56 protein-coding genes and 1 pseudogene (1 of these 57 only partly in view) are annotated in these 54,990 nt (G+C 64.2%); 29 read left to right on the top strand and 28 right to left on the bottom strand.

All coding sequences use genetic code 11. From position 1 onward, the window contains the following. Together AC1D2O_RS20945 and AC1D2O_RS20940 are read left to right on the top strand one after the other, a co-directional pair. Positions 1–100, top strand: partial view of a hypothetical protein gene (locus AC1D2O_RS20945; RefSeq protein ID WP_478087678.1) — the final stretch only. Its footprint begins 149 nt before the window's first position; the window shows 100 of its 249 coding nt (coding positions 150–249); its start codon lies beyond the left edge, outside the window; it ends in the stop codon at positions 98–100. Further along, positions 97–294, top strand: coding sequence for a hypothetical protein (locus tag AC1D2O_RS20940; protein WP_478087676.1), 198 nt, complete (start codon positions 97–99; stop codon positions 292–294). Before AC1D2O_RS20945 ends, AC1D2O_RS20940 begins: the two co-directional genes overlap by 4 nt. A 60-nt stretch (positions 295–354) precedes the next feature. On the opposite strand, the gene senB is transcribed toward AC1D2O_RS20940, so the two are convergent. Next, positions 355–1,329: a selenoneine biosynthesis selenosugar synthase SenB gene (senB, locus tag AC1D2O_RS20935; protein WP_478087674.1), complete on the bottom strand. Its 975-nt coding sequence runs from the start codon at positions 1,327–1,329 to the stop codon at positions 355–357. Between senB and senA the strand changes: the two genes are divergently transcribed. Further along, positions 1,328–2,548, top strand: a complete 1,221-nt coding sequence (gene senA / locus AC1D2O_RS20930) for a selenoneine synthase SenA (RefSeq protein ID WP_478087672.1) — start codon at positions 1,328–1,330, stop codon at positions 2,546–2,548. The two genes, senB and senA, sit on opposite strands and share 2 nt — an antisense overlap. Before the next feature lie 24 nt (positions 2,549–2,572). Next, positions 2,573–2,920 carry a copper-binding protein gene (locus AC1D2O_RS20925; protein ID WP_478087670.1) on the top strand — a complete coding sequence of 116 codons (348 nt, stop codon included), beginning with the start codon at positions 2,573–2,575 and terminating at the stop codon, positions 2,918–2,920. 33 nt (positions 2,921–2,953) lie between these two features. On the opposite strand, the gene AC1D2O_RS20920 is transcribed toward AC1D2O_RS20925, so the two are convergent. The 3 genes from AC1D2O_RS20920 to AC1D2O_RS20910 all read right to left on the bottom strand — a co-directional run bounded on the left by AC1D2O_RS20920 (position 2,954) and on the right by AC1D2O_RS20910 (position 6,133). Further along, a complete protein-coding gene (locus tag AC1D2O_RS20920) occupies positions 2,954–5,128 on the bottom strand; it encodes a copper-transporting P-type ATPase (protein WP_478087694.1) in 2,175 nt (724 codons plus the stop codon). 194 nt (positions 5,129–5,322) lie between these two features. Then, positions 5,323–5,763 (bottom strand): hypothetical protein, encoded by a 441-nt coding sequence (locus AC1D2O_RS20915; RefSeq protein WP_478157848.1) that lies wholly within the window; start codon positions 5,761–5,763, stop codon positions 5,323–5,325. A gap of 118 nt (positions 5,764–5,881) precedes the next feature. Then, positions 5,882–6,133 carry a heavy-metal-associated domain-containing protein gene (locus tag AC1D2O_RS20910; protein WP_478087666.1) on the bottom strand — a complete coding sequence of 84 codons (252 nt, stop codon included), beginning with the start codon at positions 6,131–6,133 and terminating at the stop codon, positions 5,882–5,884. A 196-nt stretch (positions 6,134–6,329) separates the two neighbouring features. Between AC1D2O_RS20910 and add the strand changes: the two genes are divergently transcribed. Then, positions 6,330–7,346: an adenosine deaminase gene (gene add, locus AC1D2O_RS20905; protein WP_478087664.1), complete on the top strand. Its 1,017-nt coding sequence runs from the start codon at positions 6,330–6,332 to the stop codon at positions 7,344–7,346. Between the two features lie 33 nt (positions 7,347–7,379). Here add and AC1D2O_RS20900 read toward each other — a convergent pair whose 3' ends face one another. Then, complete coding sequence (locus AC1D2O_RS20900) at positions 7,380–8,912, bottom strand: hypothetical protein (protein ID WP_478087662.1); 1,533 nt, start codon at positions 8,910–8,912, stop codon at positions 7,380–7,382. A gap of 290 nt (positions 8,913–9,202) precedes the next feature. Between AC1D2O_RS20900 and AC1D2O_RS20895 the strand changes: the two genes are divergently transcribed. The 4 genes from AC1D2O_RS20895 to AC1D2O_RS20880 are packed head-to-tail and all read left to right on the top strand — an operon-like array spanning position 9,203 to position 12,621. After that, on the top strand, positions 9,203–10,234 hold the full coding sequence (locus AC1D2O_RS20895; protein WP_478087660.1) for an ABC transporter substrate-binding protein: 1,032 nt from the start codon (positions 9,203–9,205) through the stop codon (positions 10,232–10,234). Further along, complete coding sequence (locus tag AC1D2O_RS20890; protein ID WP_478087658.1) at positions 10,234–11,040, top strand: ABC transporter ATP-binding protein; 807 nt, start codon at positions 10,234–10,236, stop codon at positions 11,038–11,040. The genes AC1D2O_RS20895 and AC1D2O_RS20890 overlap by 1 nt, the downstream gene beginning before the upstream one ends. A gap of 32 nt (positions 11,041–11,072) precedes the next feature. Next, positions 11,073–11,927, top strand: coding sequence for an ABC transporter permease (locus tag AC1D2O_RS20885; protein WP_478087657.1), 855 nt, complete (start codon positions 11,073–11,075; stop codon positions 11,925–11,927). Between the two features lie 25 nt (positions 11,928–11,952). Next, on the top strand, positions 11,953–12,621 hold the full coding sequence (locus AC1D2O_RS20880; RefSeq protein ID WP_478087655.1) for a cysteine hydrolase family protein: 669 nt from the start codon (positions 11,953–11,955) through the stop codon (positions 12,619–12,621). A 57-nt stretch (positions 12,622–12,678) separates the two neighbouring features. Here AC1D2O_RS20880 and AC1D2O_RS20875 read toward each other — a convergent pair whose 3' ends face one another. The 4 genes from AC1D2O_RS20875 to AC1D2O_RS20860 are packed head-to-tail and all read right to left on the bottom strand — an operon-like array spanning position 12,679 to position 16,494. After that, positions 12,679–13,458: an SDR family oxidoreductase gene (locus AC1D2O_RS20875; protein ID WP_478087653.1), complete on the bottom strand. Its 780-nt coding sequence runs from the start codon at positions 13,456–13,458 to the stop codon at positions 12,679–12,681. Between the two features lie 23 nt (positions 13,459–13,481). Then, positions 13,482–14,489 (bottom strand): 2Fe-2S iron-sulfur cluster-binding protein, encoded by a 1,008-nt coding sequence (locus AC1D2O_RS20870; protein ID WP_478157847.1) that lies wholly within the window; start codon positions 14,487–14,489, stop codon positions 13,482–13,484. 34 nt (positions 14,490–14,523) lie between these two features. Beyond that, positions 14,524–15,003 carry a GlcG/HbpS family heme-binding protein gene (locus AC1D2O_RS20865; protein ID WP_478157846.1) on the bottom strand — a complete coding sequence of 160 codons (480 nt, stop codon included), beginning with the start codon at positions 15,001–15,003 and terminating at the stop codon, positions 14,524–14,526. Positions 15,004–15,033: 30 nt separating this feature from the next. Then, positions 15,034–16,494, bottom strand: coding sequence for an aldehyde dehydrogenase family protein (locus AC1D2O_RS20860; protein WP_478157845.1), 1,461 nt, complete (start codon positions 16,492–16,494; stop codon positions 15,034–15,036). A gap of 164 nt (positions 16,495–16,658) precedes the next feature. Between AC1D2O_RS20860 and AC1D2O_RS20855 the strand changes: the two genes are divergently transcribed. The 6 genes from AC1D2O_RS20855 to AC1D2O_RS20830 are packed head-to-tail and all read left to right on the top strand — an operon-like array spanning position 16,659 to position 20,071. Beyond that, positions 16,659–17,402, top strand: coding sequence for a TenA family transcriptional regulator (locus AC1D2O_RS20855; RefSeq protein WP_478157844.1), 744 nt, complete (start codon positions 16,659–16,661; stop codon positions 17,400–17,402). Between the two features lie 36 nt (positions 17,403–17,438). Further along, on the top strand, positions 17,439–17,744 hold the full coding sequence (locus AC1D2O_RS20850) for a 2Fe-2S iron-sulfur cluster-binding protein (protein ID WP_478157843.1): 306 nt from the start codon (positions 17,439–17,441) through the stop codon (positions 17,742–17,744). Between the two features lie 13 nt (positions 17,745–17,757). After that, on the top strand, positions 17,758–18,051 hold the full coding sequence (locus AC1D2O_RS20845) for a ferredoxin (protein ID WP_478157842.1): 294 nt from the start codon (positions 17,758–17,760) through the stop codon (positions 18,049–18,051). Positions 18,052–18,089: 38 nt separating this feature from the next. Further along, positions 18,090–18,389 (top strand): 2Fe-2S iron-sulfur cluster-binding protein, encoded by a 300-nt coding sequence (locus AC1D2O_RS20840; protein ID WP_478094228.1) that lies wholly within the window; start codon positions 18,090–18,092, stop codon positions 18,387–18,389. Beyond that, complete coding sequence (locus AC1D2O_RS20835; RefSeq protein WP_478094226.1) at positions 18,386–19,135, top strand: sulfite exporter TauE/SafE family protein; 750 nt, start codon at positions 18,386–18,388, stop codon at positions 19,133–19,135. The genes AC1D2O_RS20840 and AC1D2O_RS20835 overlap by 4 nt, the downstream gene beginning before the upstream one ends. A gap of 18 nt (positions 19,136–19,153) precedes the next feature. Beyond that, complete coding sequence (locus AC1D2O_RS20830) at positions 19,154–20,071, top strand: ornithine cyclodeaminase family protein (RefSeq protein WP_478094224.1); 918 nt, start codon at positions 19,154–19,156, stop codon at positions 20,069–20,071. A gap of 12 nt (positions 20,072–20,083) precedes the next feature. Here the strand turns inward: AC1D2O_RS20830 and AC1D2O_RS20825 are convergent, their stop codons facing one another. Together AC1D2O_RS20825 and AC1D2O_RS20820 are read right to left on the bottom strand one after the other, a co-directional pair. Beyond that, positions 20,084–20,779: a GntR family transcriptional regulator gene (locus AC1D2O_RS20825; RefSeq protein ID WP_478094222.1), complete on the bottom strand. Its 696-nt coding sequence runs from the start codon at positions 20,777–20,779 to the stop codon at positions 20,084–20,086. Positions 20,780–20,964: 185 nt separating this feature from the next. After that, positions 20,965–21,339, bottom strand: coding sequence for a DUF2493 domain-containing protein (locus tag AC1D2O_RS20820; RefSeq protein WP_478157841.1), 375 nt, complete (start codon positions 21,337–21,339; stop codon positions 20,965–20,967). A 444-nt stretch (positions 21,340–21,783) separates the two neighbouring features. Here AC1D2O_RS20820 and AC1D2O_RS20815 point away from each other — a divergent pair, with 444 nt between their 5' ends. Then, on the top strand, positions 21,784–22,167 hold the full coding sequence (locus AC1D2O_RS20815; protein ID WP_478157840.1) for a hypothetical protein: 384 nt from the start codon (positions 21,784–21,786) through the stop codon (positions 22,165–22,167). Between the two features lie 45 nt (positions 22,168–22,212). On the opposite strand, the gene AC1D2O_RS20810 is transcribed toward AC1D2O_RS20815, so the two are convergent. From AC1D2O_RS20810 to AC1D2O_RS20780, 7 genes are all read right to left on the bottom strand, one after another. After that, the gene (locus AC1D2O_RS20810; RefSeq protein ID WP_478157839.1) at positions 22,213–22,542 is read right to left on the bottom strand and encodes a YegP family protein; all 330 of its coding nucleotides are present in this window, start codon (positions 22,540–22,542) and stop codon (positions 22,213–22,215) included. Positions 22,543–22,914: 372 nt separating this feature from the next. Then, on the bottom strand, positions 22,915–23,337 hold the full coding sequence (locus AC1D2O_RS20805; RefSeq protein WP_477650404.1) for a hypothetical protein: 423 nt from the start codon (positions 23,335–23,337) through the stop codon (positions 22,915–22,917). 107 nt (positions 23,338–23,444) lie between these two features. Continuing rightward, positions 23,445–23,972: a hypothetical protein gene (locus AC1D2O_RS20800; RefSeq protein WP_478157838.1), complete on the bottom strand. Its 528-nt coding sequence runs from the start codon at positions 23,970–23,972 to the stop codon at positions 23,445–23,447. An 845-nt stretch (positions 23,973–24,817) separates the two neighbouring features. Further along, a complete protein-coding gene (locus tag AC1D2O_RS20795) occupies positions 24,818–25,450 on the bottom strand; it encodes a peptidoglycan recognition protein family protein (protein ID WP_477650401.1) in 633 nt (210 codons plus the stop codon). Between the two features lie 10 nt (positions 25,451–25,460). Further along, on the bottom strand, positions 25,461–25,943 hold the full coding sequence (locus AC1D2O_RS20790) for an Hcp family type VI secretion system effector (protein WP_477650400.1): 483 nt from the start codon (positions 25,941–25,943) through the stop codon (positions 25,461–25,463). 295 nt (positions 25,944–26,238) lie between these two features. Continuing rightward, positions 26,239–26,481 carry a hypothetical protein gene (locus AC1D2O_RS20785; RefSeq protein ID WP_477650399.1) on the bottom strand — a complete coding sequence of 81 codons (243 nt, stop codon included), beginning with the start codon at positions 26,479–26,481 and terminating at the stop codon, positions 26,239–26,241. Between the two features lie 84 nt (positions 26,482–26,565). Further along, on the bottom strand, positions 26,566–26,763 hold the full coding sequence (locus tag AC1D2O_RS20780; RefSeq protein ID WP_478157837.1) for a hypothetical protein: 198 nt from the start codon (positions 26,761–26,763) through the stop codon (positions 26,566–26,568). A gap of 347 nt (positions 26,764–27,110) precedes the next feature. Here AC1D2O_RS20780 and AC1D2O_RS20775 point away from each other — a divergent pair, with 347 nt between their 5' ends. Continuing rightward, the gene (locus tag AC1D2O_RS20775) at positions 27,111–27,944 is read left to right on the top strand and encodes an anthranilate synthase component II (RefSeq protein ID WP_477650825.1); all 834 of its coding nucleotides are present in this window, start codon (positions 27,111–27,113) and stop codon (positions 27,942–27,944) included. Between the two features lie 1,321 nt (positions 27,945–29,265). Here the strand turns inward: AC1D2O_RS20775 and AC1D2O_RS20770 are convergent. The 3 genes and pseudogenes from AC1D2O_RS20770 to AC1D2O_RS20760 form a co-directional block, all read right to left on the bottom strand. Next, the gene (locus AC1D2O_RS20770) at positions 29,266–29,601 is read right to left on the bottom strand and encodes a PXPV repeat protein (RefSeq protein WP_478157836.1); all 336 of its coding nucleotides are present in this window, start codon (positions 29,599–29,601) and stop codon (positions 29,266–29,268) included. A gap of 569 nt (positions 29,602–30,170) precedes the next feature. After that, complete coding sequence (locus tag AC1D2O_RS20765) at positions 30,171–31,286, bottom strand: S1C family serine protease (protein WP_478157835.1); 1,116 nt, start codon at positions 31,284–31,286, stop codon at positions 30,171–30,173. Between the two features lie 438 nt (positions 31,287–31,724). Beyond that, positions 31,725–32,003, bottom strand: a pseudogene (locus AC1D2O_RS20760) (cupin domain-containing protein); the annotation flags it as partial. 411 nt (positions 32,004–32,414) lie between these two features. Here AC1D2O_RS20760 and AC1D2O_RS20755 point away from each other — a divergent pair. The 4 genes from AC1D2O_RS20755 to AC1D2O_RS20740 are packed head-to-tail and all read left to right on the top strand — an operon-like array spanning position 32,415 to position 34,807. After that, a complete protein-coding gene (locus tag AC1D2O_RS20755; RefSeq protein ID WP_478157834.1) occupies positions 32,415–33,599 on the top strand; it encodes a DUF6402 family protein in 1,185 nt (394 codons plus the stop codon). 41 nt (positions 33,600–33,640) lie between these two features. Beyond that, on the top strand, positions 33,641–34,036 hold the full coding sequence (locus AC1D2O_RS20750) for a hypothetical protein (RefSeq protein ID WP_478092950.1): 396 nt from the start codon (positions 33,641–33,643) through the stop codon (positions 34,034–34,036). Position 34,037: 1 nt separating this feature from the next. Then, the gene (locus tag AC1D2O_RS20745; protein WP_478157833.1) at positions 34,038–34,370 is read left to right on the top strand and encodes a DUF6402 family protein; all 333 of its coding nucleotides are present in this window, start codon (positions 34,038–34,040) and stop codon (positions 34,368–34,370) included. A 41-nt stretch (positions 34,371–34,411) separates the two neighbouring features. Further along, positions 34,412–34,807 (top strand): hypothetical protein, encoded by a 396-nt coding sequence (locus AC1D2O_RS20740; protein WP_478092944.1) that lies wholly within the window; start codon positions 34,412–34,414, stop codon positions 34,805–34,807. A gap of 98 nt (positions 34,808–34,905) precedes the next feature. Here the strand turns inward: AC1D2O_RS20740 and AC1D2O_RS20735 are convergent, their stop codons facing one another. The 6 genes from AC1D2O_RS20735 to AC1D2O_RS20710 form a co-directional block, all read right to left on the bottom strand. Further along, positions 34,906–35,442: a helix-turn-helix domain-containing protein gene (locus tag AC1D2O_RS20735; protein WP_478157832.1), complete on the bottom strand. Its 537-nt coding sequence runs from the start codon at positions 35,440–35,442 to the stop codon at positions 34,906–34,908. A gap of 139 nt (positions 35,443–35,581) precedes the next feature. Continuing rightward, positions 35,582–36,973, bottom strand: a complete 1,392-nt coding sequence (locus tag AC1D2O_RS20730; RefSeq protein WP_478092942.1) for an MFS transporter — start codon at positions 36,971–36,973, stop codon at positions 35,582–35,584. A gap of 25 nt (positions 36,974–36,998) precedes the next feature. Then, entirely contained in the window at positions 36,999–39,002 is a 2,004-nt protein-coding gene (locus AC1D2O_RS20725; RefSeq protein ID WP_478092939.1) for an oxidoreductase, read from the bottom strand. Between the two features lie 70 nt (positions 39,003–39,072). Continuing rightward, positions 39,073–40,053, bottom strand: coding sequence for a Bug family tripartite tricarboxylate transporter substrate binding protein (locus AC1D2O_RS20720; RefSeq protein WP_478157831.1), 981 nt, complete (start codon positions 40,051–40,053; stop codon positions 39,073–39,075). A 28-nt stretch (positions 40,054–40,081) separates the two neighbouring features. Next, on the bottom strand, positions 40,082–41,554 hold the full coding sequence (locus AC1D2O_RS20715; protein WP_478091295.1) for an MFS transporter: 1,473 nt from the start codon (positions 41,552–41,554) through the stop codon (positions 40,082–40,084). 37 nt (positions 41,555–41,591) lie between these two features. Next, a complete protein-coding gene (locus tag AC1D2O_RS20710) occupies positions 41,592–42,476 on the bottom strand; it encodes a polysaccharide deacetylase family protein (protein ID WP_478091297.1) in 885 nt (294 codons plus the stop codon). A gap of 405 nt (positions 42,477–42,881) precedes the next feature. Here AC1D2O_RS20710 and AC1D2O_RS20705 point away from each other — a divergent pair, with 405 nt between their 5' ends. The 7 genes from AC1D2O_RS20705 (at position 42,882) to AC1D2O_RS20675 (ending at position 51,325) form a co-directional block, all read left to right on the top strand. Beyond that, complete coding sequence (locus AC1D2O_RS20705; RefSeq protein WP_478157865.1) at positions 42,882–43,256, top strand: helix-turn-helix domain-containing protein; 375 nt, start codon at positions 42,882–42,884, stop codon at positions 43,254–43,256. Positions 43,257–43,588: 332 nt separating this feature from the next. Continuing rightward, positions 43,589–43,819: a helix-turn-helix domain-containing protein gene (locus AC1D2O_RS20700; protein ID WP_478091298.1), complete on the top strand. Its 231-nt coding sequence runs from the start codon at positions 43,589–43,591 to the stop codon at positions 43,817–43,819. A 74-nt stretch (positions 43,820–43,893) separates the two neighbouring features. Next, positions 43,894–44,892, top strand: a complete 999-nt coding sequence (locus AC1D2O_RS20695; RefSeq protein WP_478157830.1) for a phosphorothioated DNA-binding restriction endonuclease — start codon at positions 43,894–43,896, stop codon at positions 44,890–44,892. A 77-nt stretch (positions 44,893–44,969) separates the two neighbouring features. After that, positions 44,970–45,320 (top strand): nucleotide pyrophosphohydrolase, encoded by a 351-nt coding sequence (locus AC1D2O_RS20690; RefSeq protein WP_478091301.1) that lies wholly within the window; start codon positions 44,970–44,972, stop codon positions 45,318–45,320. Between the two features lie 22 nt (positions 45,321–45,342). Then, positions 45,343–47,784: a DNA/RNA helicase domain-containing protein gene (locus AC1D2O_RS20685; RefSeq protein ID WP_478157829.1), complete on the top strand. Its 2,442-nt coding sequence runs from the start codon at positions 45,343–45,345 to the stop codon at positions 47,782–47,784. Between the two features lie 111 nt (positions 47,785–47,895). Continuing rightward, on the top strand, positions 47,896–51,045 hold the full coding sequence (locus AC1D2O_RS20680) for a DEAD/DEAH box helicase (RefSeq protein ID WP_478157828.1): 3,150 nt from the start codon (positions 47,896–47,898) through the stop codon (positions 51,043–51,045). A gap of 55 nt (positions 51,046–51,100) precedes the next feature. Then, positions 51,101–51,325: a hypothetical protein gene (locus AC1D2O_RS20675; RefSeq protein ID WP_478157827.1), complete on the top strand. Its 225-nt coding sequence runs from the start codon at positions 51,101–51,103 to the stop codon at positions 51,323–51,325. Between the two features lie 128 nt (positions 51,326–51,453). Here AC1D2O_RS20675 and AC1D2O_RS20670 read toward each other — a convergent pair whose 3' ends face one another. Further along, positions 51,454–52,365: a DUF6216 family protein gene (locus tag AC1D2O_RS20670; RefSeq protein WP_477650423.1), complete on the bottom strand. Its 912-nt coding sequence runs from the start codon at positions 52,363–52,365 to the stop codon at positions 51,454–51,456. A 591-nt stretch (positions 52,366–52,956) separates the two neighbouring features. Between AC1D2O_RS20670 and AC1D2O_RS20665 the strand changes: the two genes are divergently transcribed. Further along, a complete protein-coding gene (locus AC1D2O_RS20665) occupies positions 52,957–54,312 on the top strand; it encodes an AAA family ATPase (protein WP_478157826.1) in 1,356 nt (451 codons plus the stop codon). Positions 54,313–54,990: the final 678 nt, after the last annotated feature.

The raw sequence follows: 54,990 nt of genomic DNA, 5'->3' as shown, positions 1-54,990 counted from the left end.
CACGCGAGCGCAACACGCCGCCGGCTGGCGACGCAACATCGCGCTCGGCGTCCTGCTCGTGGCCGTGCCGGTCCTGATTCGCGTATTGACCTCCGGATGACGGCTGATTCCTACCCAGCGCCGGTGCCCTTGGGCATCGCCCAGCTGCGTAGGATTGCCCTGGAACTGCGCCTGCGAGCGCTGCGCGGCCAACCGAACGCCGACGCCGTCGCCGACGCACTGGATTCCGTGATCCGGGCGCGGCATGCCGCACGCGCCCGCAAGCGTCACGAGCCGGAGCGAAGACCGCTCTGACCGGCCCGCAACCCCTCCGGGCGATCGCCTCGGACTTGAACGCGCACCTGGCAGTGGCTGCTAGGTGCGGTCTCCCGCCTCGTGGCCGAGCATGTCGCCGAGCAGGCGCGCCACCGCCGTCGCCTCGGCCGCGGTGTCGAAGAGGGTCTCGCGGCCGGCGCACTGCCCCCGCAGACGAGACAGGAATGAAGGGTCTTCGTGCGCGCGCCGCATCAGCCCCGCCAGGGCCGAAGCATTGCCCGCCTCGAAATAGCCGTCGTAGTCACGCCCCAGCAAGCCGACGTTGCCGTCGATCCGGCTCGCCAGGACCGGGACCTGCGCCCGCACCGCCTCGATGACCACGTTGGCGCCGCCCTCGAGCCGGCTCATGTGCACCAGCGCCCGTGCGCTCGCCATCCATTGCCGCGCCACGGGTTGCGGCAGGCCGCCAAGCCAGCGGTAGTCCGGGCATTCGTCCATCGTCAGGCGCGCCTGGTCACCCAGCGCCGCATCCAGTGCGTTGCCGATGTGGACGATGCGAATGCCCGTACCCCGGAGCTGTCGCGCCGCCAGCATCAGCGTCAGCGGGTCCTTTTCGCTGCGCAAGTGCCCCACGGCAACGAAGTCGCAAGGGTAGGCGGCCGGTTCGACGCACGACACACGAGGCGCCGACTGGACGATCACGCGCGCCTTCGCCTGGTCGGCCGGGGACAGGCCGCGGATGGCCTCTTGCTGCAGAACCACGATGTGACTGGCACACTGCAGCGAATGCTGCGCTGCCGCGTCCGACGCCAGGTTGCCGTACAGGTCGGTGCCGGTCAGCACCAGCGCCAGGGGCCGCTTCGGATAAGCTTTCCGGAATCGCGCAATGGAGTCGGCCGAGCGACGCGCATGCAGGGCGATCATGGCCCTCGCGTCCTCGCCGTCCCATTGCTGCACGATGGTGGTCGGCGCCCGCGCCGACAGGAACTCCCGCCATCGCGCGGCCGTGTGCCAATTCCCGTTGTTGCTTGATTCGACCGCCGGCGACACGATGACCACAGGAGACTCGTTCATGCCAGCCATGGTGCCACGACCCGCGATCGAAGCGAAGGATGCCCGCCGCCTGGGCGGACAAGCGCTGTCGGACGCCATGCGGGACAGTCGTCGCCGCACGCTGTCGCTCGTCGACGACCTGTCCGATGCGCAGTGGCAGGTTCCCCACCAGAACGGCATCAACCCCATCCCCTGGGAGCTTGGCCATCTGGCCTGGTTCGGCGAGTTCTGGATGCTTCGAGGCCCGCACCATGCGGGCGACGACGGCTGGGTCCGGGCGGCGCTGCCGGCTCGGATCGCCGGCCCAGACACCCTCTTCGACTCCGCCCGGCTCGCGCACGCCCTGCGCTGGCAAGCGCCGTTGCCTTCGCGCCAGGAGGTGGGCGACATGCTGGCCGCCCAGCTGGAGGCTTGCATCCAGGCCTTGCCGGACGGCGACGACGATGACGCGCTGTACTTTCATCGCCTGGCCCTGTTCCATGAGGACATGCATCGCGAAGCCTTCACCTGGATGAGCTCGGCGCTCTGCTATCCCGCACCTGCGGGCACAGGGCTGGCACCGGTTCCCCACGGCAGCCCGATCAAGGTCCCGGGTGGGAGCGTTCGCATCGGTTGGCCTCCGGATCGCCGCGGCTTTGCGTTCGACAACGAAGGGCCGAGCCGCGTCGAGGCGCTGGAAGCCTTCGAGATCGACGCGCGGCCGGTGACGGCGGGCGAGTTCCTGCGCTTCGTCGAGGCCGGCGGCTACAACGAGCCGGCGTATTGGCCGGGCATGGCGGGCGCGTGGCGTGCCACGGCCGCGCGGGGACATCCCGAGCGCTGGCGACTGCACGAGACGGCGGCAGGCAAAGCGTGGCAAGTGCGCTGGTTCGACCGCTGGCTCCCGCTGGACCCCGATCTGCCGGTCATCCACGTCAATGCCTTCGAAGCCGAAGCCTACTGCGCGTGGGCAGGCCGAAGGCTGCCGCGCGCGGCGGAGTGGGAGCATGCCGCGGCGCTGCTCGGCCTGGCGTTCCATTGGGGCGCCAGCGTCTGGGAATGGACCTGCGACGCCTTCCAGCCGTACCCCGGCTTCAAGGCCGGTCCGTACACGGACTACTCCCAGCCCTGGTTCGGCGACCACCGCGAGTTGCGCGGCGGCGCTTTCGCGACGCACGAGCGGATGCACGACCTGCGCTACCGCAACTTCTTCATGCCGCATCGGGCAGACATCTTTGCGGGGTTCCGAACGGCTTCGTGAAGACAACATCCACGGAAAACCACGATGAAGCCCACAGCCATCCTCATTGCTCTCTCGCTCGTCTCGTGGGCTGGCGCACAGGCGCAGCCCAGCACGCGCGCGGCGGCTGCCCCGGGCAAATCCTGGAGCGTCGGCACACTGCCCGCCATGGCCCTCACCGAGGGCGAAGTGGAAAGGGTCGACAAGGAGCACGGCGAAGTCGTCATCAATCACGGCGACCTGCCCAACCTCGGCATGCCCCCGATGACCATGGGCTTCGCCGTGGCCGACAAGCGGATGCTGGACCGGCTCAAGCCGGGCGACAAGGTGCGATTCAACGCGGAGAGCAGGAAGGGCGAAGCGACGGTGACTTACATCGAATCGGCCCGCTGACCGCCATCACCCTGCGTACCTCCTTTCCGGCTGTCAGTCGTCCAGCCTGGCCGTTCGCAACCGGAGGGAGTTGGCGATGACGCTCACCGACGACAACGCCATGGCGGCTGCCGCCACGACCGGCGACAGCAGGATGCCGAAGAAGGGATAGAGCACGCCGGCCGCCACCGGAATGCCGAGCACGTTGTAGCCGAAGGCGAACCAGAGGTTCAGGCGGATGTTGCCCATCGTCGCGCGCGACAACTGGCGCGCCTTCACGATGCCCATGAGGTCTCCGTGCAGCAGCGTCACACCCGAGCTCTCCATGGCCACATCGGTTCCGGTGCCCATGGCGATGCCCACGTCCGCCGCAGCCAGTGCCGGCGCATCGTTCACGCCGTCTCCCGCCATCGCGACGACGCGGCCTTCGGCCTTCAATCGCTGCACCACCGAGGCCTTGTCCTCCGGAAGCACCTCGGCCACGACCTCGTCGATGCCCAGCTCCCGGCCGACCGCCTGCGCCGTCGTCCTGCCGTCGCCGGTGAGCATGACCACGCGAACATGTGCCTTTCGCAGCGCGGCGATGGCCTGGGCCGTGCTCGCCTTGATCGGGTCCGCGATGCCAACGAATCCGGCCAGGCGGCCATCGATGCCGACGAAGATGACCGTGGCCGCCTTGGCACTGACCGCCTCGGCGGCCTTGGCCAGCGAGGCGACCTCGATGCCGCTTTCCGCCAGGAACTTGGCGCTGCCGCAGACGATGCGGGCGCCGTCCACGACACCGACCACGCCCTTGCCCAGGGGCGAGTCGAAGTCGGCCACGGGCAAGAGCGCAAGCTCGCGCTCCAGGGCGTCGGCCACGATGGCCGCAGCCAGGGGATGCTCGCTGGCCCGCTCCACGCTGGCCAGCTTCTGAAGGACATCGCCGGCCTCGAAGCCTTCCACCGGCTGCACGGTCACGACCTTGGGGCGACCCTCGGTCAATGTGCCCGTCTTGTCGACCACCAGCGTGTCGACCTTCTCCATCCGCTCCAGCGCTTCGGCATCCCGGATCAGCACGCCGCTCTGCGCACCACGCCCGACGCCGACCATGATGGACATCGGCGTGGCGAGCCCCAGGGCGCAGGGACACGCGATGATGAGCACCGCCACCGCCGCGATGAGCGCATACGAGAACGCCGGGCTGGGCCCCCACACGAACCAGGCGACGAAAGCGAGCGCCGCCACGGCGATCACCACCGGCACGAACCACCCTGCCACCTGGTCCGCCATGCGTTGAATCGGCGCGCGGCTGCGCTGCGCGGCGGCCACCATATGGACGATCTGCGAGAGCAGCGTGTCGGCTCCGACTTTCTCGGCGCGCATCACGAAGCCGCCGGTCTGGTTGAGCGTCCCCGCAGTGACTTTCGAGCCCGGCGCCTTGGCCACCGGCATCGGCTCCCCGGTGACCATCGATTCATCGACGGTGCCCTTGCCGTCGATCAGCTCGCCGTCGACCGGCACCTTTTCGCCGGGCCGCACGCGCAGCGATTCGCCCACCTGCACGGTCTCCAACGGAACGCGCTCGTCGGTCCCGTCGGCCTTCACGCGCACCGCCTCCTTCGGCGCCAGGTCGAGCAGCGCGCGGATCGCGCCCGAGGTCTTTTCCCTGGCCCGGAGTTCGAGCACCTGGCCGAGCAGCACCAGCACCGTGATGACCGCGGCGGCCTCGAAGTAGATGGCGACCGCGCCGTCAGGCCCCCTGAACTCGGCCGGAAAGACCTGCGGCATCAGCGTCCCCACGATGCTGTAGACCCAGGCCACGCCCGTGCCCAGCGCGATGAGGCTGAACATGTTCAGGCTGCGGTGCTTGACCGACGCCCAGGCCCGGACGAAGAAGGGCCACCCGGCCCAGAGCACGACCGGCGTTCCGAACAGAAGCTGGACCCAGTTCGAGGTCTGCTGCCCGATGAGGTGATGGATGTCCATCAGGTGCCCGCCCATCTCCAGCGCAAAGACCGGGACGGTGAGCGCCAGGCCGACCCAGAAGCGTCGCGTCATGTCGCGCAACTCGGGGCTCTCTCCGGTTTCGGTCGTGGCCACGACCGGCTCGAGCGCCATGCCGCAGATCGGGCAGTTCCCCGGGCCCATCTGCCGCACCTGAGGGTGCATGGGGCAGGTGTACTCGATGTCCTTCGCGCCCGCCTTCGGCGCCTGGCTCGGCTGGGACGGCGCGTGGCCGGCGTGCATGCCATGGCCATGGTGACCGTGATGGCCCATGGGGTCGGGCATCTTGGCCGCGTCGAGCTTGGACGTGGTGTCGGGCGTCATTGGCATCTTCGTTCCAGCAATAGTGATGCTGAAGTCTCCACCTTCCCATGGCGGGAAGGTCAAGCCCCAGGACGGCTTTCGCCCGCTTCAGTCCCGAGGCTGCGCGGATGCCGCTACTTGGCGGCGGGCGGCCGCGCGGCCTCCCGGTCCACCATCATCTGCATCATCATTTCCATCATCTCCATGCGCTGCACCATGTCGGTGTGCATGGACGGACCGCCGGGCATCGATGACTTGCCGCCCATCTGGCCCTGCATCGGCATGCCGCCGCCCATCTGGCCCATCATCGCCATGCCGTCCTGCATGGCCTTCATATGGACATTCATCAACGCGGCACGCTCCGCGGGCGTCTTGGCGGCCATCATCTTCTGGTGCATCTCCTGCATCGTCTTCATCTGCTGGTCGAACTTTGCCGGGTCGACCTTCGGTGCGGATTCAGCCGCCGGGTGATGCGCGTCGTGCGCTTCCCCCTGCGGGGCCCCCGAACCAGAGAACGAGGAACAGCCGGCCAGCGTGACCGCCGCGGTCGTGACGAGCATGCTGATGAGCTTCATCGTGGTTCACCTTGTGACGCGAGCGCTCGGAAGCGCGCTCGATGTCACCAGCATGCGCGCGGAGACCCCCTGCGCCCTTGATGCAGATCAAACGGGTGGTCTCAGGGGCTGCCCTTGCCTATCCGCAGCAACAGCCGCTTCGCTGCGCTGCCGCAGGGCGGGAAGCGCCCTCGATGGCCACCGGGCTGTAGCCCGCTCCCTTGATGGCGTCGTTCAGCTGTTGCGCCGTTGCAGCGGCCGGCTCGATGTGCACCCGATGCGCGGCCAGGTCCACCTGGACTTTGGCGTCGCTGTCGATGCCGGCGACCGCCTTGCTGATGGTGCTCGCGCAGTGGCCGCAGGTCATGTCGTTGACTTCGAAGGTAATCATTGCTTGGCTCCAAAGGGAAGTACTTGAAGCGTTCAGTGTTAACCCTCCCATCATGGGAAGGTCAAGGCCCCCATTCATTTGTGGCCAAGATGCACCGGCGAATACAGGCTATGCACGCGAGCGCATGACGTCGGGCCGCCGACGCGCGAGACTGGCGGGCTGGCGCCTCACGGCGCATGCACAACCGGGCACCCCCATGAACCACTCTCAGACTTCCCCTATCGACAAAGACAGACTGAAGGCCTTGCCCAAGGCAGAGGTCCATGCGCATCTCGAAGGCTGCTTCGAAATCAGCTCTCTGGCGCAATGGGCAGCGCAAGCGGGCGTGCCCCTGCCCAGACCTCGCGAACGCTTGTTCGAGTTCGAAGGCCTGGCCGACTTCCTGCAGTTCCTCGACTGGGCGTGCGGCCTCGCGTCGACCCGCGAGCGCCTGGCCGAGTTGAGCTACAGCTACAGCAAGCGGCTCGCCGACAGCGGTGCAGGCTACGCGGACGTGATCGTCAACCCGACCCATTGGGAGGCGTGGCAGGGTCGCCTGCCCGACATGATCGACGCCATCGATGCCGGCTTCGCCGCCGCAGAACAAGACGGACTTCCGCCGGTGGGCCTGTGCGTGAGCCTGTTGCGTACGCAATCGGCCGACGCCGCGGCCGAACTGGTCGACACGCTGGTGGCCCTGCGACACCCGCGGGTCGTGGCACTCTCCATCGATGGCAACGAGGCTGCCGCCGGCCGCACGGGCCCGCGTTTCGCCCAGGCGTTCCGACGCGCGGGTGCGGCAGGGCTGCGCCGCACCGTGCATGCCGGCGAGTCCAGCGGCCCCGAGGGCGTTCGGGATGCCATCGAACTGCTCGGCGCCGACCGCATCGACCATGGCGTGCGCGCGATCGAAGATCCGGAGCTGGTTCGACTGCTGGTCGACCGGCAGATACCCCTGGGCATCTGCCCGACCTCCAACCTGACCTTGGGCGTCTACCCTCGCATCGAGGACCATCCCATCGACCGCCTGCGCCGTGCCGGCGTCGCCGTGTCCCTCAACACCGACGATCCGGCCTTGCTGGGGGCCAGCCTGGTGGGCGAGTACGCCATGTGCCGCAAGGCGTTCGGCTGGTCGGATGACGATCTTCGATCGCTGGCACGCCATTCGATCGATGCGAGCTTTGCCAATGCCGACGTCAAGGCACGGCTGAGAGAGGCGCTGTCGAACTGGTGAGAAGAGAAGAGGTGCCGTGAGATCATCGGCATGTCACCAGAGCAAGACTGCGCACACGGTGGACACGACGAGCCCTGTGACGACGGGAATCAGCAGCGCCCGCACCGCGGACAGCACCGGCACCCGCGCGAAGCCCGCAACCGCGATCAGCGAGGACCACGCAATCAGCGTGCCGCCGCCGGTCCACACGGCACCCATCTGGCCGACCGCGACCAGCGTCGCCGCGTCCATGCCGGCGGCGGGCGCCAGCGCCCCCGACAGGGTGCCGGTGAGGGGCAGGCCGGCAAAGCCGGAGCCGTCGATTCCGGTGATCATGCCCACGATCAGCACGCCGAAGGCGACGAAGGCGTGGTTGTGGGGGATCAGGTGCTGGCCGCTCTGGATCAGCTCGAACAACAGGTGCGGCGGCTTGGCGTCGGCCGCCATTCCGAGGATCGGGCCGGCGGTCTCGCCCGCGCCAATGAAGAAGAAGCCGGCGATCGGCAGCACCGAGCCCATCGCCTTGAAGGCGAACACGAACCCGTCGGTGATGTGGTCGGCGCTGACGTCGAGCATCTTGCGCGGGCCTTCGGCGGCCAGCGTCGCCAGGATCATCAGCATCGCCGCCATGCCGCCCACCAGCGTCGCCGCGGCACCGCCCTTGAGCTCGGGCAGCGACGGCACGACCTTGGGCATCACCATCGTCGCGATGACGGCCAGGAAGGCCAATGGCGTGAGGATGGCGAAGACCTTGGACCAGACGATGCGGCGTGCCGTCAACGCGTGCAGTGTCTTCTCGATCTGCGCATCGCTGAGGAAGGGCGCGTCGCGGCTGGTGCCGCGGGCGAGCTCCGCCTTGTCGAAGGTCCCGGCGGCTTCGAATTCGGCGCTGCGGCCATGGGTCGGCTGCCCCTGCCACTTCACGAGCAGGGCATTGCTGGCCGGCACGATGCGGTGCCGCAAGGACAGGTAGGCGATGAGCAGTGCGATGACGCCGGTGATCAGCGACAGCACCAGCGCGCGGTCGGCCACGATCGCGGCCGAGACACCGGCGGCGCGGGCACCGATCCCGGGGGCGACCCCGATCACGTAGTCCGACGACAGCGCCATGCCCTGGCCGGCGATGGCGACCGCCACGGCGCCGGCCAGCGGCGGCAGGCCAGCCGCGATGGCCGCGGGCAGCAGCACCGCCGACACCAGCGGAACGGCGGGGGTCGGCCAGAAGAACAGCGAGATCAGGTAGGTGATGCCGGCCAGCACGAAGTACGCGACATGCCCGTTCTTCATGATCGCGCGGAAAGGCTCGACCATGCGGATGTCCGACTGCAGCGCCTTCAGGGCATTGAGCAACGATGTCATCAAGGCGATGACCAGGAAGATGTTGAACAGCTCCTTGGCCGCGACGAAGCTCGCATTGAAGATGCTGCCGAGCGCCGCCACCGGACTGTGCGTCCAGGCGAGCGCGACGCAGAAGGTGGCGATGATCGACGGCACGACGACGTTGGCGCGGAAGATCATCGTCAGGACGATGGCGCCGACACCCAGCAGGTAGACCCAGTGGGCGGCGTTGATGCTGATGGAATCCATCTGTGAACCTCGTGGAGTTGGGGTTGTTCTGTAGAAGAAGACGCACTGAAACGGTATACAGTATTCCAACAATGCAAAGATCAGGCCATGGGGTAAACGCTCTGAGACGGCTTCCAGTGCGCCTGGATGGTGCGAAAGGCGCTCCGAAAAAGAGCATCCCTATAGGGAAACTCCCCTCTCAGGGTCGACGTGCGAATGGTTTCAGAGGGGCCGCCATGCTGCATTGCAAGATTGCTTTCTGGCCCGCGTTTTGCATACTGTATTAACTTATCACCACCTGGAGGTTTGCCATGTTCCTGCTTTCGCGCCGTATACCGGCACTTGTTCGACTCGTGCCGGCGCTCGCGATGGCGGCCGGACTGGTGGGCCTTTGCGGCCAGGCTGCCGCGCAGACCGCCAAGCCCCTGACCAAGGTGCGCTACGAGGAAGTGATCCGCTCGGTGCTGTATGTGCCGATGTACGTCGCCTTGAACCAGGGCTACTTCAAGGATGCCGGCCTGGACGTGGGGATGAAGACCTCGCAGGGCACCGACAAGGGCATGGCCGCGCTGTTGTCCGGCAGCGCCGACATCGTGCTGATCGGCCCCGAGGCCTCGATCTATGTGGCCAACAGCGAGTCGCCGGCCAAGCCGAAGATCTTCGCCGGCCTCACCGCGACCGACGGCTTCCTGCTGATGGCGCGCAAGCCGGTCAGCGGCAAGTTCGACTGGAACCAGCTCAAGGGCAAGTCGGTCATGGCCTTCCGTCCGGGCTCGAACCCCGACGTCTTCCTGGAAGCCGCCTTGCGCAAGCACGGCCTCGACCCGAAGAAAGACCTCAAGCTGGTCAGCAACATCGGTCCGGCCGCACGCACCGGCGCCTGGATGGCCGGCCAGAACGACTACGCGATCTTCCTGGAGCCGGAAGCCGGCAACCTCGAGAAAGACGGCAACGGCTACGTCATGGCCTCCATCGGCAGCGAAGTCGGTCCGGTCGACTACACCGTGTTCACCACCACCGACGTCTACATGCAGAAGAACCCCGAGGTGCTGCAGGCCTGGACCCAGGCCGTGGCGCGCGCCCAGCAGTACGTGCAGACGGCGCCGGCCGCCGACCTCGCCAGGCAGGTCGCCGAGTTCTTCCCCGGCATGTCGCAGCCCGAACTTGCCAGGGCCATCGAGCGCTATCGCGGCTACAAGCTGTGGAAGACCTCGCCGCTGGTGGAGAAGCCCGCCATCGAGCAACTGCAGGACATGCTCACGGCCAGCGGCGTGCTCGAAAGCGGCAAGCGCGTGAAGTACGAGCAGGTCGTCGTGACCGACTTCGCCAACAAGGCCAAGTGATGGCGGCGCCGGGCATTTCCGCGGCCGGGAGGCCGCGCATCGACGTGCGCAACGTCTCGCTGCGCTACTTCACGCTGCAGGGCGAGACCCAGGCGCTCGACAACATCTCGCTGGCGGTCGCGCCCGGCGAGTTCGTCAGCATCATCGGCCAGTCGGGCTGCGGCAAGAGCACGCTGCTGTCGATCATCGCCGGCATCCTCGATCCCTCGGCCGGCAGCGTGACCGTCGACGGCAAGCCCGTCACCGGTCCGTCGCCCAGCATCGGCTACATGCTGCAGCAGGACTACCTGTACGAATGGCGCAGCATCCTGGACAACGCGCTGCTCGGCGCCCAGATCCAGAAGCGCAACATGCGCGAGGCCCGCGAGCGCGCCATCCACCTGCTGCACAAGTGCGGCATGGGGGATTTCCTGCACCACTACCCGCGCCAGCTCTCGGGCGGCATGCGCCAGCGCGTGGCGCTGGCCCGCACGCTGGTGACCAATCCCGATGTCGTGCTGCTCGACGAGCCCTTCTCGGCGCTCGATTCGCAGACCCGCCTGGCGATTGCGGACGAGGTGGTCGAGGTGCTGCGCAGCGAAGGCAAGTCGGTGGTGCTGGTGACGCACGACATCGGCGAGGCGATCGCGATGACCGACCGCGTGGTGGTGCTGTCGCGCCGCCCGGGCCGCATCAAGTCGGAACACCTGATGGCCTTTCCCAGTCACGGCAAGCGGCCGACGCCCTTCGAGGCCCGCGCCCTGCCCGAGTTCAACACCTATTTCGGCACGCTCTGGGACGAGCTCGACGTGCACGTCGAAGGATGACCGTGAGCGCAGAGATGAACGCAACCCCCTCGATGACGATACCCGCCCCGGCCGCGACGTCGCAGCCCGCCACACCCGCCGTCAAGGCCGACAAGGCGCCCAGCGCGGCCTACGCGAAGTGGCTGGCCCGCCAGCGCCGCGAGAAGACGCTGGTGCTCGCCAGCCGGCTGCTGCTGCTCGCGGCCTTCTTCGGCCTCTGGGAACTGCTGGCCAAGACCAAGGTGGTCAACCCGATGCTCACCAGCTACCCGAGCGCACTGTGGCCGACCTTCGTCGACCTGCTGCTGCACGGCAACCTGGCGATGCACACCTGGGCCACCTTCAAGGCGACCCTGGTCGGCTTCGTGCTCAGCATGGTGTTCGGCGTCGCCATCGCGGCCGGCCTGTGGTGGTCGCGCTTCGCCAACAAGGTGCTCGACCCGTTCCTGGTGGTCGCCAACGCGATGCCGAAGATCGCCTTCGTGCCGATCTTCTACATCTGGCTCGGCTCGGAGTACTCGGTGTACGGCATGGCGGTCGCGATCGCGATCTTCGTGACGATCATGGTCGCCTACGACGGCTTCCAGGCGACCGACCCGAACAAGATCAAGCTGGCCACGACGCTGGGCGCGAGCCGCGCGCAGGTCCTGCGCATGGTGGTGCTGCCCGGCAGCGTGCCGACGCTCATCGCCGCACTCAAGATGAACATCGGCTTGTCGCTGGTCGGCGTGATCGTCGGCGAGTTCCAGTCGGCCAGCGAGGGCCTGGGTTTCCTGATCGTCAACGGCAGCCAGATCTTCAAGCTCAACATCGTGATGACCGCGATCGTGGTGCTGGCGTTGATGTCGGCGCTGATGTACCTCGTCATCGCCCGCGTCGAGAGCGCCCTGGCACGCCGCTACGGCTGAGCGCCCGCCAGCCCGAGGACACACGATGGAATTTCCCGCATGGATCGTCGACCGCGTCATCGCGCGGCAAGGCACGCTGCACCCCTACCCGCGCTTCGACGCGCGCCGCACCGCCTTCGTCGTGGTCGACCTGCAGAACTACTACACGCAGCCCGGCTTCATGGCCGAGTGCGCGCCGGCACGCGACACCTTCGGCAAGGTCAACCAGCTCGCCGCCGCGCTGCGCGAGGCTGGCGGCACGGTGATCTGGGTGCAGACCTGCTCGGACGGCGCCGACAGCTTCTGGTCGCACCACCACGCCTACATGCTGACCCCCGAGCGCAGCGCGCGCCGATTGCTCGAACTGGGACGCTCGCACGCCGGCTTCGCGCTCGCGCCGGGCCTGGACGCGCGCCCTGAAGACCCCCGCGTCGTCAAGCGCTGCTACAGCGCACTGGTGCCGGGCTCGTCATCGCTCGACGAAGTGCTGAAGGCGCGCGGCATCGAGACCGTGCTGATCGGCGGCACCGTCACCAACGTCTGCTGCGAGTCGACGGCACGCGACGCGATGATGATGAACTACGCCACCGTGATGGTCGAGGACGCGCTCTCGGCCATCACGCCGGGCGAGCATGTGCAGTCGCTGCACAACTGGATGCTGTTCTTCGGCGACGTGCTGACCGCGGACGAGGTCGGCACGCGCCTGCTGCCCTAGTCAGTTGAGGACAGAGCAAAAACTGCTTCGCAGTTTCTTGATCTGTCCCGCAAGGTCTCAGAAAGTCCCCGGGTAGGCCCCGCCATCGATCAGCAGGCTCTGCCCCGTGATGTAGCCCGCGTGCGCGGAGCACACGTACGCACAGAGAGCACCCACCTCCTCGGCGCGGCCGAAGCGGCCGGCCGGGTTGTTGCGGCCGCGCTCGTCCCACAGCTGCGCGAAGGCCTTGCCCTCGGTCTTCACCAACGCCTCGACGTGATGGCGCTGCGCATCGGTCGCGAACACGCCGGGCAGGATGTTGTTGATCGTCACGTTGTGGCGCACGGTCTGGCGCGCCAGACCGGCGACGAAGCCGACCAGCCCCGATCGCGCGCCGTTCGACAGCCCGAGTTCGGCCTGCGGCGTCTTCACGCTGCGCGAGACGATGTTGACGATGCGCCCGAAGCCGCGCTCGATCATCGGGTCGACCGTACGGCGGATCATCTCGATCGGTCCCAGCATCATGGCGTCGAGCGCGGCATGCCAGTCGGCCGTGGACCAGTCGCGAAAGTCGCCGGGCGGGCGGCCGTCGGCGTTGTTGACCAGGATGTCGGGCGACGGGCAGGCCGCCAGCGCGACATCGCGACCCGCGGCGGTGGTGATGTCGGCGACCACGAAGCGCAGGGGCGCGCCGGCCTCGGCCGACAGCTCGGCCGCCGCCTCGCGCAGCGTGGCCTCGGTGCGCGCGGCGATCACGACCTGCACGCCTTCCAGCGCGAGTTGCCGGGCGCAGGCGCGGCCCATGCCGCGGCTGCCGCCGAAGACCAGCGCCGTGCGCTGCGAGATGCCCAGGTCCATCGGGTTTCCTTGCGTGCCGCGGTTCAGGCCGCGGCGGTGGATTGGAAGGTGAAGCTGTCGCTGTACAGATGGTCGATGCTGGCATGGCGCGCCAGGAAAGCCCGCCTGGCGTCGCCGATCATCGCCGGGGAGCCGCACAGGTAGATGGCATGCTCCGAAAGATCCTCGAAGTCTTCCTCGACGGCCTGCTGCACGTGCCCGCGCCGGCCGGTCCAGCCGGCGCCGGCGCGCGACAGCACGGGCACGTAGCGGAAGTCGCACAGCCGATCGGTCCAGGCCTGGATCTGGTCGTGCAGGTACAGGTCGGCCTCGGTGCGCATGCCCCAATAGAGGCTGACCGGCGGGCAATCGTCGTCGTCCATGAGCGACTCCAGGATGCTCTTGATCGGCGCCAGCCCGGTGCCGGTCGCCACCATCAGGAGCGGGCGGTAGTCTTCCGCGTGAAAGCAGAAGCTGCCGTGGGGCAGCTCGACGGGCAACCGGTCGCCGGGCTGCAGCCGGGCGGCGTGTCCGCTCGTGAAGCGGCCCTCCGGGATGCGCCGGATGTGGAAGTCGAGCGCCTGCGGATGCGGCCGCGACGCCATCGAGAAGCTGCGATGGCCGCCGTCCGGCAGCAGGATGTTGATGTACTGGCCGGCGCGATACAGCAGGTCGGCCTCGGGCGGAAGCTCGAGCGCCAGATGCAGCACGTCATCGCCGAGCGGCCGCACCGCCGTCACCGTGGCCAGGTGCCGCGCGGGCTCGGAGCACGGCGGCAGGCGCCGTGCGGCACTGATCACCAGGTCGCTGGCCGGCCTGGCCTGGCAGGCCAGCGCATAGCCCTCGGCCGCTTCGTCGGCCGTCAATCCGGGCGGGAATTCGTCGTAGGTCACCGCGCCTTCGACGAGCTTGATGCGGCAGGTCGCGCAGCCGCCGAAGCGGCATTCGTGCGGCAGGCGGAGCTCGTGGCGCAAGGCGGCGTCGAGCACCGATTCGCCGGGCGCGGCATCGAAGCACTGTGCCGTCTCGAGCAGCTGGATGCGAAAAGCCATGGTCCGTCTTTCGAAACGTCGAGGCGATGCCGCCCTACTTCTTGATGTCGGCCTCGACCAGCACGACGTGGCCCTGGGCTTCGAGCCGCTCGTGCAGGGCTTGCAGCGCGGCCAGGCCGCACTTCGTGTCCTGCTCGCCGTTGCCGCCCGAGAGGCCGACGCCGCCGATGACGTTGCCGTCGACCACGATCGGGAAGCCACCCACGAAAACGGCGAACTTGCCCTCGAAGCTCCACTGGATGCCGAAGGCCTCGTTGCCCGGCAGCGCGGGGCCGTTGGGCAGGGTGTTGAACAAATGGGTCGAACGCTTGTGGCCGGCGGCCGTGAAGGCCTTGTTCCAGGCGATCTGCGGGCCCGTGATGCGGGCGCCGTCCATGCGATCCATGGCGATCGGATAGCCGCCGTCATCGACGATGCAGATGGTTTCGAGCACGCCGATCTCCTGCGCCTTGCGGATGGCGGCGTCGATCATCAGGCGGGCTTCTTCGAGTTCGAGCTTGAGTGCGGTTTTCATGGGAGGTCTCTGCGAAAGGGAAAAGAGGGATCAGCAGCCGCGGTAGACGGTCTTGATCTGCGTATAGAACTCGAGGCCGGTGCGGCCCGACTCGCGGAAGGTCGAGGTGCTCGAGCGCTTCAGGCCGCCGAAGGGCGCGTTGATCAGGTTGCCGGTGGTGGTGCGGTTGATCTTCACCGTGCCCGACTGGATGTCCTGCGCGAAGCGGTGCGCATGCACCTGGCTGGTGGTGGCGATGGCGGCCGACAGGCCGTATTCGGTGTCGTTCGCCTTGGCGATCGCATCGTCATAGCCGTCGACCTCGATCAGCGCGATCACGGGGCCGAAGATCTCTTCGCGCGCGATGCGCATCCGCTGCGTCACGTCGGTGAAGATGGCCGGCGTCACGTAGAAGCCGTGGGCGAATTCACCCTCGGTGAGCTGCTCGCCGCCGCACAGCAAGGTGGCCTCCGACTTGCCGATCTCGATGTAGCCGAGCACCGTCTCCAGCTGCTTGCGCGTGGCGAGCGGGCCGAGGTCCATGCCCGGCGTCATGCCGCTGCCGATCTTCAGCGTGCGCACCTTGGCGACCAGCTTGTCGGTGAAGGCGCCCATCACTGCCTTCATCACCAGCACGCGGCTGGTGCCGGTGCAGGCCTGGCCGCTGAGCGACAGGCCGCCCTTGATGACGAGGTCGACCGCGCGGTCGAGGTCGGCGTCGTCCATCACGATCAGCGGATTCTTGCCGCCGAGCTCCATCTGGGTGCGCGTGGTCATGGCGGCCGCGCGGTGGATCTGCTCGCCCGCCGCCGTCGACCCGGTGAACGAAATGGCACGCACGGCGGGCGATTCGGTGATCACCGGCCCGACCTCCGAGGCGCGCCCCGTGATGAAATTGAGCACGCCCTTCGGCAGGCCGGCCTGGATCAGGGACTCGGCCAGGCGCAGACCCGACAGCGGCGCGTCCGACGAGGGCTTGAAGACCACCGTGTTGCCGGTGATCAGCGCCGGCGCGATCTTGCGCGCCGGAATCGACACCGGGAAGTTCCAGGGGCTGATGACCGTCACCACCCCGAGCGGCTCGCGCTGGCTGTAGACCACCATGTCCGGGTCGTCCTGCGGAAAGGTCTCGCCCGAAAAAGACTGGCCTTCCACCGCGTAGAAGCGCAGCGTCTGCGCCGAACGCAGGACCTCGTCCCTGGCCTGGGCCATCGGCTTGCCCTCTTCGCGGGTCAGTTCCTCGGCGAAGGCGGCGGCGTTGGCCTCCATGTATTGGGCCGCGGCATTGAGGATCGCAGCGCGCCTGGATACGGGCGTCTTCCGCCAGCCGTCGAACGCCGCAGCCGCCGCGGCCACGGCCGCCCTGGCGTCGTCGGCGCACGAAGCCTGAAAGCGCCCCACGACCTCCCGCGCGTCTGCGGGATTGATGTTGTCAAAGGTGCGATCGGAACTGCTGGAAACCCAGGCTCCGTCGATGTGGTTCTGGAAGGGTGTCGATGAGGCGTGGGTCATTTCGGCGCGTGGTGGCGGTTGAGTCAATCTGAGAATACTGTATACCAACAAAAACGGCAAGATCAGGAATCTCCTGTGAGTGCAGGGTTGCAGAGTGGGCGATTGTTGGTATACAGTATCCACACAAAACCCAATTTCATCTCACCACTCGACCAGGAGCCCGCATGCCCGCCCTCATGAACCGCGACGAATTCCGGACCGCCCTCGAAAACGCCATCAAGGGCAGGAGCGCCAACACCTCCCCCTTCAGCCTGGCCTGGGCCGGCGGCACGCTGAGCCGTGCGCACCTGGCGCGCTGGGCCGAGAACCACTACCACTACGTCGGCCCCTTCGCCGACTACCTCGGCTATCTCTATGCCCGCATGCCCGACCGCTTCACCGAAGCGAAGGACTTCCTGCTGGCCAACATGTACGAGGAAGAGATCGGCGGCGATCGCCACACTGACCTGCTGATCCGCTTTGCCGAAGCCTGCGGCACCACGCGCGAACGCGTGATCGACCCCGACAACATGTCGCCGACCACGCGCGGCCTGCAAAGCTGGTGCTACGCGGTGGCGATGCGCGAAGACCCGATCGTGGCCGTCGCCGGCCTGGTGGTGGGCCTCGAGTCGCAGGTGCCGTCGATCTACCGCAAGCAGACGCCCACCTTGCGCGAGAAATACGGCTTCACCGATGAGGAAGTGGAATTCTTCGACCTGCACATCGTCTCGGACGAGATCCACGGCGAGCGCGGCTACCAGATCGTGCTCGAGCACGCGACCACCGTCGAGTTGCAGCAGCGCTGCCTGAAGATCTGCGAAGTCGGTGCCCAGATGCGCCTGCTCTACACGACGGCCCTGTACCACGACTACGTGGCCGTCGAAGGCGCCGAGGGCGCCGCGCAGCCGGCGGTGCTCGAAGCCGCCTGAGCATCTGGCCGATCCGCTTTCCAGACAGCCGCGCGCATGCCCATCATCACCTTCCACAAAGGCGGCCAGGTCTATCGCGACGAGGTCAAGGACAACACCAACCTGGTGGTGCGCGCCGGCATCAAGCAGTTTCCGTATCCCCACCTGCGCTACGAGTGCGGCATGGGCAAGTGCTCCAAGTGCGCCTGCCGCGTGCTGGCCGGCGCCGAGCACCTGCCGCCGCCGAACTGGAAGGAAAAGAAACAGCTCGGCGAACGGCTCGATGCCGGCTGGCGCCTGGCCTGCCAGCTCTGGGTGCAGCAGGACATCGAACTGGCGCAAGACGACGCGCTGCCGGCCTGACATCTCCCACGCCATGTACCTGATATTGACCAGCAAGCCCGGGCAATTCCGCACCGAACTCGTCGAGGGCCTGCGGCGCGTCGAGTCCGCCGACTACTTCTTCTTCGGCCGCTGCAAGGCGCGCTTCGTGATCGCGGAAGTCGTGTCGGACTGCCGCGTCACGGTGATCGACGAGACGCCGCCCGAGGTCGTCAACCACGTGCCGATCAAGTTCTTCGAGAAGTTCGAAACCGTCGAACTGGCGCGCGCCGCGCTGCGGCACCTGGTGCACGAAGGCGATGCCGACGTGGTGCTGGTGCCCAGTTGACTCCCATGCCGCCGCCCGCGGCGGCCCTTCCCCCTTCCATGATCCAGATCACCTTTCTCAGCAACAACGCCAAGGTCGTTTCCGCGCCCGAAGGCGGCAACCTGCTGCGCATTTCGCTGCGCGAACAGGGCGGCATCCCCTTCAAGTGCGGCGGCGGCCTCTGCGGCACCTGCAAGTGCCGCATCGAGAACGGCGTCGAGCACACCGACGCCATCAAGGCCAAGGAAAGGAGGCACCTGTCCGAGGACGAGGTGAAGCAGGGCTGGCGCATGGCCTGCCAGACCTTCGTCAACGGCGACATCGCCGTGTCCTGGCAACCGCGCGACATCAAGAGATGATCGCTTCACTGCTGCCCGAGGGCATGAGCCTGGGCCACTACGCCGGCATGGCCGCGATGGTGCTGGTGGGCGCCTGCCTGCAAGGCATCGGCGGCGTCGGCTTCGCGATGTTCTCGGCGCCCATCGCCGCCCTGTTCTATCCCGAACTCGCGCCGGGCCCGCTGCTCGCGCTCGGCGGGCCGCTGGCCCTGATGTCGGCGCTGCGCGAGTTCGACCAGGTCGACTGGGCCGCTGCGGGCGTGGCGCTGATCGGCCGCGTGGTCGGCACGCTGGGCGCCGCGGTGTGCCTGCTGCTCTTGCCTGCCGAGCTGCTGACCGTGATGTTCGCGCTCTTCATCCTGGCGGGTGTCGTGCTGAGCCTGAGCGGCCGCCGCATCGACGCCTCGCGCGGCAACATGGTCGGTGCCGGCATCGCCTCGGGGCTGATGGGCACCATCACGTCCGCGGGCGCACCGCCATTCGCCCTGGTCATGCAGTACCTGCCGCCGCCGCGGCTGCGCGCCACGCTGGGCTGCGTGTTCTTCGTCGGCGCCGCCTTCTCGCTGGTGATGCTGGCGAGCGTCGGCCGCTTCGGCCGGCACGAGCTGTGGCTCAGTGCCTGGCTGCTGCCCTTGATGGTGGCGGGCTTTGCACTCTCGGGCCCGCTCCATCGCCGCGTGTCGCGCGGCGCGGTGCGCGGCCTGCTGCTGGCACTGTCCGCCTTCGGCGCCATCGCCTTGCTGGTGCGCGAAGTCATCGCTTTCTGACATTTCGCTGGAGTCGCCTTGCAACACATCACCGATTCGATGGTCGACGCGCTGGTCTCGCCGGCCGATGCGCAACAGGTGTTGCGCGACGCCTTCCTGCGTTTCGGTGAGGGCACGGCCGCGATGCAGGAGCGCATCCGCACCGAGGCCGGCGGCGTCAAGCTCTCGACGCTGGGTGCAGTCATCCCTGGGCAAGGCGTTGCAGGCGCCAAGGTCTACACCACGATCAAGGGACAGTTCTCCTTCGTGATCCTGCTGTTCTCGACCGAGGACGGCCGGCCGCTGGCGTCCTTCGACGCCGGTGCCATCACGCGGCTGCGCACCGCCGCCTGCTCGGTGATCGCCGCCCGCCATCTGGCACGCCCCGACGCACGAAACCTGGCGCTGTTCGGAGCGGGTGCGCAGGGCCAGGCCCACGCGGTACAGATGGCGGCCGCTTTCGGCCTCGAGAGCATCCGCGTCTGCACGCCACGCCCTGCCGCGGGGCTGGCGGAAAGCCTCACCGAGAAGTGCGGCGGCGTGCCGGTGCGACAGTGCGATGCCGACGAAGCGCTCGACGGCGCCGACATCGTCGTCACGGCATCGCGCGCCGCCACACCGCTTTTCCCGGGAGAGCGCCTGCCCACGGGCTGCTTCGTTGCCGCTGTTGGCTCGAGCCTGCCGCACACCCGCGAGCTCGACGACGTCGCGCTGTCGCGCGCGGCGCTGGTGGCGGTCGAATGGCGGCGGCAGTCGCTGCGCGAGGCCGGCGAACTGGTGCAGGCCGCGGAAGGCGTGCTGCCCGATGAAAAGATCGTCGAGCTCGCGCAACTCGTGAGCGGCCGCGTGCCCGGACGCCGCAGCCCGGAGGAGATCACGGTCTACAAGTCGGTCGGGGTCGGCCTCGAGGATGTGGCGCTGGCCGGCCTGGCCTGGCGCCGGCTCGCGGGCGGCTGAGCCGGCAGCGTCTCAGTCGGGCGTCTTCGACGCCGAGGGCGCCGTCGGCGCAAGCGTCCCCGGGAGTTCGGCCGCGCTGTAGACATGGCGCGCCGCGAGCAGCGCCGCCAGCTCGGCATCGCCGGCCACCACGGCACGCAGGATGGCGGCGTGCTCCTGCCAGTTGGCGTGCATGCGTTCGCGGTTGTTCACGGTGAAGAAGAGCGCGGTGCGCTCGCGCAGCGAACGCATGATCTCCTGCAGCACCGAATTGGCGGCGACGTTGCCCAGCGCCTCGTGAAAATCGAGGTTCAGGGCCGAGATGCGCGCCAGATCGTCATCGCTGGTGAGCTGCGAGCCTTCGGCCAGGATGCGTTCGAGCTTGGCGATCTGCGCCGGATCGTGGCGCCGCGCCGCCAGCTTGGCGTTGAGTGCCTCGAGCGTCGCGCGCACCTCGACCATCTCGTGGATCTGCTCTTTCGTGAAGGTGGTGACCGTCGCGCCGCGCCTGGGCTCGATGGCGACGATGCCTTCGGCCGCCAGGGCGCGCAGCGCCTCCCGGACCGGCATGCGCGAGACGCCGAGCTCCTCGGAAAGGCGGCCCTCGACCAGGCGCTCGCCCGGCGCCAGCTCCCCGCTCAGGATCCGCTCGCGCAGCGCCGTCAGGACAAGCTTGGTCAGCGGCGCATGGCGCTCGCCCAATTTGCCATCGATGTTCAGTGCTTCCATTGCTCGGCGCTACGCGGTATACGAAATCCACATTGTGCCCGCTCGAGCGACTTCAGCGTCACGCCCCCCGGAGACCCCATCGAGCTCGAGACGCGAGACCGGCCGACCGGCCTGGTGCAGAACACGATCCATACAAGGTCGGAAGGTGCCCCAAGCCCGCACGATGCGGGGCTTTGCATTTTTCGCTATTCAAACGGCGGTGTCTCACCCTCAAGCCGCCAGGTCTTCAACACCGGCACGAGCGCTGCCGAGGCGATGGTGACCATGTGCGCGGTCACGCGACCCCCCTTGAACGCGACAACGAGTTCCGGACGCCCCTCGCGCAGCATCTGAGCGTTTCTGATGGGTCCGGCACGACCCTGATAGCGAACCCGGTCAGCGATGAATGTGGCGACCTCGATACCGCGTGCTTTGGCCCAACGACGTGCGAGCTCATCGGCTCCCGTCGCGCCACCCTCGATGAGCTGGGTGATTGGTTGGCGGGCGTGAACGCGGTCAAGGACACGAACAATGTATGCCCAGTCGTCGTAATTGCGACCACCACAGACAAGTACCCTCATGATGTGGCAGCCTCGTTCATGCTTTCTTACTAGTAATGCACTCGCCAAAAAAGCAAACCCCGCCGAAGCGGGGATGGTTTGCAATGACTGTCGTCAGTGCGTTGTTCTGATCATGATAGTTCGACAAGCGATCCCGTGCGAGGCGACCGCGAAAGTGAAGGTGTCCAACAACAGCAAAGCCCGCACGATGCGGGCTTTTGTATTACGCGACCTTGTTCTGTCTGGTTTCGCGAACGGCACCTTACCCGTTCGTCGACGACAAGTTCATGAACTCCACGTCTAACCTCACATGGCGTAGGGGCGTCGTGTTGGACCTTCGGCATGCGAGCCATAGAGTGCAGATCTCACACTCTCAAGTCCTCGTGGTCGATGGTGGCGTTGTCCTACTACAAAGGTTCGCCTGCTGATTGTGCCCAAGACTGTCCTGGTTGGAGTGATTCGCGCATGGCGTACTTGATGAAGCATTTGAGGCTGATCGGCAGGGTGATCTTGGTCATCGTGGCTGCACCAGTGGTCGTGCTCGTCGCGCTCGCAGTGGGTCCGCTGTTCGCGTTGATTGTCCTTCTGGCGCTTCCGTTCATCTTGGCGTTCGAAATCATTGACAGGAAACTCAAGGACGCTACTGCGAGCCAGGCTCTCGACGAGCTGCAGAAGCTCTACCCGGATGTACCGCGGGAGATGCTTCGAGAATGGGACAGCCTGATGAAAGAGGATGCTCTCGACGTCGGCGACTTGCCGGTGCCGACTCATGACGGACCCCATGACAGTCCAGAGGATGCCCGGACGAAGCAACCTGAATCCATGCAACAGGGTGAGCCGCCCCACTGAGGCGGCTTTTTCGCATCCGCGGGATCCACGCCGTGCGTCAGTGCCCTACGTGTTGTCGACGGTAGGCGCGTCCGGCCCATTCAACCTGACCCAGTTGATCCCGTTGTCCCTGGCCGCAGGCGACGAGTAGGTCTCGCTCATCCCGATGATCTCCCCGTTCCCAGCCACGAGAGTGAAATACGCTTGCCCGTTTGTCGCGGTCAGTCGCCGATAGCGCATTTCCTGCGACGTGTTGTTCTTGACAGAGGCGATGCCACCCTGCGCATTTTGTTTGGTTGTGTAGCGTTCACTGGTCAGAACGATCTCGCCGTTGGCGGACTTCAGATTGAACATGAACTTCGTCCCACTGCGCTTGAGGTCGTAATGTATTGCCATGATTCCTTCTGACTTGATTGAGTCATTGATGGCCAGACTGCCGCCGAGCAGCCGTGGCTAGAGCGTCGCGCGAATTGCCCGACGGCGCACTCTCCTAGCCATTTCCGAGCGCGTCATCCCCAATGTGAGGGAGACGCGAGAGAGCGGCCTTGGCGCGCGTGACCTAGGCCTGCAGCGTCTGCTTTCAACCGGCCCGGAACACTCTCCGGCGCTGCGCGCCCACCACGGTCACCGCCGCACAGCAAACCAGGTTGAGCATCGCGATCAGCGTGAAGAACAGGTCGTAGACGGCAAGGCACCGTAGGCCACAGCGCCTCAGTCTTTTTTTTCCGACCAAAGACAGGGCGCCTACAGACGCTTCGCTCGCGCCGCTCAGCAAACCTCGACTTCTCCGTCCCCATACTCGCAAGCCGTAGGGTCGAACCACCTGTAGCCCCTGTAGTACAGCTTCACGGTATCGCCGTGGCCGTCATCAAACGTGTAGGTGGCCGTGCCGCCTGACGACAGGCCCCAAGTCACCTTGCCGAAGTCGCTGAATTCCATGGTGCCTGACGCATAGCAGGGCGCATATCGCTCATGAACGCCAAACCTGCCAGGGACGGGGTACGCCTTGCTGAAAAAGTCTTTGACCTGGCGCGCGGTCGGCTTGAATTTTTTGCAAGCCTCAGTCAGTCCGGGCTCTCTGGGGTACGCATTGAGGCCAGTTTCCAGGATCACGACCTTCTGGATAGTCCGAGCGTTCGCCTGGCATGCCAAGGCGAGTGCGGCTACCGCGATGATCAGTCTTACTGCCATGTGGCTGTACTCGCCTCAGTCTTTTTTTCCGCCCAACAGCAGGGATCGACGATGCGCTGGCCGAGAAGGACTTCCTGCACTCGCGGCACACGCTTCGCGCGCGCCGCTCAGCAGTCAGGGACGGACCCGAGCCCATAGGTGCAAGCGGTGGGATCATTCCACTTATTGTGTTTGTAAAACAAAGAAACTGAATCGCCCCGATTAAAAATAAACGAGGCAGTACCACTCGAATGCAGGGTCCAATCCCCAAAAGAGCCGTCGCTGTAGGTCAACGTGCCGAATGCAATGCAAGGGGAATATCGCTCGGTCGTGCCAACGTAACTTTCGACATGGTACGCCTCGTTGAAATAGTTCCGAACCTGCTTGAGCGTCGGCCTAAATGCCTTGCACAACTCCCTGATTCGTTCATCCGATTCATTGGTCAACCCATAGCCTTTGATTTCCAGCTTATGTACGGTCCTGGCCTCACCGTTGACGCCGAAGGCGAGTGACGCGGCGAGAACCATGAACTTCAAGTGCCGCGTTTCACCTACCACTTGGTCGTACTTAGCAATTCTCTTCGTCGCCCATGCTATAAGAACAAGCAGTGGGATCGAACCATTTGTTGTGCTTGTAAAACAAATAGACGCGGTCACCCWCATTCCACGTCAATGAGCCAGCACCGCCCGATGATATTGCCCATTCTGCTTTTCCAAAGTCGCCGAAAACGATTGTTCCCGAAGCAACGCAAGGCGCGTATCGTTCATTTGTGCCATAAGTCCTGGGAATGGAATAGGCTTTTTGAAAGTAGTTTTTTACCTGCCGAACAGTGGGTCTAAACTTCTTGCAATCTTTGTTTAGCCACTCTTCCTCTGGATTCATGTTGATGCCYGTTTTCGTGATGGTTACACTTTTGATAGTCCTAGCGTTCACGTGAACAGATGCAAGGGCAAGCGGCGATGYGACTGCCACAACGAAAAAAAATGCCCTTAAATTCACCATTTTGAAGTGCTCGCCTCAGAGTGCTTCCAGGGCCGCCCACGTTGCGGCGCACACTTCGCTCACGCCGTTCAGCAGTCCAGGACGTCGCCCAACCCGTAGCTGCACGCGGTGGGGTCGACCCACTTGTAGCCCCTGTAGTACAAGTCGACTATCTCGCCTTCGTCCCATTTGATAGAGCCGACGCCTGCTGACGTAAGAGTCCAGCTCACTTTCCCAAAATCACTAAATTCGAGAGTTCCAATCGCGTAGCAAGGAGCATATCGCTCATGCAAACCGAATCGATGAGGAACTATATAGGCCTTAGTGAAATAATTTCGAATCTGATTTACGGTTGGCTTAAATAGCTTGCAATCCTTGGTCAGCTGCGCTTCGTTAGGGTTCGCGTTAATTCCAGTTTGCAAAATCTGGATTTTTCCAATCGTTCGAGAGTTCGCTTGACATGAAAGCGCCAATACGGCCAAGGCAGTCGAAAATCTGACCATCCATCGGGTTTTTGCGCTTACCATTTCGCAGTCTTCGCCTCTGTATTATTTTTTCTGCCGATTTGAGGGTGCCGATAAATTTCACTCATCCGAACATTAAAAGTGTCTACGAGCTCCTTCATCAACCATGCAAGCGACGCATTTTGCGCATCCGTCGTAGTTACGAAGATTTCGCGTTTTCGCTCGCCGACTGCCTCCCCCACAAGCTCAACTCCGATAGAGTCTGCGTTGAAAGGGTATCGTTCAGGAAATTTTTTCCTTTTCTCGTTGGCGTGAATTGCTTCCGATTTTGCAGTGACATCCTTGATACGCTCTAGCGCTTGCGAGTGCTTCAACTCGGTTGGCGTGCACTGCTGCGTGATCACGCACCTTGATTGAAGATAGCCAACGTGGTTGGTTACTCTGAAAAGGGATGCGGTTTGGTAAATTTGTCCGTCCTTTTCGATCAGAAAGTGAGCACCGTTGGGGGCACGCCCCTTGGAATCTTTTTGGGAATAAGAATTGAAGGCGCTTTGTGCCGTTGGGCTACTTGTCTGGTGAACCACGATGCCATTCACCGCGCCCAACTTTCCGCGCTCAATGAGGGGGAAGATCTTGACCTTGATTCGTTCTGCATCAACGATTCCGATACGATCGATATAGAGACCCATGCCGACCCCCTTATGTTTCGGTGTTCTTCTGGATGTCGAAGCTCATCGACACCGTGCCACCGGAACCACCCTGTTGGTTCTGGATGGTGTACTCCTGCTTCACTCGCGCGAATGAGAGACCGATCGTTTCTCTTGCCTGCCGCATGGTGGTCTTGAGGCTTGGGGCAACTTGGGTCACGATCACATCGCCCATCGTGATCTTCAGAAACTCCAGCGGCTTCTCGCCCGCCTTTCTCACGACGAGCGTGGCCGTGTCGATGTGTTTGCCGGTCAGGCAGTACTTCATCAGGTTGGGGCTCGAGCGGTCCACGTAGTGATCGAACGAGAGGTCGTGCACGGTGGCCTTGCCCGCACCGCCTCCGGTGCCGGAGTGCATGCTGGACGTCTGCGTGACCTCCCACTCCCAATCCAGGACTTCAATTTCGTGCTTATGGGTGGCGTCTTGCGACTCGCCGTTGATCCCGCTCAATTTCAAAAAGATGTCTTGGGCCAATGCGGGCTCCCCCAAATTCAGTTAGCTAGTTCCAGGGCCCGCGGCAACGGGGCGCCTTGAGGATTAGCGCCCATCGCAAACCCAAGAGCAATGGGAAACGTCTGCGCCAACTGGAACTAATTCTGAAAGTGCCTCGCCTGGCTGCGGCCACCGCGGCAGCACCTCGACGCGCGAGTACGGCGACTCGATGCGCCGCCGCGCGGTGCTGACTGAGCACGCGCTGCGCGCCGTGATGGACCTCAGCGAGGACGACGCAGCCGCCCACATGTACCCGAGCTCGCTCAAGCAGTTCGAGTCAGGTGCAGTGCGCCAGTGCGCCAGTCTGTTCTGTACTTATCCCGCAGAGGCCGCGAGAGCGACCTTGGTGCGCGTGACCTTGGCCGGGATGTCGGATGCGCGCGGTCCGGATGAAGGGCTTGGGATCGATGGTGTGATGGGCGACGTACAGGTCGATGGCCAGTTCGAGTTCTGCCACGCTGGTGAACCTGTCACGCCGGATGTGCTTGTCGCTGATGTCGCGGAAGAAGCGCTCGGCCAAATCAGGCCGCAGGCCGCACGTAGGAGCCTGCCGACCAGGGCGCGGCCTCGCGCGTCTCCCTGGCCGGTGCCGTGCCAGCCGTTCCTACTGAGCGGCGGACGCGGCGGAGGCGACCGCAGTCTTGCCCCCGGTCATCCAGGCGAACGCCTCGGAGCTCGCGGAGACGGACGTGGCCGCCTCTACGAAGCGCAGCTCGCCCTTTGCGGCCTCACCGGTAACGATTCCCGCCGCGGACGCCAGGGTCACCGCGCCGGCCAAAATGAAAGTCCATGTCGTGTTCATAGCAGCCTCTGTAGACGAGAGTTTGAGGCCAAAGAACCGGGCGAAAACGGCGGAAAAAGAACTGCAGTGTTCGTTCCGCAGAAACAATGGCACGGTCGCGCCCGCTCTCCGTGCAACAGATCGGGTGCCCGCGGTGGAAATGCCCGATGCCGACGGCGCGCCGCCACAACACACCGCCCCCCGCCTACCTGATCTGAGAGTTGTGACAAATCGCTTCCGGCCGAACCATGGCCCCTCCCCCAAACCGAAAGGAGCCAGGCATGCGGACCCTCTTGATCGACAACTACGACTCGTTCACCTACAACCTCTAGCAGTACCTGGCCGCCAGCAATTCACGGCCACCGCGGGTGATCCGCAACGACGAGCTGAGCTGGCTCGAGATCGAGTCGCTCGAGTTCGACAACATCGTCATCTCCCCGGGGCCCGGCCGGCCCCAGCGCCCCGCGGATCTCGGGGTGGTCAACGACGTGCTGCGCCACACCCGCGTTCCATTGCTCGGCGTCTGTCTGGGTCACCAGGCCATCGCGCATTTCTGCGGTGCCAGGGTCGACCTGGCTGTTCGGCCCATGCATGGGCGCCTCGACCGGGTCAGCCACACCGGGCAGGATCTGTTCCGGGGCATTCCCAACCCCTTCGAAGCCGTGAGATACCACTCGCTGGCCGTCACCGAACTGCCCATCGACCTGGAGCCGCTCGCCTGGACCTCCGATGGCACCCTCATGGCGCTCCGCCACCTCGCCCGGCCATGGTGGGGCGTGCAGTTCCACCCTGAGTCGATCAGTACGGAATACGGGGCGAGGTTGCTGCGCAACTTCAGGGAACTGACCGAGGAATGGCAAACCGGGCGCATACAGCGCACGTCCGCCAATCCCGCAGCGAACCGGCCTCCAGCCATGGGGCGCGACGAAATCACGGTGCACGCACAGTGCCTCGACATCCATCCCGACCCGGAGTCCGTCTTCACGCACCTGTTCGGCGATTGCGAGACATGCTTCTGGCTCGACAGCAGCCTTGCCAGCGAAGGCCGCGCGCGCTTCTCGTACATGGGCAGTGGCACGGGGCTTGATGCCGAGCTCATCACCTACCGTTCCCGCTCGCAACACTCTAGCCGGTCGCGGCCGGGCGAGCTTCGGTCCTTCCGGTCGGCGCGTCCCCAATTGGCGATTTGCCACGACGAATGAAGAAGCTGCCGCTCGAAAAGGCAGGTCAACGCACGTTTTGACGACGAGCGCGCACGTCTTGCGCCGGTGGCGCGGCGTCTCATGCGCGCTGAACCCAAGGCGTCGGGTTTGTCGGCACCCTCCCAGCGTGGCTGCCCCCGCCGCAAGGCGTGCCGGTTCGATTCCGGCCCCGGGAAGAGTATTACCCGCGCGACGGAACCGCTGGGGTTGCCGGGGTTGCAGGAATGGCAGGCGTCGCAGGCGCTCCGCGCGCACCGTGAACTGCAGGAGTGGCAGGGGTCGCCGGAATAGCGGGGGTTGCGGCCGCTCCGTGGTGCCCGTGGTGCCCGTGGGTTCCATGGGTCGCGGGAGTAGCTGGGGTCGCCGCCATTGCCACTCCATGGGTCAGCCCATGAGTCGCTGGAGTGGCCGGAGTTGCGGGAGTTGCCGCTCCTCCGTGACCAGCAGCGGCCGAAGCACCGCTCGAACCTGCCGCCGCAGCTGCGGCGCTCGCATTGCCTCCGCCGTTTCCGTTGCCAGGACCACCACCGCCAGCGCCAACACCGCCACCTCCACCACCGCCGCCACCTCCACCTCCACCTCCACCGCCGGCGTATGCCATCGGCGCCAAGCTGGCGCTCATGAGGATCGCGAGAAAGGTCGCCGCAAAGTGCAGTCGTTTTAGCTTCATTGGTCTTTCCTGTACGTCGTAGCTGAAGGGGCAAGTCGCCCCTATGGGATCACGGATCGTCCCATTGCGGGTTCCTGACGAAGCGTCAGAAACGCACATGGCCTATCAACGCACGAGCCGAAACGGGCGTGGACTCGCCTCAGGGAAGATCGTTGCAAAACGTCACGACCATCCATCGCGATGAGAATTTCAGCGTTGGGAAGCAAAAGGCGTGGAATGTGCGGCGTGATCTCGTCCGTCATGGGTCGCAACATTCCCAACAACGAACGACTGCGACCAGTCCGATTGCCGTCTACCGCGGCGAGGACCATCGCACGGTCAGTATGCATGCCGCCTGGACGCCGAAGGCACGATGAAACACGCCCGGGCCCCAGTGGAGCGGCGCCATCGCAGCGCCGACGCTCGAAGAGATGCACCTGGGCATTGCCGAATGTCGGGCGCGTGGCGAACCGCCTCCGAGGCCGTGATGCGCTGCCGAATGCAGCTCACCGGTTTGCTGAGGAAGCCAAGGCATTCGGTTGCGTGCAGTCATCGCAGTTTCAGGAATCCGAGTTGCAGAAACTGAGGCACTGGCCAGCGTCGCGCTGTCTCCGCAGGTAGCGGCGTGGGCGGATGCGCCGCCACAAGCAATTTGATTGACCGGCTGACTGGTCAGCACTCGCCCTTCTTGGCGTGGCCCGGCGGGCAGTGGTAACGATTGTCTTCGTGGTGATGATGGTCTCGGTCGTAGCGCTCGCGGGCCTCCCAATCGTGTCGGCTCCAATAGCGACGCCCATCGTAGTAGCGCTCGCCATACCAGCCGGGCACAACCACTACCTGTGCAGGCGGAGGCACGTACACCGGTCGCGGGGCAACGTACACGGGCGCCGGTGCGACGTAGACCGGCGCAGGCGTGCCCACATTGATGTCGATKTTGACCGCGTGCGCGACGCTGGTCAGGCCGAGCAAGGCGCATGCAGCTGGTACGAAATAGGAATACTTTTTCATCGTTGTCCGTGATGGAGTGAGGGCTGCGATCTTTACCAACGCGTCGATGGCCTCGCGGTTGACCGGCGCCAAAGGCCGCTGAGCGAATCGATCAATTGAATTCGACCCGGTTCGCCAGCAGCACGCCGGGCCAGCTCCGCGGCGCAGGGTCGGGTGATGTAGCGCCATAGCGCGCCCACGACGGCCAAGGCGAGCATGCCCAGGAGGATGTAGGCCATGAACTCTGTGAGCCATGGAAACGGGTCCTCGCCACCATTGCCACCACCGCCTCGTCTGCGTGCATGAACCGATGTTGCCATCAAGCTCCCAATGGCAATTGAGCTCAGAGCGTGAAGGCGAGGAATGGACATGCGTTCGCGTCGCATTGGAGGGCCGGGTCGAGGGTCTGCTGTTGGCCGAACTGAGACACAGGACGCATCCCTCATGACATCTTTCGGCCCTCGGGTCTAGATGAACCCTAGCCTGCCAGATGGTCGCAGAGTACACGCGAATCGGCGTCACTCGGAGGACGTCTCGATGAGCGGGCGTATCAAGACTCCGTTCGCGCGGAGCGTCGGCGGTGATGACCATCACCGGCGCCTCTCTGCCGGCATTGGACGCCGGCCCAGTTCAACTGCAACGGCCATGGCCACGCCGTGGCGAGTCAACTTAAATTCGACACGGCTGCCGGGTGCCAGCATCGCCGTCTCGTTGATGAGGGCCGTGGCATCGGAGATGCTTTTGCCATTCATCGCAGTGACGGTATCACCAACGCGCAACCCCGCTTTCTCGCCCGGTCCACCGCGCTGAACCTTCTCTACCACCGCGCCGGATGCATCGGGGACGCTGCGTTTGGCATCGCGCGCGACCACACCGATCCAGCCTCGCTCGACGCGCCCATGCGCGATGATCTGGTCCATCACCTCGCGCGCCAGGCTCACCGGGATCGCGAAGCCGATGCCCTGGGATCCTCCGCTTTCCGAGTAAATGGCCGCATTGATTCCGACCAGGTTGCCGTCGACGTCCACCAATGCGCCGCCCGAGTTTCCGGGGTTGATTGCTGCGTCGGTCTGGATGAAGTTCTCGAACGTATTGATGCCAAGCCGGTTCCGGCCGGTTGCGCTGACGATGCCCTGAGTCACGGTCTGTCCGACCCCGAACGGGTCACCCACGGCAAGCACGATGTCACCCACCTGTACCGAACCCGGTTCCGCGAACGTGATCGGCGGGAGCTCCGTCGCATCTACCTTCAGCACCGCGAGATCGGTGTCGGGGTCGCGGCCAAGCAACTGCGCGTCAGCCACCTTGCCGCTCGGCAACATGACGGCGATTTCAGTCGCACCGTCGACCACGTGGTTGTTAGTCAGGATATAGCCCTGTGCCGCGACGATCACGCCGGAGCCCAGGCTCAGCGAATCCTGCCCGTGCCGGCTGCGGCGGCTTGGCGCGCTGCGCGTGTAGATGTTGACCACCGAGGCCGACGCTTTGCGCGCAGCCAAGCGATAGCCCGTATCGCGTCGCCCAAGTATCGTGTTCGCCAGCGATGAACCGCCGCCTGCCTCATGAATCGTGACGACGTCGTTGCGGGCGGGCGGCGACGCGGCAGGGCCGAACGCATGCCAGGCTATCAGCAGGCCGGCACCCACGGTCACAGCTTGGGCGAGCAGCATCCACAGTCGATGCAGAGTGATCGAATTGGCTTTCATTCAAGCTGGCTCATGTGCAAGAGCACTTCGGAGATTTTGAATCCAAATCGCGCAAACGCAACTCGCGTCACGGGGTACTTCAGATGGAGGCGATCGCGCGGGTGGCTGAGGTTCTAACGACAGCCTCAGATGCCGTCAATGGGCTGCTTCGGTCCCTAACAAACTTCTTTCGCTGTGGCAAGCGTCGAGAGTAGCACGCGGCCTTGGCCTTCGTTCGCAAGCTCGCCGTACGCAGAGCGTGAGCGAAGAAGGGCAACGTGCAAGAGCCCTTTGCTCGAGTCCCGCAGGACGCTCGGCCAGAAGGGGAGTCCTCCAACTCGAACTTCATGGCACCAGCCAAGTTCTCGCCTTGACGGTCATCCAGCAAGTCTTCGTTCCAGGCCTTCATCCAGGGACCTCGTGCGGCAGTGGGCGACGCCGCACGAGATCCCTTCGTGCCTAGCCACGCAAAGTAAAGACCACGGAGAGATACGACACCGGCAGCGTGCCGATGTCCTCGATGCCGTGCAGTGCAGTGGCATCGAAGAGCAGCGAATCACCGACGCGGAGTTTCACGCGCCTGGGGCCATAGCGACAGGTCACGGCGCCCGATAGAAGATATAGAAACTTCAGGCCCGGATGCTGGAACGTCACATGGGGCCGTGCATCGGGTTGCAGCGTGACCAGATAGGGCACGACGAACAGATTTCCCGAGAGCGCATGCCCGAGCAGCGCATGGCCATGTCGCGATTCTCCTTGCCAGTTTCATCGCTCGGCAAGAGATACGTTTTTCGAGGGCAAGGTCTTACTCCTCGCCTCCGGCGGCACGGGGGTAATTCGACCCCTACGGCCGCGTCAGTGGCTGGCGCGCAGAGAAGTGCGCGACTCAGCGCACGACGTGGCGCAAAGCGAACGGTGGCCGGCCACAGCGACCCACGATGCGCGCATCGGCGCTGTTGCTGGGCCTCTCTCCGAGGGGCAGGCCGCGCGGGGCAAAGACACCCGCCAGATCTATGAAATTCCAGGCGTGCATGCGTTCAGATTTCGTTTCCATTCTCAGATCTTTCCAAGCCGCTTCGGCCTTCTTGCGGTATCGCTCGACCCTAAGATTTCACGCACGCTCAAGCGGCTCAACCAAGGAAATAGAACATGGATGCGCCCAAGCGCCAGGAACCCATAGAGTTCCTGAAATCAAAAAACAATCTCTTTCGCGACTGGCAGGAATGCCGTGGCCATGTGTGCGAAATCGAAGACCTGCGTGTATCGATGAACAAGGCGCCTCCGCCGCTGGCAAGCCCATTGCCCCAAGCGACTGAGTCAACCAAGGAGGGATCGGCGCGCAAGAGCCAAAGCGAACTCTTTCGGGCGGATATTCTCAATGTGCTCTCCAAGGTGGTGGAGACAAAGAGAGCATTTTTCGATTGGGTGGAGAGCCCACCGTCGCCGTCAAAGCCTGCCGCACCGCCACCATCACCAGCCAGCCGCGTGCCGCCCTTCGATATCCAGGACGTGCCCAAGGCCATGGACAAGCTGTCGATGCCGATGTCGGCCAAGTTGCAGAGACGGTGGTTCGCGGGGTACGAGAACTATTCGCGCTCGAAAGACGACTTGAATGACGAGATCGAGCAGAACGGTGTCCGCTACGCGCGCGCCATGGTGGACGATACGACGATCAAGATGGATTGGGTGCTGCGATTCCCTCGGGCCAAACAAGCGTTTGATGAATTGATCCTGCAAGAGGTAAGAAGCCCTCGGGCCATGAAGATGCTAGCCAAAGTACTGATCCCCTATCGCCAGCAATCCGGCGTTTTGGCTTGGAGTGAGGCGGGTTCGGACCTTCTGGAGTTCCACAAGAAATTCCAGTTCCAACTCAAGGCTGCGAACTCAAGCTTCGGCCAGCGGATCAGCAGTTTTCTTGACCGGAACTTCACAGCAGGGGGTGTGCCCGACGACCTGACCGGCGCACTGGGCTCCTTCAACTTCTATGCGGCGGTTGACTTCGCCCGGATCGACCGTCAGAAGAACGAAGCCTCTGTGTCTCACATATGGGTCTATGTGCGCGACCCCTATGAGTTCTCGGACGATCAGTACCTCGGGCACTGGAGCGCCAGCCATGTCGCCGTCGTGCCAGCCCATCACATGGCCGGTGGCAAGGGTTCGTTGCAATACCCGGTGGTCCATGGCGACGTGTACGCCAAGGACAGTGTGCTCTACCCCGTGACGAACAAGGATTACCGCGACTGGCGCACCCGCCACAAGCAAGGCGGCGACTTCATGATCTACACGGATCGTTACCCCGTGCGGCTTAACCCACCTATTCGAGTGCCCCTGTGATACACCCGTCCATCTCGCCCCGCGCTGCCAGAATTTGGCGCATGTTTATCCGTTGCGTCAAATGGTTGATTGTTTTCGCCGCAGTCATTCAGTTGTGCATCTATGCGAACGACGTTCACACGCGAATGATCAAGGGCTCGACTTGCCAGTGGCACCCAGTCAAAGATCGCTTTGCCCTCCCGGATGATCCTCCGCCGCCCTATTCCGCTCGCTATTGTTACGTCGAGAAGTACACAATCCTCCTGCAACTCTTTGACGCAGACGATCGTCATCTCCTAGCCGAGCGGATGTATCGCTACCTCGACGCAGGTAGTTTCTTTTGGGACACCGATGAGCAGGGGCGTGCCAAGTCGCTGATCTATGACACCTCAGATGATGGCGGTGAGATTGCAGTTCCCCCTACGCTACTGGACCGTTTGCGTGCCAAGCTGCCCTAAAGTGGCGCAGCGCCTCGGCAACTCGTTGATCGCGATCTACATTGCCCGCGAGCATGTCCGCGACCCGTTCGAGTTCTCGGACGACCAATATCTCGGGCACTGGAGCGCCAGCCATGTCGCCGTCGTGCCAGCCCATCACATGGCCGGTGGCAACGGTTGGTTGCAATACCCAGTGGTCCACGGCGATGTGCACGCCAAGGACAGTGTGCTCTACCCCGTGACCAACAAGGACTATCGTGACTGGCGCGCTCGCCACAAGCAGGGCGGCGACTTCATGATCTATACGGACCGTCGCCACGTGCTGCTCAACCCGCCAATTCGGGTGCCGCTGTGATGTCTCCGTCTGTGTCGCCCCGCGCTGCGAGACTCTGGCGCATGCTCATCCGCTGGGTCAAATGGCTGATCGTTTTCGCCGCGATCATTCAGTTGTGCATCTATGCAAACTATGTTCACACGCGGAAGACTCTGGTTCCTAACTGCGAGTGGGAGCCGATCGAGAGTCTTTACGATCCTCCCTATGCTTCCCCTCCCTATTCCGGTCGCTTTTGTTACTTGGTGAGGGGCACGATTCTTCTGCAACTCTACGACGCAAGCGACCAGCATCTGCTCGCCGAGAGGATGTATTCCTATCCGTACTATGAACGGCCCAGCTTCTTTTGGAGAGTCGATGCGCAGAGGCGTCCTTCCGCTCTCGGTTACGACACCACGATTAACGACGTGATTTCCCTTCCCCCCACGCTACTGGACCGGTTGCGTGCCAAGCTGCCCTGAACGCCTCCTGGCGCAGATGCTGGGCATCGCGCCCAGCAAGACGGTGACCGTGCCCTGTTCAACGTCCCCGTTGACGACAGTCGCCAGGCGAAGAATGCCTAGCCACGCAAAGTAAAGACCACGGAGAGATACGACACCGGCAGCGTGCCGATGTCCTCGATGCCGTGCAGTGCGGTGGCATCGAAGAGCAACGAATCACCGACGCGGAGTTTCACGCGCCTGGGGCCATAGCGATAGGTCACGGCGCCCGATAGAAGATATAGAAACTTCAGGCCCGGATGCTGAAACGTCACATGGGGCCGGGCATCGGGTTGCAGCGTGACCAGATAGGGCTCGACGAACAGGTTGCCGGAGAGCACATGGCCGAGCAGTTCGTAGCGGTAGTCCGCGACGGCGCCCAGAGGCTCCACCCGAAGGCCCTTGCCTGAGGGCACATGACTGAAGTCGGTGCGGCAACGCGGGTCGGCGAAAAAGCGTGTAAGCGGAATGTCCAGGGCCCTTGCCAGCCTGTCCAGGGACTCGACAGAGGGGGATACCTGGCCGTTCTCGATGCGCGAGAGCATGGAGCGGGACACGCCCGAGCGCTGCGACAGCTCCAGAGCCGAGACGCCGGCAGCCTGGCGCAAGCGGTTCACCTGGGTTCCGACAAGGGCGGCGGGTTCGCTGCGCGTGGGCTTGGCCTTGGGAGTCGGCAGGTAGAGCGACGGTGGGAGCCTGAGCGGGCGCGCGGTGGGAAACGGAGACGCGGATCGCCTTGTCTTCATCTCACGACCCTCATCTCACAGTGAGATTCATGGTGTCTCTCTGATACACGCCCTCTCGCTCACCCCCCAGCGCCGAAGTCACCTCCAGCGACCTCCCCTTCGTCTCCGGCGCCCAGCGCAGGCAGGCCACAAAACCGATCGCCGTGATGGCCGCCCCGATCAGCATCACGCCGCCCGTATCCAGCCGGTCCAGCCCGACCGGCACAAGGTAGGTGCCGGTGGCCGCGCCGAGGCGGCTGAAGCCGACCGCGACGCCGACGGCCGTGGCCCGCACTTCGGTCGGGAACAGCTCGTTGGGATAGATCCATTCGAGCAGGCTGGGCCCGCCCGACAGAAAGGCGTAGCAGCAGAAGGCCGCGATGATGAACCACGCCGGCCCCTCGGGCGCCCACCACAGCGCCAGCAGCGGAAGCACCATCAGCCCGAAGGGGATCACGCACATCGGCCGGCGCCCCCACGAATCGATCAGCTTCAACGCCGGCAACGCGCCCAGCACGAAGATCGCGCTGATCGCGGCGGAACCGACCATGTCCAGCGAGCCGCCGTTGAGCCCGAACTTCAGCAAGATCACCGGGCCGAAGGTGTAGATCGCGAACTGCGGCGTGATCTGGGCGAAGTACAGCAGCCCGCACATGATCGTGCGCTTCAGGTAGCCGCCCGAGAAGACCATGCGGATCGCGGCCCAGCCCTTGAGCGAATGGTCGACATCGAGCTGCGCCGCCGACAGATCGACCCGCCGGCCATACACCTGCTCGATCACGTCCTCTGCCTCGCGCACGCGCCCCTTCTTGACCAGCCAGCGCGGCGATTCGGGGATGCCGCGCCGCATCAGCACCACGACCACGCCCAGCACGGCACTGCTGGCCAGCATCCAGCGCCACAGGTGGTAGCCGCCCGACAGCTGCACGATCACCGCGCCCACGCCGAAAGCCGCCATCGCCCCCAGCAGCCACGAGACGCCCGACAGGCCGATCATGAAGCCGCGCTTGCGCGTCGGCGTGAACTCCGTCAGCAGCGAGGTCGCGATCGGATAGTCGGCGCCGATGGCCAGGCCGAGGATGAAGCGCACCGCGATCAGCTGCCAGGCACTGGTGACGAAGGCCGAGGCCAGGCAGGCCGCGACCAGCACGGTGAGGTCGAGCGCGTACATCTTCTCGCGCCCCAGGCGATCGGTCAGCGAGCCGAAGATGATCGCGCCGAAGAAGATGCCCACCAGCGAGGCCGCGCCGATCAGCCCGGACTCGGCGCTGCTCACCGACAGGTCCTGCATCAGCCCGACCAGCGCCACGCCGATGATGCTCAGCACATAGCCGTCGAGAAACGGCCCGCCGCAGCAAGCCAGCAGCAGCCTGCGGTGGAACGACGAGGACGGGGCCTCGTTCATGATGTCCAGTTGATTCATTCTTGATTGCCTCCCTTGTGTTGATTCAGATGGCCCAGCCGGCCTTCAAGCCTTCGTACACCGCCTCTTCGGCGGTCCGCGGCGCCAGGCAGTCGCCGATGGCGATGAACTGCCCGACCAGCGGCCGCAGTGCGCTCGCCAGCGCATCGAGCGGTTCATGCCCCTGGCACAGCACCAGCGTGTCGATGTCCTCGAAGACGATCGGCTCGCCGCTCGCGGTGTGCTGCATGAACACCGTGCTGCGGTCGCAGCCGTACAGGCGCGCATAGGTCGTGACCGGCACCTGCAGCCGGTGCAGTTCGGCCGCGTTGTTGTCGCGCACGTAGAGCGGCAGCGCCTCGCCCGCATGCGTGCCGTTGACGGCCAGCTGCACCTGCGAGCCCTGCCGCGCCAGCAGTTCCGCGATGCCGGTGCCGATCCAGTCGCAGCGCCAGTCGACCACCAGCACCCGGCCCCCAGCCCTCGCCTCGCCGCGCAGCAGCTGCCACGCATCGAGGACCTGGATGCCGTCGTCCACCGGGAACTCCGGCACGAACGGGCGCGCCCCCGTGGCCAGGATCAGCACCTCGGGCGCGGCCTTGCGCACCATGGCGGCGTCCACCGGCGTGTGGCGCAGCACGCGCGCGCCCGATTGCGCCAGCTCGTGGCCCAGGTTGGTGACGATGCCGCCGAACTCGGTGCGCCGGGGCAGCAGCTGCGCCAGCAGCGCCTGCCCGCCGAGCTGGCCGCTGGCTTCGCACAGCGTGACCTCGTGCCCGCGCTTCGCGGCCACGGCCGCGGCCTTCATGCCGCCCGGCCCGCCGCCGACCACCATCACGCGCCGGCGCCGCGCCGCGCGCGTGATGCGGCCATACACCAGCTCGCGCCCGCTCTCCGGATGCTGGATGCAGGAGATCGGATACCCGCGGTGGAAGTGCCCGATGCACGCCTGGTTGCACGCGATGCAGGCGCGGATGTGGTCGACCTCGCCGGCCAGCGCCTTCACGGGCAGCCGCGGGTCGCACAGCAGGGCCCGCGTCATGCCGCAGACATCGGCCTGGGCGTGGGCCAGCAACTGCTCGGCCTCGTGCGGCTGGTTGATGCGGCCGGCGACGAAGATGGGGATGCGCAGCCTGCGCTTGTAGGTGGCCGCATCGCCCGCCAGGTAGGCGTTGTGGATCGCCATCGGCGGCACGATGTGGACGGCGCCGCCCAGCGAGGCCGAGGTGCCGGCAATCACGCTGACATAGTCGAGCAGGGGCTCGAGCCGCACGCAGCTCTCCAGGGCATCGTCGGCACTGAGGCCGGCATCGTCGCGCTCGCCGGCGCTGATGCGCATGCCGATCACGAAGCGGTCGGAGGTCTGCCGGCGCATCTCGGCCAGCGCCTCGCGCAGGAAGCGCAGGCGGTTGTGCAGATCGCCGCCGTAGCCGTCGGTGCGGCGGTTCACCTGCGGGTTGAGGAACTGCGACGGCAGGTAGCCATGGCTCGCCACGAACTCGACGCCATCGAGCCCGGCCTCGTGCAGGCGGCGCGCGGCCTGGCCGTAGCCGTGGACGATCTCCTCGATGAGATCGGGCGTTAGCGCGCGCGGCATGACATGGAAGCGGTCGCTGGGCACGCTCGACGGCGCGTAGGCGACCGCCAGCAGGCCGTCGGCCGACTCCATGATTTCGCGCCCCGGGTGGAACAGCTGGCCGAAGAGCCGGCAGTCGTGGGCCTGCACCGCCTCGGCCAGGCGGCGGTAGCCGGGGATGCAGGCGTCGTCGTTCGCCATCAGCATGTGGGAGGTGTAGCGCGCCGTCTCGTGCACGCCCGCCACCTGCGCGACGATCAGCCCGGCACCGCCGCGGGCGCGCGCCGCGTGGTAGGCCACCAGCGCATCGTTGACGGTGCCGTCGGTGGGCAAGGTGGTGTCGTGCCCGGTCGACATGATCCGGTTCCGCAGGCGGGCGCCCCGTATCTGGAGCGGCGAGAACAGGTGCGGGAACAGCGTGCTGGGCGGCTTGGCCTCGGTGCCGGGCTCGGATGCGAGCGTGGGTGCGTTCATGGGGTCTCCCTGATGTCGTTGTTGTTGAAGGTCATTTCAAAGTTCGGGCGGCGCGTTCATGCCGGCCCCCTCACTCAAGCCGGACGCCCGAAACCCGCGCCGCCTCGGCCCAGCGCGCGCCGTCCCGGTCGAGGAAGGCGCGGGCGGCCGGCCCCGTCAGGAGCATGGGCTCGGCGCCCTGCCTCGCGAGCTGCGCCTGCATGTCGGGGGCGGCCATGACCTCCGTCAGCGCCTGGGCCAGGCGTTGCACGATCGCATCCGGCGTGCCGGCCGGCGCGAAGACGCCCACCCAGGGGCTCAGCGTGATCCCGGGATAGCCCAGCTCGGCCAGGGTCGGCAACTCGGGCGCCATGGTCGAGCGGGCCTCGGCGCTGATCGCGACCGCGCGCAGCCGGCCCGACTCGATATGGGGCCGGGCCGACTGCAGCACGTCCATGCCCAGCGGAACCTGGCCGCCGACCACATCCGAGATCGCCGCGACGCTGCTCTTGTAGGGGATGTGCCGCAGGTCGATGCGCGCGGCTTTCTTCAGCAGTTCCATGGTCAGGTGGCTGCTGGAGCCGTTGCCGAAGGTGGCGTAGTCGAGGGTGCCGCCGCTCTTCTTCAACAGCTCGACCAGGCTCTTGAAGTCGGCCGCGGGAACGGCGGGGTTCACCACCAGCACCTGGGGCAAGCGCCCCACCAGCGCCACCGGCACCAGCTCGCGGCGCGGATCGTAGGGCAGCTTCGCGTAGAGGTGGGGCGCGATGGTCATGGCCGTGGTGCTGCCCATCAGCAGCGTGTAGCCGTCGTGCGCCGCGCGCGCCGCCGCCGCGGTGCCCAAGGTGCCGAAGCCGGCCTTGTTGTCGACGACGACCGGCTGCCCCAGCACGGCCCCGAGCCTCGTGGCGACCAGCCGCGCGCTGCCGTCGATCGGGCTGCCGAGCGGATAGCCGACGACCATGCGGATGGGCCTGATCGGATAGGCGGTCTGGGCCCGACTGGGGCCGAAGGCGAGCAACAGCGCCGACGCTGCGGCCGTGAGGACGAGGAATCTGAATGTGCGGTTCATGGGGTCTCCCTGATGTGGTTGTTGAAGTTCATTTCAAGGTCCGCGGGTCCACATGCGGCACCAGCCACATCAACCCGCCCGACAGCAGGCACGGCAGCGCGCCCCAGACCATCGCCGCCTGCACCCAGTCCGCCCCCATCGACAGGGTGTGCGTGATGCCGAAGCCCGCCACGATCGCGCCCAGCTGCCCCAGCGCGCCGATGAACGACCCGGCCGTCGCGCGGATGCGGCTGGCAAAGCTCTCGCCGATGAGAAACAGCACCGCCGCATACGGCCCCATCAGGAAGAACAGCCCCAGCGAGTACAGCGGCACGATGCGCCAGAAGTCGCCCTGCGGCGCCTGCAGCATCGCGAAGAAGGCCAGGCCGCCCACCATCCAGCCCAGCGCCACCGTGTTGCGCCGCCCGATGCGGTCGCCCAGCCAGCCGTGGAACACGTAGCCCAGGAAGCCCGCCAGGTTGGAGACGATCAGCACCTGCAGCGCGTTCGAGAAATCCACCCCCTTGCCCGGCGTGCCGCCCGAGCCGCCCAGCACCGAGGTGCCGAGCACCGTGAAGATCACGATCGCGAACCAGTTCAGCATGAAGGCCAGCCCCAGCGACAGCAGCGGCCGCAGCGCCGCGCCGCCGAACATCTCGCCCAGGCCCGTGCCCCTGCCCTCGTCGGGCGCGACCCCGTGCGCGGCGGCCAGCTGGCGTGCCTCCGCCGGGCGCCCCGCGCTGTGCAGGTCGGCAATGCGCCGCGCCGTGAGGAACTGCGGCGTCTCGACCAGCCGGCGCCCCAGGATCACGATCACCCCCGCGGGAAACATCGCGAACAGGAACGACAGCGACCAGCCCCCGCCCGCCCCAAACCAGCGCTCGCCCAGCGGATAGAGGATGGTGACCAGCACGGCCGTCAGCACCGCGCCGATCGGCCAGCCGCCCTGCACCAGCGCGTAGATGAAGCCGCGCCGCCGGGTGGCGGCCGGGTCGGTGTGGACCACGGCGAACAGCTCGCTCAGGTAGGTGGCGTTGATGGTCTGCTCGGCGTAGCCCAGCCCCGCCAGCGACCGCACCAACACCAGCAGCACGAAGCCCAACCCGGCCGAGGCGCCGGCCACCCAGCCCGCGACGGCCGTCAGCCCCGAGCAGATCGCCGCGCCGCAGACCGCGATGACGATGCCCTTGCGCCGCCCGAGCCGGTCGACGATCGGCCCGATGCCGAAGGCCACCAGCCCGGTGCCCAGCGTGACCCAGGTGTTGAGCCGGGCCTGCTCGGCGGCCGTCCACTGGAAGTGCTCGCCCAGCCGCGGCAGCAAGGTGCCGAAGAGGATGAAGTCGTAGACCGCCAGGGCCCAGGCGAAGAAGCAGACCCAGGTGGCGTAGGTGACTTGCCTTGCGGTGACCTCGGGCGGCGCCCAGGCGATGATGGCGTGGGTGTCGGCGAGGGTGTCAGGCCGGGCGTCGCGCGCGGCGTCGTTCGCGGCATCGCCGCGCGGTGTGGTGGTGATGGCGTCCATGGGCGTGCATCGCTGCCGATGAGGATGGCCGTGGCGCTCAGGCGCGCGGCTGGCGGCGCAGGAAGTCGTCCGCGACCTGGTCGTAGGTCGCGAAGCGCACGCCCGGGAAGGCCTGGAAGTGCCGGATCAGCCGCTCGAGCATCAGCAGCACCTGCGGGTGGCCCGAGACGTCGGGGTGCAGCGTGATCGGGAACACCGCGTAGTCCATCTCGCGATACACCCAGTCGAACTGGTCGCGCCACATCTGCTCGACGTCGCGCGGGTTCACGAAGCCGTGGCTGTTGGGCGACTTCTTGATGAACATCATCGGCGGCAGGTCGTCCAGGTACCAGCTGGCCGGGATCTCGACCAGCCCGGTTTCGGTGCCCCGCTCCAGCGGCTTCATCCAGACCTCGGGATGCTGGGTGTAGTCGATGAGCGTCCAGCTGTCGTCCATGCGCACGTAGTAGGGATGGAAGTCGTTGTGCATCAGGCTGTGGTCGTACTTGATGCCCTTCTTGACCAGCAGCTCGTGGGTGACCGGGCTGAACTCCCACCACGGCGCCACGTGCCCTGTGGGCCGCTGCCCCGAGAGCCAGGTGATGAGCTCGATGCTCTTGTCGAGCACCGCCTCTTCCTGCGCGGGCGTCATCTCGATCGGGTTTTCGTGGCTGTAGCCGTGCAGGCCGATCTCGTGGCCGGCGTCGGCCACCGCCTGCATCTGCGCGGGGAAGGTCTCGATCGAATGGCCCGGCGTGAACCACGAGGCCTTGATGTCGTGGTACTCGAAGAGCTGCAGCAGCCGCGGCACGCCGACCTCGCCCGCGAACATGCCGCGCGAGATGTCGTCGGGGGAATCCTCGCCGCCGTACGAGCCCAGCCAGCCGGATACCGCGTCGACGTCGACGCCGAAGGACACGTAGATTTCTTTGGACTTGGTCATTTCATCTTCTCCCTGGGTTGCAAGAAAACGGAGCGGGGGCTCCATGGACAAAGTGATGCGGTGCAGACGTGCGCGTCCCGCTGCGAATGCGCGGACCGCAAGTTGGCGGAACAGTCGACGCCACGCCTGTGGCGGCAGACGGCAAGCCCTATCGACAGGCAGGCGCGAACACGCGCGGTCCGGCCGTGGCGAGATAGAGGTAGAGGGTTGCGCAGGGCGGCGTGGCGAGGCGGCCCGTGCGTAGCGGCGGCGCTACGGTAGTGAAAAATTCAGCGTACGGTTCATGTCGTCTCCCTGGGGCTTTTGATTGCCCTCTGTGGCTATGAATCGAGTGCCCCGGAAGGCACGCGATCTCATTATGTGTCGTTTAAGACGTTTCCTCCATAGGCACATTCCTTGAGTCTCGTGGGCATGGTGACCGCAACAGCCCCGAAAAGTAGAAGTCGATCTAAGAAGAAGGCGATCCACGTTCCGAACCCCCTGACAATCGCCCTCGGGCAAAACCTGCAACGCATCCGAATAGCGTCGGGCAAAACGCAAGTGATGCTGGCCTTCGAAGCCGAGGTGGAGCGTTCCCGCATTTCCAAGATCGAATGCGGCTACGTCAATCCGTCGCTACTCACTCTGGGATCGATCTGCTACTGCCTCGGGACGACGCTTCCTGTCTTGTTCGAAGGCATCACGGAGACATTTCCGCCATCGGCAAAGGGCGGTTCTCTGCGCAGGTCAAACCAAGCGGTGTTGGAGAAGCCGCCGGGCAAAGCCAGGCGCCGACCCTGACGTAGCGCGGAATGTCGCGCCATGGTGGCGTCATCGCAACACTCTCGTTGTTCCCCCACTGCCCGCCTTCTATAGGCACCCAAGAGGAGCGAAAGCTCGCGCATTCGAGCCGCGCCGGCTCCAAAGCGATGCGCGCGACGAGAACACTGAATGTCCATGACTTCTCCCTGACGACACTTTGATAGAGCTGCCACAAAGAGTCCTGCGATCCGCTGATGCGCGCATCGCTGTGCAAAGGTTGACGAGACCCCACATCGAACCGACTGCTCTTCGTTCGACCCTCATAATATCCTAAAACGGGATATTCCAAAACAGGATGTACGTTCGCCTGCGTGCCACGCGGACTGCAACCAAATCCCCATACGAAGCTTCGACAGCTGCTTGCGCAGGCGCGCGATGAAGCGGGCCTGAAGCAGGCGCAGGTCGCGGCCCGCTTGAATCGGCCTCAGTCGTTCGTGTCGAAGTACGAGAACGGCGAACGGCAGCTTGACGTTATCGAGTTCATCGACGTGTGCAAGGCGTTGGGAGTATCGCCCTCAGCGATGATTGATGAGCTTTCGTAAGGGCGCCGCTTCGACTTCCGGATGTCGTCGTCGCCCCCCCTCCGTCTTCACGTCCCCCTCCAAACACAACTGACATGAAGACAGCGACCGAAGTTCTGACCTTGTTCGAGAACATCCGCCGCGCGCAACGAGCGGGCGTCTACGCACCGCACAAGCCGATGCTGATCTTGCTCGCATTGGCGCGAATCCAGCACGGAGAACCCAGGTTAGTCGAGTTCACCGAGATTGACGGCCAGTTGAAGCAACTTCTAACTGAGTTCGGCCCCAGCAGCGCAGCGAAATCGCGGTATTACCCGTTCTGGCATCTAGCTACCGACGGCCAGGGTGCGCTGTGGGACCTGAGCGGCCCGCGCGAAATCTTGAATCGCCCCGCCAATTCCACGCTCAGCCTGCGCGAACTCCGCGAGCATCACATCGAAGGTGGGTTCCCGACCGACGTTGACGAGGCGCTGCGACATATACCTGGCCTGTTGCACGCCGTAGCGTCGCAAGTGCTCGATGCTTACTTCCCTGCGACGCTCCACTCTGACATCGCGGCCACGCTAGGACTAGACCTCGACGCGCCCAATGAGGTGCGCGACGCCGACCCACCAATGGCCGGCTATGCCAGTCGGGCGCGCCGCAGGCGCGACCCCGGCTTTCGAGATCGGGTCCTCCGCGCCTACGAATACCGGTGCTGCGTCTGCGGCTTCGACCTGCGGATCGGCCATATGCCTGCAGGCCTGGAGGCAGCTCACATTCAATGGCACAACGTGGGTGGTCCGGACATAGAGACCAACGGCCTGTCCTTGTGCGCGCTGCACCACAAGCTCTTTGACTTGGGTGTGTTCACGGTCGAGCCGGCGGAACACCGATTGATCTTCAGTCAGCATGCGATCAGCGGAGGGCGCGGTGAGACGGGCGAACTGCAGTTCCACGGGCGACGGATTCATGCCCCGCAGCACAGCGACCTTCTGCCCGCGCGGGAGTTTTTGGCATGGAATTCAAAAAACGTGTTCAAGGTTCCTGCAAGGCACGCCGCAGACATTGGCTTTGCGTCTGCGCCGCCACGCCGACCCAGTGAAGCACCCTGAAACGCCAGATAATCAACCGAAATCGGTTGTATCCATTGGTCCGACATTCGTGCCCGACGATCATTTCTATAGCAGACATGCCTGACTCCTTAGATGACCTCTCTCTGCAACTGCAAAAGTTCGCCAACGATCGCGAATGGCTGCAGTTTCATTCGCCCAAGAACCTCGCTTCTGCGCTCATCGTTGAAGCAGGTGAGTTGCTTGAGCACTTCCAGTGGATGACAGAGGAGCAGAGTCGCAAACTCCCCCCGGAGAAGCTGGAGGCAGTGGCCGCAGAAGTATCAGATGTCCTGCTTTACTTGATCCAGCTGACAAACGCGCTGGGGATCGATCCGATCGGGGCGGCGCAAGCAAAGCTAAAACTCAACGAACTGAAGTACCCGGTCGATCGAGCGCGCGGCAGCAGCAAGAAGTACGACGAAATCTGAAGGCGCCGCGGCGACAACACGAGTGATCATTTACCAATCGACAAAGACCCAGTTCCTGGAGCACGCCTGGGGGGATGACATAGAGGCCGTTGTCTCCCGCCACTTTCATAGTGCAACAGGCCGAAAAGTTGGCGCATCGGAAGTCCGATCGTGGAAGCACTCGCTGATCGAGATGGCCAAGGTGCTTAAGGATGAGGAAATTCCCGCGGATGCCGGGGTGGCGATCGAATACCAGTTGCCGCAGACGTCGAAGCGAATCGACTTCGTGATCACCGGCGAAGACGCCGAGGCGCGCTCGAAGGTGATCATCGTCGAACTCAAGCAATGGTCCGAGTCTCGGCGCAGCGACAAGGACGCCATTGTCTGGGCGCGTCGCGGCGGTCGCTCCGGCGAGACTGAGGGTACGCACCCGTCGTACCAGGCTTGGTCGTACGCCGCCTATCTCCAGGACTTCAACGCTGCCGTGCAGGATGGCGAGATGTCGCTGCAGCCGTGCGCGTACCTCCACAACCATCCGCGAGATGGCGAGATCGATCACTCGCACTACAAGGAACACCTTGCGCGCGCACCGCTCTTCCTTGCGCAGGAACGAGGGAAGCTTCAGGCATTCATCCGTGAGCACGTTCGTCACGGTGACCGCAAGGGTGCGCTGTACGCGATCGAGAGCGGCCGCATCCGACCATCGAAGATGCTGATCGACAGCGTGGCCGGACTGCTGCAGGGCAAGTCGGAATTCGTGCTGATCGATGATCAGAAGGTCGTCCACGAGACCATCATGAAGGTCGAAGCCCGCGCCGAGCAACGCAAGCAAGTCGTGATCGTTCAAGGGGGCCCAGGAACCGGCAAGTCAGTCATCGCCATCAACCTGCTCGGCGCCCTCCTCGCCCGGAAGCGCAACGCACGCTACGTTTCAAAGAACGCAGCGCCGCGAGCCGTCTACGAGGCGCGCCTGGCAGGCACATTCACGAAGACTCGTATCAGCAATCTGTTCAGTGGTTCTGGCGCATTCGTCAACGATGTCGCCGACACGTACGACACGTTGATCGTCGACGAGGCCCATCGGCTCAACGAGAAGAGTGGCCTCTATCGCAACCTCGGCGACAACCAGGTCAAGGAGTTGATCCGCTCCGCGCGCTGCACGGTGTTCTTCGTCGATGACGATCAACGCGTCACGCTTCTCGATATCGGACATACCGAAGAGCTTCGCCGTTGGGCGCTCGAATTCGGGGCTGAAGTGACCGAGCTGCAACTCTCTTCGCAATTCCGATGCAATGGCTCCGACGGTTATCTTGCGTGGCTTGACGATACCCTTGCCATTCGCCCGACCGCGAACCCGATCCTCGAGACGGACAGCTACGACTTCCGCGTGTTCGACAACCCAGCCGACATGCATGCGCTGATCGCCCTGAAGAACCAGGCAAACAATCGCTCGCGCGTTGTCGCGGGCTATTGCTGGAAGTGGCCAAGCAAGAAGGATCCCGCGGCCTGGGATATCGAGCTGCCTGCCTTCGACTACCAGCGCCGGTGGAACCTCGACAAGGATGGCAGCCTTTGGATCGTCACACCCGGCTCAGTTGAGCAGGTGGGGTGCATTCACACCTGCCAGGGGCTCGAACTCGACTACGTCGGCGTCATCATCGGACCGGATCTCGTCTTCCGCGACGGCGCCATCGTGACCGATGCGACAAGACGGGCGTCCTCCGATCAATCGGTGAAGGGGCTGAAGAAGATGATGGAAGCAGACGCCGAGGGCGCACGTGCTCTGGCCGACATCATCGTCAAGAATACCTACCGAACCCTTATGACGCGTGGCATGAAGGGATGCTTTGTGTACTGCACGGATGCACCTCTCGCTGCCTTTCTTCGGAGCAGGTTGAACTCGAGGCCGGGGGCCCAAGTGATCGTGCCCCGCGATGCGTCTATTCAAGCGGTTCCGGCGGCCGTCTCTAATGTGCATCGGTTGCGCCGGGTCACCAACGAAGAGCGACTCGCAGGCGTATCCGCCGTCCCGATCGTCCATCTGCGTTTCGCCGCCGGAGCCTTTTCAGATGTGCAGGCCCTTGAGGACGGCGCACAGGATTGGGTGGCCCTGCCCGATTGGATCCGGCCTCAGCCCGGTCTCTTCGTCGCACAAGTGCTGGGTGAGTCGATGAACCGCCGGATTCCGAACGGTGCTTGGTGCCTTTTCCGCGGAAATCCAGGTGGCACGCGACAGGGCAAGGTTGTTGTCGTTCAGCATCGAAGCATCTCAGACCCCGAAACGGGAGGAAGCTACACGGTCAAGTTGTATGCGAGCGAGAAAGTTCCCTCCGAGGATGGCGGCTGGCGGCACGAACGCATCACATTGCGGCCGGACTCCGACCAGTCTGGATTCGAACCAATCGTCGTTCAACTGGGTGACGGTGAAGAGGGCTTTGCGGTAGTGGCGGAGATGCTGACCGTGCTGGAAGCGGCGAATGATTGATGATGGAAAGCCGTCATTCGCCCTTCGGAAGGGATCCGTAGCCAGCGACAGACTTTCGGCGGTTCTGGCGACACGAGAGGTTGCGGAGCTTTTCACCTCGACAGGCATCCGATGACGCTGCCAGACGGCCTCTACGATCTGCTGATCACCGACGGCTTGGCGTCGCGATTGGATCTCGAACGCTCCGACGTCTTCGCGTTGAAGGGCGACGCCAGCGAATTCTTGGCCGATGCCCTGAGTCGCCAACTCTCCGYCATCCTCGACGATGTCGCCGGCGATGACGCCGATAGGCAGCGTCGCCAGTTGGAACTGGTCAACGCGCTGCTGGTGTCGCTCAGGCAGCGGCTCTCATCGGATGGACGACCGACTGCTTCTGCCGAAATCATTGACCTCGTTTCATCGCCTCTTCGAATGCTCAAGGCGGTGCAGCGTGATCGCCAGTTCGCACTCGCACCAGAGATTGGCCTAGCCGCGCCCTGGTTATTCACCGCCGGCAAGGGATCGCCTTCACTGCTGCAGGAGATCCGTCGAGAACTTGCATCGGCCGACCAGGTGGACATCCTGGTCAGCTTCATCACCGTGTCCGGTGTCCGCAAGCTTCAGGACGTATTGCAGCAGATCACCGCGAAGGGCGCGAGTGCCGAAGGCGCGACGCGTATACGCATCCTAACCACCACTTACACAGGAGCAACCGAAGCGCGCGCCCTCGATGAACTCGCGCGCTTGCCCGGTTGTGAAGTACGGGTTTCGCTCGATGGCAGACGGACGCGCTTGCATGCAAAGGCATGGCTATTCCACCGAAAGACCGGCTTCGGTTCAGCCTATGTCGGCAGTGCGAACCTGTCAGGTGCCGCGTTAACAGGTGGCTTGGAGTGGACAGTCAAGCTGACGCAGCGGTCGCAGGGGGCGCTTCTTGAACGGGCCGCAGCGCACTTCGAGACGCTATGGGCCGACAACGAGTTTCAACGCTACGACCCGGACAATGTCGAACACCGCCAAGCCCTCGCGGCAGCTCTCGGACGCGAGTCTTTTGGTGGCGAGTCGTCCGCGATGGTCAGCTTCTTCGACCTGCAGCCCAAGACCTACCAACAGGAGATGCTGGAGCAGCTGACCGCGGAACGGGCGCATGGTCGTTGGCGCAATCTTGTGGTGGCGGCCACCGGCACTGGAAAGACCGTAGTCGCCGCGTTCGACTATCAGCAGACCTGTCGGCTTGAAGGCGGCCGACCTCGATTGTTGTTTGTCGCCCATCGCGAAGAGATCTTGCGCCAGGCGCTGCGCACCTACCGCGAGGTGCTGCGCGACCCGGATTTCGGCGATCTGCTGACCGGCGGTCATGAGCCAGAGCGCATGGACCATCTCTTTGCCACCATCGACATCCTGACCAACCGAGCTCTGGTAGCCAATCTCGGCGCCGATCATTGGCACACAGTGGTGGCCGATGAGTGTCACCGGCTTGCTGCAGATCGATTCGACACCTTCATTCGCGCAGTCCGCCCTCGTGTTTTGTTGGGACTGACTGCGACGCCAGAGCGCAGTGATGGACAGCCTATCGGCCACTATTTCGATGCGCGTCTTGACGGCGGTCCGTCTGTCGAAATGCGGTTGTGGCACGCGCTCGATCTGCAACTGCTGGCACCATTCGAGTATTACGCCTGCGACGATGCGACCGACTTCTCGGAGGTCCCCTGGGATAAGCCAGGCGAGCGCGAAGCGGTAAACAACCTAGTCACGGGCAACGACGTTCGAGCGCGGTTAGTGGTCAACGAGTGGCGGAGGCTGGCGTCCGACGCAAGGCGGTCGCGCGCGTTGGTCTTCTGCGTCTCCGTCGCGCATGCGGAGTTCATGACCGATTGGCTAAACCGAGCCGGGCTACCGTCCGCCTGCGTTGTTGGGACGACCTCCCCCGAAGAAAGGCAACACGCGCCGCGACGCTTGCTGAGCGGCGAGCTGTGCGCACTGGTCACGGTTGACCTCTACAACGAGGGTATCGACTTGCCCATGGTCGACACGCTGCTGTTGCTGCGCCCCACGCAGAGTCCTGTCCTTTTCCAGCAGCAGATCGGCCGAGGACTGCGACTGGCACCGGACAAGGAAAGTTGTCTCGTGTTGGATTTCGTCGGCCAGCATCGCAGCGAGTTCCGTTTCGACAGACTGTTGTCGGGTCTGACGGGCTTGTCAAAAAGGGAACTGCTTGAGGGGGTCGAGCACGGTTTCGGCAGCCTGCCGCCTGGCTGCCACATCCATCTGCAGAAGAAGACCCGAGAGCAGGTACTCCAGGGCTTGCGTGCATTGACGGCGCAGAATTGGCGCCGCCTTCGTATCGAACTCCAGAGCTATGCAGCATTGAAGGGACGCACCGCCGTTCGCCTGGGAGACTTCCTGCACGATCAGGCACTTGAGCTCGAGGACGTGTACAGGGCCAGCACAGGCCAGGGCCGTAGCGGCTGGACTGCGCTGAAACGCGATGCCGGTCTCATTGCCGAGGAGCCGGCGCCGCAGGAGGACTACTTCAGTCGCCGCTTTGGCGACCTCCTGCACGTGGATGACCCGCGACGGCTCGATGTCATGTGCAGCTTAGGAGGGGCCATTCGCCTGACTGAGTCACTTGACCAGTCGAGCAATCTCGTCAGACAGATGTTTGCCTATCAGATTGATGGCCGCCACGATCAAGCAGACGGTCACGAAGCCTTCACCAACCGACTCGAGCTGAGCCCCGCCGTATGCAGTGAGCTTGTCGAATTGTCTGAGCTGCTGCAGGCGCGTACCAACCTGCTGGACAACGCCGTGCCCGGGTTGGAGGACACGCCCTTATGCCTGCACGCCGCCTACGGCGTGCGCGAGATTTTGACGGCAGTCGGTTGGTTGACCTCATCGCGACGGGCACCTTTCCAAGCAGGCGTTTTGCCCCTTGCGAGTCGCAAGACCGAGTTGCTGTTCGTCACGCTCGACAAGAGCGAGGGATATCACGACCGAATCTCGTACCACGACTATGCAATCAGTGCCGACCGCTTTCATTGGCAGACTCAAAACAGTGCTGGTCAGAACACGCTAGGCGGCCGTCGCTATCTCGAAAGCTCGAGCAATGGCTGGCAGTTCCAGCTCTTCGTTCGGCCGCGGAAAGGTGAGGCTTACCGCGCTTGCGGTCGAACGACACTTGAGTTTGCCGAAGGCGACCGGCCCATGAGCATTGTCTGGAGGCTTGAGACCCCCCTCCCTGCACATCTCTTTAGGGAGTTCAGCGTCTTGAGGGGGGCATAGCCCTTACAAGGAATGCCCCTCCTGGGTCAACGGTGAGCCTTCAGCTGAAGTCACCTTGGCCCTGACCCGAATTCGTGAAAATCTGATCCTTATGGATGAAGGAGTCCTACATGCTTACAACGAAGCCTCCGTACCCGGTGGTGTTCCGCCGCTAGTCGCTGAGGTCGCTGGCTTGAACGACCTCGCGAACTTTATCCGGCGGACCTTCCTGGGCCTGTGCCGCGACGTCGGCGTCAAGGCAGCCTTGGAGGCGTTCGAGAGCAAGAGGAAGACGCACTAGAGACACGACGGCATTCGAGGCGGAGGAGTAGCCCCTCAAGCTCAGCGCGTGATCATGGCCCCTAGCTGCTCTCGCACCGTGGCTCGCGGGCTCGCGTCTGGATGCAATACGCTGTCTGGCTGGTGGACCTACGGCGCGACCTTCACGCTGTCGGCGTGACAGCCAGACAGCCTACGAGCTTCACCGAGCGCGGCGGCGCTGCCGGCGTCGACCTCGGTTGTAGGCGCCCCTAATCTCTTGCTGAGCCTGGCCGCCGCATCGAGGGCAGCTAGCCACCGAGCGCACAGTACCGAACATAGGATGAGCATAGCGGCCAGCAGCGCAAGCCCCAATCGCTGCGCCCAAATGGCATCCTGTACGAACGCGGCGAGCTCCGAGGCAGCCTTGGCACGAGCGGACGCGTCGCCTCCATCGCCCCCAAACGCCGTGCACAAGATCCTGCGCTCGTCCGGGTTGAAGGAGTCCACCTCCTCCGCGGAACTATTCTTAAAGCACCAAGTTGCAGTCAGCCTTTCGGAACGAAACGGCAGAAGCGACCTGGCCGAATCCGCATCCAGTAGGATCCACCTCCCCGAGTCCTTGAGCTTAGCAAGGGCGCTGCCATACGTCATAAGTAGTGGCACCGGCACCAACAGACTCATCGACATAATCAGAGCTGCGAGCCGCAGGATCGCGAAGAAACGCGAAGGCAACTTCGGTTCAAACTTGTCCACGTCGAAGAACGCCCGGCAGGCGCCCACCTGTCCCATTTCGACCGCGTGCCTCTTGGCCCATACCTGCAGTCGTCGGCATTGGGCCATCGTCTCAACGTTGATACCGAACGCCAGCCGAAATCTCATTAAGTCGTTCTGTTCGTTAATCAGCCTTTTTATCTCCGGATCTTCGATCTCTTGGGCGCCTAGGATTAGTTGCCAAAGTCGGCTGAGCGGGAGATGCAGCGATCGAGTTCTGATCCAGACCAGGAGAAAAGCGACGGCTGGGATGCCCGCCCCTAGAAGTGCGACAACTGAAGATAGTGTGGATATGTAGCTGTTGCTCACTCAGACCTCGTTCTAGACGCTCTCAGGATGGGCTTGATCATTGACGGCGGGTGGCCTCGCACTCGACTGAGTGCTGCGCACGGTGGCGAGCCGACTTGCAAGGCCTTCTGAGCCGTCCTTTCGCCAGGATATCAAGGCAGCGCATGCCATCCGGCACGGCTTCAACCCCAGGTAGCTCGCGAGTCTAGGCGGCAATCGAGGCGGGCCTCGCGATCCCATAAGCGACGTGCGCCTGCGAAAAGAGATTTTTCCCACGAAGTTCACACACTGGCACTGGCCAGCATCTGCATTCGTCCATCGAGGGCCATCTACACTTCAAGGCTTTCGACTGGGTCGTTGCCGCCTTCATCAACAGCTCACGATGTGACTTCGAACACTTTTTACCTAATATCGTACTCGGCATGGGAGACCAATTCCTCCTCGTCGCCGAGACTTCAGAGCGCTGCGGCCCCTCCGGAGGCTATGCGATTCACGTTGCCGCTCCACAGCAGCGACGATGTTGACGCGGGCCTGAAGGTGACGATCGTGATTGGGCCCAATGGGTCTGGAAAGAGTTCGGTCGTAGCGCGCCTTGCGGACGAGCTAGACGCGATGGAGCAGTTGCGCCGGTCCGACACGTCGGACTTGCCAAGACACCGCATCGGAAAGAACACGCATGCGACCATCGAGTACAAGATTGACGATCGTGTCTACAAAATTCATCGATCCGGCGATTCGCTTCACGCGGAAGTTGATGGAACTACCGAGGTCAATAGTCGGCCGATCTCTGCGGCGGACGTGCCGTTCCCCAGTGCGGTGCTCGCTGTCGCTCACCTTCCCGCCGATAAATTTAGGTTCTCGCTCGCGGAACAGGCGTCCTTCTACCGCTATCTTGGCCTGCGGCAGGCCACAAACTTGGCCACAACGGGTTCACTGGAGGCGAGCGTTATCTCGAGCCTTCTCAATGGTCATGGCCTACCACACTATCGCCGGGCTCTCAGCGAGTGGTTGGGCGTTCTCGGCGTTGAGGAGCGTCTTTCGATCGAGCTGGTTAATCTGCGACCGGACGCATTGCAGGTCAATGGTTTTGCCGCGTTGGAAAGAGTCTCAAAGAAGTCGCAGTTGCGAGCACAGGGTATATCCGACTATTTTCTTCGCTCGCCGGTTGAACGCTTTAGGGCAGTCAACGATGAGTCTTTGGCCATCTTCTTTGCGGAGCTGAGAGGCGCGATACAGCCGGTCGGATTGAGCTCTGACGGTCGCAAGCGCCGACACACGTTTGAACTGCGGCTTGACAAGATCGAGAACGCGACGACCTCGGGTGGTCTCTCCTGGGAGACAGGCGTGGAGATCATCCGCAAGTTTCGTCTAGCCGATGCTGTCCGTCTCAACGTCTACAAGAAGGGCAGAGCGACCCCATTCGCGGAATTGAGCTCGGGCGAACGTCAGGTCATCGGTACAGTAACCCGCCTGTTCGAGCATGCGCTCACCAACAGCGTGGTCATCATTGACGAGCCCGAAGTCAGTCTCCATCCATCCTGGCAAGTTCGGTACATTCCAACGCTGCTAGGCGCACTGCGGCACCTTAGGGCGGCCCACGTCATTGTCGCCACGCACTCGCACTTCATGGTCTCCGACGTAGGGCCTGAAGGGTCCTTGGTTATAGCAAAGGGAGGCTCAAATGAAGAATGGCAGTTTGAGCGCTTTACCGGAGATGTCTATGGCAGAGCACCGGAAAACATTCTCTATCGCGTCTTCGGGGTTGCCGGAACGTCGAACTTCTATGTGGAACACGATCTCGCGCGCGCACTTGCAATGGTTTCCGGGTCGCAACCTGCCGATAGGGATGAGCTCCAGAGTATCCGAGCTCGCTTGAGCAGTGTTACTGGACGGGACAATCCAGCCTTTCAGGAGATCCTTTCGAATATCGACCTGTACCTGGATCGCGATAGCAATGCTTCAGCTTAATCAGCCGGCACCAATTGATGGCGATGACCAGGCGGCGCTAGACGGCGTCGCAGTGCCTGAAAGACCCACCCATTGGGATAGGTCCAGAACGCAGATAGTAAAACGTTTCAAGACTGCAGTGCTTGATCACGGGATGGCGGCTCAGCATGGGCGATGCGTGTGGTGCACCTTGCTGATTCGCGAAGGCGGACGACGAACAGCGCACCGGGATCACATCGCGCCCAAGCGCACGTATCCGCAATGGACCTTTGAATCGAGAAATCTTGCGCTCTCATGTGAGTACTGCAATGGATTCTCTGTGAAGGTCGACCTGGACACTGTACGGACCGCGGGTGCTACCTATGAAGAAACAGAGTTCCTAGTCGTTCATCCGTACTTCGACAACGTGGTTGACCATCTGGGCTTCATTGAGCACGCAGAGGGAGGCCCAGGGGTAGCTATTGAGGCTCGCTCGGATCGAGGAACTTGGACCATTACCAACCTCAAGCTCGACACCCCAGGCATGACGGTTGAGCGTAAGCCGTCAATGAACCACGCCCTTGCGCGTGGTGTCGGAACCGATGTGCGCAGGGCGGTCTACAGCGCGCCGAGCTCGATGTTCCAGGGCAGCAGCGCCTCGTAGTCGTCAGCCGTCTGCGCCAGGGGCAGCTTCTTGAACAGGGCGACGAGGTACCGGTT

This window comes from Variovorax sp. P1_G12, from assembly GCF_056405555.1.
This window is presented reverse-complemented; position numbering and strand designations above follow the sequence as displayed.

What these genes read in the sequence shown, in the direction of transcription:
- AC1D2O_RS20850 (WP_478157843.1), top strand. Translation starts at nt 17,439, where the DNA reads ATGCCCATCATCACCTTCCACAAAGGCGGCCAGGTCTATCGCGACGAG.
- AC1D2O_RS20900 (WP_478087662.1), bottom strand. Translation starts at nt 8,912, where the DNA reads ATGGATTCCATCAGCATCAACGCCGCCCACTGGGTCTACCTGCTGGGT.
- AC1D2O_RS20880 (WP_478087655.1), top strand. Translation starts at nt 11,953, where the DNA reads ATGGAATTTCCCGCATGGATCGTCGACCGCGTCATCGCGCGGCAAGGC.
- AC1D2O_RS20710 (WP_478091297.1), bottom strand. Translation starts at nt 42,476, where the DNA reads ATGACCAAGTCCAAAGAAATCTACGTGTCCTTCGGCGTCGACGTCGAC.
- AC1D2O_RS20795 (WP_477650401.1), bottom strand. Translation starts at nt 25,450, where the DNA reads ATGGGTCTCTATATCGATCGTATCGGAATCGTTGATGCAGAACGAATC.
- AC1D2O_RS20865 (WP_478157846.1), bottom strand. Translation starts at nt 15,003, where the DNA reads ATGAAAACCGCACTCAAGCTCGAACTCGAAGAAGCCCGCCTGATGATC.
- senA (WP_478087672.1), top strand. Translation starts at nt 1,328, where the DNA reads ATGCCAGCCATGGTGCCACGACCCGCGATCGAAGCGAAGGATGCCCGC.
- AC1D2O_RS20835 (WP_478094226.1), top strand. Translation starts at nt 18,386, where the DNA reads ATGATCGCTTCACTGCTGCCCGAGGGCATGAGCCTGGGCCACTACGCC.
- AC1D2O_RS20665 (WP_478157826.1), top strand. Translation starts at nt 52,957, where the DNA reads ATGGAGCAGTTGCGCCGGTCCGACACGTCGGACTTGCCAAGACACCGC.
- AC1D2O_RS20870 (WP_478157847.1), bottom strand. Translation starts at nt 14,489, where the DNA reads ATGGCTTTTCGCATCCAGCTGCTCGAGACGGCACAGTGCTTCGATGCC.
- AC1D2O_RS20895 (WP_478087660.1), top strand. Translation starts at nt 9,203, where the DNA reads ATGTTCCTGCTTTCGCGCCGTATACCGGCACTTGTTCGACTCGTGCCG.
- AC1D2O_RS20690 (WP_478091301.1), top strand. Translation starts at nt 44,970, where the DNA reads ATGCCTGACTCCTTAGATGACCTCTCTCTGCAACTGCAAAAGTTCGCC.
- add (WP_478087664.1), top strand. Translation starts at nt 6,330, where the DNA reads ATGAACCACTCTCAGACTTCCCCTATCGACAAAGACAGACTGAAGGCC.
- AC1D2O_RS20860 (WP_478157845.1), bottom strand. Translation starts at nt 16,494, where the DNA reads ATGACCCACGCCTCATCGACACCCTTCCAGAACCACATCGACGGAGCC.
- AC1D2O_RS20915 (WP_478157848.1), bottom strand. Translation starts at nt 5,763, where the DNA reads ATGAAGCTCATCAGCATGCTCGTCACGACCGCGGCGGTCACGCTGGCC.
- AC1D2O_RS20805 (WP_477650404.1), bottom strand. Translation starts at nt 23,337, where the DNA reads ATGGCAGTAAGACTGATCATCGCGGTAGCCGCACTCGCCTTGGCATGC.
- AC1D2O_RS20910 (WP_478087666.1), bottom strand. Translation starts at nt 6,133, where the DNA reads ATGATTACCTTCGAAGTCAACGACATGACCTGCGGCCACTGCGCGAGC.
- AC1D2O_RS20695 (WP_478157830.1), top strand. Translation starts at nt 43,894, where the DNA reads ATGAAGACAGCGACCGAAGTTCTGACCTTGTTCGAGAACATCCGCCGC.
- AC1D2O_RS20825 (WP_478094222.1), bottom strand. Translation starts at nt 20,779, where the DNA reads ATGGAAGCACTGAACATCGATGGCAAATTGGGCGAGCGCCATGCGCCG.
- AC1D2O_RS20875 (WP_478087653.1), bottom strand. Translation starts at nt 13,458, where the DNA reads ATGGACCTGGGCATCTCGCAGCGCACGGCGCTGGTCTTCGGCGGCAGC.
- AC1D2O_RS20845 (WP_478157842.1), top strand. Translation starts at nt 17,758, where the DNA reads ATGTACCTGATATTGACCAGCAAGCCCGGGCAATTCCGCACCGAACTC.
- AC1D2O_RS20840 (WP_478094228.1), top strand. Translation starts at nt 18,090, where the DNA reads ATGATCCAGATCACCTTTCTCAGCAACAACGCCAAGGTCGTTTCCGCG.
- AC1D2O_RS20740 (WP_478092944.1), top strand. Translation starts at nt 34,412, where the DNA reads ATGCTCATCCGCTGGGTCAAATGGCTGATCGTTTTCGCCGCGATCATT.
- senB (WP_478087674.1), bottom strand. Translation starts at nt 1,329, where the DNA reads ATGAACGAGTCTCCTGTGGTCATCGTGTCGCCGGCGGTCGAATCAAGC.
- AC1D2O_RS20725 (WP_478092939.1), bottom strand. Translation starts at nt 39,002, where the DNA reads ATGAACGCACCCACGCTCGCATCCGAGCCCGGCACCGAGGCCAAGCCG.
- AC1D2O_RS20855 (WP_478157844.1), top strand. Translation starts at nt 16,659, where the DNA reads ATGCCCGCCCTCATGAACCGCGACGAATTCCGGACCGCCCTCGAAAAC.
- AC1D2O_RS20885 (WP_478087657.1), top strand. Translation starts at nt 11,073, where the DNA reads ATGACGATACCCGCCCCGGCCGCGACGTCGCAGCCCGCCACACCCGCC.
- AC1D2O_RS20750 (WP_478092950.1), top strand. Translation starts at nt 33,641, where the DNA reads ATGTTTATCCGTTGCGTCAAATGGTTGATTGTTTTCGCCGCAGTCATT.
- AC1D2O_RS20810 (WP_478157839.1), bottom strand. Translation starts at nt 22,542, where the DNA reads ATGGCAATACATTACGACCTCAAGCGCAGTGGGACGAAGTTCATGTTC.
- AC1D2O_RS20715 (WP_478091295.1), bottom strand. Translation starts at nt 41,554, where the DNA reads ATGGACGCCATCACCACCACACCGCGCGGCGATGCCGCGAACGACGCC.
- AC1D2O_RS20730 (WP_478092942.1), bottom strand. Translation starts at nt 36,973, where the DNA reads ATGAATCAACTGGACATCATGAACGAGGCCCCGTCCTCGTCGTTCCAC.
- AC1D2O_RS20920 (WP_478087694.1), bottom strand. Translation starts at nt 5,128, where the DNA reads ATGCACGCCGGCCACGCGCCGTCCCAGCCGAGCCAGGCGCCGAAGGCG.
- AC1D2O_RS20720 (WP_478157831.1), bottom strand. Translation starts at nt 40,053, where the DNA reads ATGAACCGCACATTCAGATTCCTCGTCCTCACGGCCGCAGCGTCGGCG.
- AC1D2O_RS20815 (WP_478157840.1), top strand. Translation starts at nt 21,784, where the DNA reads ATGGCGTACTTGATGAAGCATTTGAGGCTGATCGGCAGGGTGATCTTG.
- AC1D2O_RS20780 (WP_478157837.1), bottom strand. Translation starts at nt 26,763, where the DNA reads ATGAACACGACATGGACTTTCATTTTGGCCGGCGCGGTGACCCTGGCG.
- AC1D2O_RS20755 (WP_478157834.1), top strand. Translation starts at nt 32,415, where the DNA reads ATGGATGCGCCCAAGCGCCAGGAACCCATAGAGTTCCTGAAATCAAAA.
- AC1D2O_RS20890 (WP_478087658.1), top strand. Translation starts at nt 10,234, where the DNA reads ATGGCGGCGCCGGGCATTTCCGCGGCCGGGAGGCCGCGCATCGACGTG.
- AC1D2O_RS20940 (WP_478087676.1), top strand. Translation starts at nt 97, where the DNA reads ATGACGGCTGATTCCTACCCAGCGCCGGTGCCCTTGGGCATCGCCCAG.
- AC1D2O_RS20925 (WP_478087670.1), top strand. Translation starts at nt 2,573, where the DNA reads ATGAAGCCCACAGCCATCCTCATTGCTCTCTCGCTCGTCTCGTGGGCT.
- AC1D2O_RS20765 (WP_478157835.1), bottom strand. Translation starts at nt 31,286, where the DNA reads ATGAAAGCCAATTCGATCACTCTGCATCGACTGTGGATGCTGCTCGCC.
- AC1D2O_RS20820 (WP_478157841.1), bottom strand. Translation starts at nt 21,339, where the DNA reads ATGAGGGTACTTGTCTGTGGTGGTCGCAATTACGACGACTGGGCATAC.